The following is a 57,671-nucleotide window of genomic DNA, read 5'->3' on the forward strand; positions in this document are numbered from 1 at the left end:
ATCGTGAGGTCTATTTGGCGTGCGTAATTTTTTTTGGAGGGTGGGGGTACCCCCACCCTCCAAAAAAAATCTTTTCAACACATAATTATTTTCTTAAAAGCTATTGACTGAAGGTAAGAAAAGGGGGTGTCCAGAAAGTAAAAACTTTCAGTACATCCCCAGCAATCCTTAATAATTATTCATTTAGAAATTTTGGTAAAGAAATGATCGCCTTAAACAAATCGCCATCTACTTGCACAATAAATTTTCCGTGTTGTATATCAATGAGACTTTCAGCAATCGATAACCCTAATCCGCTTCCTTGGCTCGATCTCGATTCATCGCCGCGCTTAAAACGTTCCATTAACTCCTCTGCGGAAATATTCAATTCATAGGCGGAAATGTTTTTAAATATCACGCGTATTTCATTCCCTACATCTTCAACATCAATATATACCCTCGATGCAGGCTGTGCGTATTTAAAAATATTCGAGAATAAGTTTTCGATCGAGCGCCATAATAATTTCCCATCGGCCTGCACATACACCTTTTCAGTTGGGTGTGATAACTTAAAATCCAATGCCGACGCTTCAATTTTTTCATCCATTTCGCCGATACCTTGTGTGAGTAATGATACGATATCAATTCGCTCTAACTGCACAGGCATATTGCCACTTGACGCTTTCGCCGCTTCAAATAAATCGTCCGTTAACAACTTCAGTCTTTTCGATTTTTGATCTAATACATCGATATATTCAGCCATTTTTTCAGGGTCGTTTTCTATTTTTAACAAATCAACATACGTAATAATGGACGTTAAAGGCGTTCGAATATCATGTGAAACATTCGTAATAAGCTCTGTTTTTAAACGCTCACTCTTAATTTCACTATCTACCGACTTCTTCAACCCATCCGTAATACGATTAATATTGTCTGCCAGTTGGCTAAACTCCCCTTGTCCCTCTACGTCAATTCGGTGATGAAGATCGCCGTTTTTAATTTGCTCTACGCCCTCTTTAATACGATTAAACGACTTTACCTTTCTCATCGCAAACCAAACAGCTAGCCCAATCGTAATCGGAAACATGAAAATTGTTGCCGCGACTACTACTGGATAGCCAATCACGAGTAGCGCAATTTTCACCCCTGTACGCCCACTATCAAATATACTTTTCCCCCAGATAAAGACCTTATAGAGAAGTTGATAAATGAGTGTATGCTGCAGCAATGTTCTATTTTTCATATGCTTAATGAGCGATAAAATTAGCAGTAACGCAATGATATAAACTGGTACGGTGATAAGCATGTACAGCTCATGCACACCTTCAACAATCATTGTATCCATCACCGCTATCCACATCGGCGTTAGACAAGCAATGAACAAAAGGTTAAGGTCATTATATAGCTTGTCGATAACATTAAAATGAATTTCTGTATCTTTCCATGATGTTCGACCAATGACAACGACTAAATAAACAAAAGATAAAATAAATCCAACTAAAAATCCAATGAATTCATAAAAATTACGTGTAGCAATCGCTTTATCCTTTTCCCACTCCGTTATTTTTTGTTGTAAGAATGATTCTGTAAACGCCATATATATAATATCTGTTTGCGGATTTAATTGTTCAACTTCATGTGTAAAATAATCAAAGTACCTGCTTTCTTTCACTTCATCTGGATAAAACTTTTGTTGATAATCCTCAAATAACATATACGCATTAAATGACTCAAATTGCTCTTTCTTCGTTCGTTCACTATTGGAGAAGACACGCTCACCATCAGTCGCATAATATACGATACCTTCATGTGATTCAAGTGTGTCGAGTAACCGATAAAACTCTCTTACCTGTTCTCTTATTTTTGCTTCTTTTTTACGATTGATGTTCTCCTCATATTGTTCTTGAGCGATGCGATTATTTTCCACTTCACTTAATTTCGGGTTATATCTGTACGAATCATTGTAATCATAAAATAACTCTTCTTCGATCTCTCTCATCTCTTGTTCAGCCAGTGCTTTACCGCTTAAAATATATTCTTCACTTTTATATTTACTAATTAATTGTGTGAGGACGGTAGTAAGACTTTGACTTTCATGAGCGAATGCCCAGCTTTCAAAATAATCGTTTTGATATATACTGCTAAAATCGGCCTCATCTACTAATTCCGTGTCGATGATAGCCTTTATTGTCCCTGTGATACAAACGATCGCAAGCACAAATACCAACACTTTCGTAATAAGTGCATGACTAATATTTCTCAACTTTATACCCCACTCCCCAAACGACTTTTAAATATTTCGGCTCTTTCGGATTGATTTCGATTTTTTCTCGAATTTTCCGAATATGAACTGCCACTGTATTTTCTGGATTGATGGCTCTTTCATTCCATACCTTTTCATAAATTTCTTCAATCGTGAAGACTCTCCCCGCATTTGCGGTCAGAAGCTTTAAAATTTTATACTGTACTGGTGTCAAATGAACTTCTTCTTTATCCACGGTAATGATTTTTCGTTCATCATCAATCGTGAGCCCACCTGTTTGATGTACAGCACTGTTCACCTCAAGGCTACCAAATGTCGTATATCTTCTGAGCTGCGATTTCACCCTCGCTACGAGTTCTAGTGGATTAAACGGCTTAGCCATATAATCATCTGCCCCGATATTTAATCCGAGTATTTTGTCATGATCCTCCGATTTCGCAGACAGCATAATTAACGGAATCATATTCTCTTGTCGAATTTTCATCGTCGCCGTAATGCCATCCATTTTCGGCATCATAATATCCATAATAATGAGGTGAATCGTGTGATCGCGAATAACATCAATCGCCTCTACCCCGTTGTACGCTTTGAATATTTGATATCCTTCATTTTCTAAATAAATGCTAATCGCCCTGACAATTTCTTTATCATCATCACAAATCAAAATGTTCAATTCCATTCACTCCTCCATCGCTTCCCGATCATCTAATCACCCCTATAGGATTCGTATAAGGACATGATACTAAGTAAATCTTAACAAACTCACACACCAATTCTTAAGATTTTCTTAGTGTTTTTTCCACGTAATTGTCATTATAGTGAATTAAATGGTTGGTAGCTTCTAAAAAATAAAGAAGCACCTCCGTAGAAGTGCTTCTTTTCGCTAACTATTGATACAATGTGCCACCAGATTGTTTAAACTCTTTGGCTTTTTCCTTTAAACCTTCTTCCACTGCTTTCGTTTCTTTTTCTTTGACGCTATTGCGAATATCATGTGAGATTCTCATGCTGCAAAACTTCGGTCCGCACATCGAACAAAAATGAGCTACTTTTGCGCCTTCCGCTGGCAATGTTTCATCATGATATTCCATTGCTCGTTCAGGATCTAATGATAAATTGAATTGGTCTCGCCAACGGAATTCAAAGCGTGCTTTCGATAAGGCATCATCTCTTTTTTGCGCTCCCGGATGCCCCTTTGCTAAATCGGCAGCATGAGCAGCAATTTTATACGTAATGACGCCTTCACGTACATCGTCTCTATTTGGTAAACCTAAATGTTCCTTCGGTGTCACATAGCAAAGCATCGCCGTACCAAACCAACCAATCATCGCAGCACCAATCGCAGATGTAATATGATCATAACCTGGTGCAATATCTGTCGTCAGCGGTCCTAATGTGTAAAACGGTGCTTCCTCACAAATTTCTAATTGTTTATCCATATTTTCTTTAATAAGATGCATTGGTACATGGCCAGGCCCTTCTACCATCACTTGCACATCATGCTTCCATGCAATTTTTGTTAACTCACCAAGCGTTTCAAGCTCTGCAAATTGCGCTGCATCATTGGCATCATGAATAGAGCCTGGGCGTAAACCATCTCCAAGGGAAAAGGCTACATCGTATGCTTTCATAATGTTACAAATTTCTTCAAAATGCGTATACAGGAAGTTTTCTTGGTGGTGCGCTAAACACCACTGCGCCATAATTGATCCACCACGCGACACAATGCCTGTTAAACGGTTCGCTGTTAATGGAATATAACGAAGCAGCACACCTGCATGAATCGTGAAATAATCCACTCCCTGTTCGGCTTGTTCAATTAACGTATCACGGTAAATTTCCCATGTCAGATTTTCTACGATTCCATTTACTTTTTCAAGAGCTTGATAAATCGGCACAGTCCCCACTGGAACAGCCGCATTACGGATAATCCATTCACGTGTTGTATGAATATTTTTGCCTGTAGACAGATCCATAATCGTATCGGCGCCCCAGCGTGTAGCCCAAATCATTTTTTCTACTTCTTCTTCAATCGAAGAGGAAACCGCAGAATTCCCAATATTGGCGTTCACTTTAACATGAAAATTGCGTCCAATAATCATCGGTTCTAGCTCTGGATGATTAATATTACAAGGAATAATCGCTCGCCCTCTCGCTACCTCACTCCGCACAAATTCAGGGTCCATATTTTCCCTAATCGCAATAAACTCCATCTCTGGCGTAATAATGCCTTTTTTCGCATAATGAAGTTGGGTCACATTTCTCCCTTCCTTTGCCCACAATGGCTGGCGCTTTAAGTTCGGGAAAATGTTTTGCTGAGCACGCGGATCATGTTCATGTTTATAGCCATTGTCTTCTGGCTTTACTTGCCGTCCCTCATACATTTCTACATCTGCTCGTTCCTCAATCCATTTACTTCGAAGAGCCGTTAACCCTTTTGTGATATCGATGGAAATGCGCGGATCCGTATAAGGCCCACTTGTATCATAAACTTGCACGGGTGAATTTTCCTCTTCCCCTACTGTACTAGTCGTTGGGCTTAGTAAAATTTCTCTCATCGGCACTTTTATATCTGGTCTTGAACCAATCACATATACTTTTTTACTCCCCGGAAAATTGGACATAATCGAAATGTTTTCTTTGTTTAATGACGTTGATGACATAAAAAACTCCTCCTTTATATTTATAAAGGACGAGATCTAGATTAACCGAGTAGTAGTGAGGCAAATTAGAAAGGCACAGCGTAACTCAAATAGGTCAAGCTGATGCTACGTTTTGCAGATACTTTCCTATCCGCAAAAAAAGCTGAATCCATTTATGATAAAGATAAACGGACCCAGCTTACGATATGTATATAGACATTTGCACATATACTAAAGATTTCTAACTTCCCTACGCTGGCATGATCCAGATCAGGTCCAAAGGGTCAAGAAACTTCAATGCGTTTCCCTCTCAGCCCAACTCATTGGACTCCCCTAGTTAACACTATTCAATTACTGCCATTGTACATTATTTCCATCTAAAATAAAAGGATACTTTTCAACTATTTCCTGATAAACGCGTTTGGATAGAACTTTCTGTTAATATAGTTTAATCTTTGGGCATAACGATTGACTTTAAACACTAACCTACATGTTTTTGACCGAATACCGCTGCGTTTTGACCGTTTACCATGAGTTTTAAAATGACTTATATAGGTGCACGTTTTGTCAAATAACTGAAAAAAACCTTCAATCTAAAATAGATTGAAGGTTTTTTGTTTTCTATACAAAAGAATTAGCTATGCACTAGCTCTTTTTCGCTTAGTTCAAGTGCCTCTGCTGTTGAAGCATGAATTTCACGTAGAAGCTCTGGGTGATCCATTAATGATAAACCGTAAGAAGGGATCATTTCTTTAATTTTTGGCTCCCACTCTTTCATATTTTGTGGGAAACAACGTTTGATTACTTCCAGCATAACGTGTACGGCAGTAGAAGCACCTGGAGAAGCGCCTAGTAACGCTGCAACTGAACCATCCGCTGCTGTAATAACCTCTGTACCGAATTGAAGCGTTCCTTTACCGCCCGCTTCAGTATCTTTAATAACTTGTACACGTTGACCTGCTACGATAATATCCCAGTCATCTGCTTTCGCATTCGGGATAAAATCACGTAACTCTTCAATACGTTGTTCTTTTGATAACATGAGCTGCTGAATTAAGTACTTTGTTAAAGCCATTTCTTTAACACCCGCCGCTAATAATGTTGTAATATTATGCGGTTTTACAGAAGCGAATAAATCCATATTTGAACCTGTTTTTAGGAACTTCGGTGAGAAGCCTGCAAATGGTCCGAATAATAATGATTTTTTGTTATCGATATAGCGTGTATCAAGGTGAGGAACAGACATTGGTGGTGCACCCACTTTAGCTTTTCCGTATACTTTTGCATTGTGTTGCTCAACGATTTCTGGATTGTTACACGCTAAGAATAATCCACTAATTGGGAATCCACCGATATGTTTCCCTTCAGGAATACCTGTTTTTTGTAATAGCTCTAAGCTGCCTCCACCTGCGCCAAGGAAGATGAATTTTGCATAGTGGTAATGCATTATACAAGCATCGTTATCGTACACTTTTACTTCCCATAAACCGTCTTTCGTACGTTTAAGGCTCTCAACACTATGATTGTAGTGAACATCTACGTTTTGCGTTTGTAAATGACTAACTAGCATACGTGTTAACGCACCAAAGTTAACGTCTGTACCTGTGTCGATTTTTGTCGCCGCGATACGGTCGTTCGCTGGACGGTCTTGCATCATTAGCGGAATCCATTCTTTTAATGTTTCCGGATCATCAGAAAACTCCATTCCTTGGAATAATGGATTTTGTGACATTGTTTCGAAACGTTTCTTTAAAAACTTGATATTTTCTTCACCTTGTACCATACTCATATGAGGTAACGGCATAATGAAGTCTTGTGGATTACGAATTAAATTATTTTTTACTAAATATGACCAAAACTGCATTGAAACTTGGAATTGTTCGTTAACATTAATTGCTTTTTTAATGTCAACCGAGCCATCCGGTTTTTCAGAAGTGTAGTTAAGCTCGCACAGTGCTGCATGCCCTGTACCAGCATTATTTAATTCGTGAGAGCTTTCCTCTCCTGCTTTTTCAAGCTTCTCAAATACTTTAATATTCCAGTCCGGTGCTAATTCTTTAATGAGTGTCCCTAAAGTCGCACTCATAATTCCGGCACCAATTAAGATAACGTCTGTTGTATTCTCTCTGTTACTCATTTTTACCTTCCTTTTATATCTTAAGATTTGCAGAAAGGATGCAAGCGCTCCCATTGTAGGCGTCATAGCAAGCCAAGGCGCGACCTAGGAACACACCTTTCTTTTCTGTATCATTTATAACCATATCATAGTCTATCACAATTATTAATAGATTAAAACATCTACTACCTATAGGATATTTATAAGCCATTCAAAATCAGGGAAAAGCGAGAATTTTTAGACATTAAAAAGATATCTAGCTCTTTTGTAGATGGTTCAAAATATCGTCACATTCTCGAAACCTAAAAATATTACTTGTTTTAATTACTCATTCAAGTTATAATAAATCCTTATATCTTTCTAGTTTCTCACCATCACTTAAGTTTGTCCCCGGTTCTGACTTCACTCCAATCGATAAGCATCTCGTCTATGACTAGTTGATCACCGACTTTCGGCGGATAACTTATTATATAATAATTTCTCACATAACTACATATTCTATTGGCATGATTCATACAAAAACCCCTAGAACTTTTTAGTCCTAAAGGTGCATCATTGGCTCTATTTCATATCGTTTCTCTATATTCCCTAAATTATCTTGCCCTTACTTAAAATAATACGTTTTACAGCTTAGTCACTTATCTTGTGCCTGATACATAAATTAAATTGATACTTCTAGCATTTATGAAAATGCAATTAGCATTGAGACAATGGCGATTTTCAAAAAGGAAAGGAATGGCTATGGTAAATTTTCAATCTTTTCGTGGCGTTATTACGCAGATCAATGATTTTTTCGTTGGGCAAAATGGAGAAAGCGAAGGCTGTTATACACTCATGACTGTAGAAAACGGAAATGGCGGCATCGTCAATTTTGTCGTCTCCCCTACTACTTACTTTGTAAACCAGGAAATTGTGGCGATTGGTGATCAAATTACAGGCTATTATGATGGCGATGCTCCTGTCCCTTTAATATACCCACCCCAATACCGCGCACTGATCATTGTAAAGGAAAATAACTTCCAAAATGTAAAAGTAGACTTTTTTAATCGCCAATTAGTGAGTAGTGATGGTCAACTACAGTTAAACCTCGCTCCCTTCACACCGATTTCACTAATAAATGAACAGCCTTTTTCCAAAAATCCTGCCAATCGAAATTTAATTGTCATCTATGGGCCTACTACAAGAAGTATTCCAGCCCAAACCACACCTTATAAAATCATCGTTTGGTGTTAAAATATACTATAGAAAACACATGCAATACTAAATAAATAAATGCACGAAATGTAAAATCCATTTCGTGCATTTGTGGTTGTCTTAACCTTAATATTCCCTATCTTCTATAATTTCCTGTGCTTCTTGTAATTGTTGCTTCATCAGCTCTAAGTGCTCTGTGTTTTGCTCCACTAAATCCATATGCTCGTTTCGTTGTTCTGCATTTGAACGTGCATTTTCTGCATGAGATATGGAATTGAACGCATGCTCAACCGCAATTTCCTCTGGGTGTGACATCGCTTGCTTCACCGCCCGATCTGCCTTTTGGACAGAATTACTGAATAACGTACTTGGATGATCCTTTTTCCAACTTGTATCTGAGTGCTTAGCCAATTATGTCGCTCCCCTTCCTGCGAATTAAATAAGTTGCTCTAGACCATAGTATTATAAATTGGTCAGAAAACTATGCAAGGAAGGTAATCGCTAATAAATCCCTTTATAGACAAGACGTCTTTCATCACTTGAATAACTAGCATAATTTTTTTCAACTACGGGCTACTTACTAACGCCGCCAAATCTTCTAAAGATAACTTTTTGAGGACTTCATAACCTTTTCCTATTCCTAAAGGTCTAACAATAACTGTTCCCATATTTGATATTTGACCTAAACCTATATTATCTGGAAAACCATGGGCAATAATGACTTGATTTGTTCCTTTAGGTGGTTTCATTTCTAGTATGGACCGAAGCGTATTGAATGTTTGTTCTTTCCTTAATGAGTTTTTATCTAATTGATAAACTTCAAACCAAAAAGGGTGTATTTGAACAGGTACACAACCGAAAGCCAATTGTGCCGTTTCGATTGTTCTACAAAATGGACTGGCCTGAATAGGGAGACGAATCGGAATGCGCAAATAACGAATCATGTCCCCGTAGTAAATAGCTTGTCTTCTCCCTAGTTCAGAAAGGTTTCTCTGGGTATAGCAGTTTTGGAAATGGATATATGGCTGATCTTCACCCACTGTTGCTTCCCCATGCCGAACATATAAGATCCATCCCCCTTCTCTCAGTAAATTTAAGAGCGATTTTTCCACTTTGCTTGCCTCCCTCCAACTAATATTTAAACTTACCGCTATTGTATGAATATGGATGTGAACCTGTTAAACAACGGGAAATCAGTTACAGTTCCATTAACTTACGCTTTTTTGTGCAATCATTGGTGTTTTTCAGATGTCTGTTGGAAATAATACTTTTACACTTTCATTTGCAAGGAGACGAAATTTATGGATTTACAGTCTGGAACATATTATTGGCCAACCACATTTCCCGATGCACCAACCTATAAAAGGTTAGAAGAAGATATTATTTGTGATGTGCTCATCGTTGGAGGTGGAAGTTCTGCTGCGCAATGTGCTTATTATTTAGCGAATACGCATTTAAATGTCGTTGTAATTGAAAAGTCAACGATTGGGGGCGGTAGTACAAGTGCTAATACGGCGCTCATTCAATATTCAGGGGATAAAATGTTTACGGATTTGATCAATACCTTTGGAGAAGCTTATATTGAACGACATTTAGCATTATTAAAGGCAGCCATTGATGACATTGAAAAAGCGTCCAACACAGTCTCCATCGATTGTGAATTTACGCGTCGCGATACGTTATATGCTGCTAGTTGTCCTGAAGACGTCGCACGCTTAAAAAAGGAATATGATTTTTTAGTAAAAAATAACTGTGACGTTGCCTTTTGGTCAAAAGATGAGATTGAGACAAACTATCCCTTTAGTAGAGATGCCGCTATATACTCATATAACGATGCGGAAATCAATCCTTTTAAATTTACGCATGCACTGTTTGATGATGCTTTTAAAAAGGGGGTTCGCATTTATGAACAGACAGAAATGAATGGACATCATTATGACGAGCAATTAGAGCGGATGATTATTTCTACTAAAAATAAACAGACCATTCAAGCACGCTACGTCATATTTGCAGCGGGATATGAAGGGGTAGACATCAAAAAGGAGAAACAGGTGTCCTTTGTTAGTACGTATACGATCACAACCAATCCTGTCAATGATTTTTCGAGCTGGTATAATCGGACACTCCTTTGGGAAACCGCGCGTCCTTACTTATATTTGCGCACAACGAAAGACAATCGCATTATTATCGGTGGGCTTGATGACAATACAACGTACCAGGAAGATCGAGATTCGAAGTTAATCCATAAAAAGAATCAACTGATTGAAGAATTGAATCATCTATTTCCTAACATCAAAGCAGAACCAGCATATTACCTAGCTGCTTTTTACGGGGGAACCGCAGATGGGCTTCCTATCATCGGTGTTTATGAGCAATATCCAAAAAGCTATTTCCTTTTTGCCTTTGGTGACAACGGGACAGTATACAGCCAGTTGTTAGCGAAAATAATCGCAGAGGAAATTTCAGAAGGGCATAGCCATGACTTACAATACTATTTACAGCATCGTCCACTGCTTAACCAGAAGAAAGACACATAAGGTTAACCGTTAAAAAGTCCCTCCTCTAGCTTTTGTGGGAACCAGTCTATTTTTCATATCATATGATACCAATAATTATGAATGAAGAAGGTGATTGTCATGCGCAATTCTAAATACCTGAATTTTTTGTCCAAATTTGGTATTGGCGGTGCACACCCTGGTGGGCTGGCGTTAACACAGGAGCTTTTCACTATAGAAAATATTAATAAGGATACGCGTGTCCTAGATGTCGGATGTGGTACAGGTCAAACGGCCGCCTATTTAGCGAAAACATATGGTGCACAAGTGACTGGCATAGATATTGACCCACTCATGGTGAAAAAAGCGCAGGAAAGAATGAGAAAAGAACGCTTACCTGTGGACATCATGCAAGGCTCTATCGAACAAATTTCGTTACAAGACCAGACATTTGATGTAATCATTTCGGAATCAGTTCTTTCTTTTGTCCATACACCTCAGGCTCTGAAAGAAGTGTTTCGATTACTAAGAAATGGCGGTCAATTTATTGCCAATGAACTAATCATTACACAACCTTTCGAGGCAGTCACAGAAAAGGAAATCAAAGAATTTTACGGATTTGAATCGATTTTTACGGAACAGCATTGGCTAACTTGTTTGCAACAAGCTGGCTTTACTAATATTCGTAGTGTAAAAAAACGCCCCATCGACCAAAGTCATTCCACCCTTGAATTTCATTACTCACATGATATTGAGCCAGGGCTATACGAAATTATGGATCAGCATGTTGAAATGACCGTAAAATATAAAGACATTTGGGACTATCGCATTTTTTTATGTACGAAATAGCGATTGGATATACGAAACATCTTATTCTCTTTTAAATGGAGTCAAAATGAGCAACATAAAAAAGCACATCAACTTCCGGTCCATTGATGTGCACCATCTCTTCTTCGATGAAAGACAAGCTACCTAAACATGCTTAACAATGCGCCCATTTGCCTGAGCATATTCACCCCATTTGTGATTGTTCCCGCATGCCCCATAAGAGTATTTAAATGCTCTGGTAATCTTCCGAACTGTGAAAATTGAGGTTGTTGATAAGGGGGATAGAAAAATTGCTGCTGCCCCCTCATTTGAGTAGGAGCAAAAAAAGGATTACCCGGTCTTCTCATTTGAGTAGGAGGCCCAAATCTTTGTCTATACATGGGCGAAATCGGTCTTCTTCTATTATCTGGCGGATAAAATCGCATATTACTTCACCACCTATCACGCTTAAACTTTAATATAGTATATGTTGGTATTTTCTAGTAGCTTAGACATTTAGGAAATGAAGTTTAGTTCACATATTAAGGTGTCTGTACAAATTGAACGTTCTTATATAATTTTCGCAGACACATCACACAGTAGTTCCTCGTACTTTTTCAGTTATCGGCACGCATAACTCTAGTAAGGGCAACAAAAAAGAGAGCCTCCTAATCTGCTCTCACTACACAATATAAAACCCTCTCAAAAACTAACCATACACGTGTTACTATATTGTAAATACTGCATATCCCGCTCTTATCTATCTAACTGTTGCAAAATGTGCAGTATTTTCTTTTTATGTGAATGGCCGATTAAGTGACCATATTGGAGATCTTTTGTAGCCCGCGCCTCAAACTCAGCAATCCAATCTCTTTGCCCCATGGCATTTGCTTTTGTTTCATACATATCAAAACTTGAGGAAACTGAACCTTTTGCTGCTACCTTTATAGATTCCGTCGCTCGTCCATAGTCAAATGTTAAAATCGAAACTTCCAAAAATGAAAGCTCACCCGCTTCGTATAACGCATGAGAAATATCAACGATTTGTTCAAATGTCGCATTTCGTACGTCATATTTACTTGAAAGTTCCTCGTAAATATAGCCACTTGATTCATTCTCCTTTAAGTTTGTTGTTGCTGCAACCTCCTTAAAATCTATGTTCGTTTTTGAAGTTGCTTTAGATTGATAAGATGTTGTCATACTTCCTAAAGATTCAATTCTCATTTAATCACTCCTTCAAATGAATGGATGTTTCAAAAATATTCATTAATTGTATCGCGTTAATTTCGTTCTTTTTAATAGTTATTAGGAATTTATTTACATAAAGGAATTTAAAAAGCCCGCTACCACTGTAATCGTGATAACAGACTTGTACTTATTTATGAAATAGCAATTGTATGTGCGGAATCAAAATGATTTGTAATTGTTCTTACTATTTGTCATTTGATTATCTCGATAAAATGTTTTAAAATCCTAGCCGTTAACCCCCAAATCGTATACTGCTCATAATCAAAAAACCATTCCTCCATTGTACGAGTTCTCCATTGATATTGCGCACCGTTCATAATTTTATCAAAGGGAAAGTCCGACGAAGGCATTGGTTCAATGGCCACTGAATGCATATACGGCTCATGATTTAATAACCAGCTAACGGGTACTGTAAATACTTCTTCTACTTCTTCTTTGTTGTAACAATGAATCGTTTGATCGTAATCAATCGTTGCCACAAATGGGTACACAACAAAGGAAGGAGATGCAATATAAGGACTTAATTGCCCGACAACATTCACCATGTCTGGACCAATACCTAATTCTTCTGATGTTTCTCGTACAGCAGCGGCTAGTGGGGATGCATCCGTTGCATCGATTCGACCACCTGGAAAACTAATATCCCCCGGCTGTTTGCGCATTGTCAATGAACGGACTTCAAAAAGAATATGCCACTCCCCATCCACTTGCACTAACGGAATCAAAATGGCTGAACGAAAAGCGGTCTCCTCCCCCATAAAAAGGAATTGATGTTGATGTAATTGATTTTTTAATTTATCCAGGAACATAAAACTCCCCTCACCTTAAAGTTTTCTATTCTTCTTATCGTATCATTAATAGGTTAATGGATAAAGAATATCCGCGTGCTATAGCTTAGCATTTTAAATTCCTTTTGGATGAGACTTATTATATGTGAGGAACGCTCGTTGTATTAGCTTGCATACTGGCTCACTTACAACGGAGAATACTTTGTAGAACTATCAAAAAACCTTGCATATCAGCCAAATTTTAAGCGAAACCATTCAAGCAATCTCATTACGTTAAAATTTCCTTCGTTAATCTTTGCAATTTGCACATATTAATACTTCCAGATGGAAAAATTAATAATGGTTGTAAACTTTAATTTGAGGAGATGGAAATGATGTCAGAAATTTTATTTACTGCAAATGCAACAGCTTTTGGTGGACTAGAAGGAAAAGTACAGTCACCGGATAACATGATTAATATGAAAACTGCCCTCCCAGGAAGTCCAAGTGCAGAGAAATTAGATAACGCTACAAATCCTGAGCAATTATTCGCAGCAGCCTACGCTACTTGCTTTGATAGTGCTTTACAAATTGTAGCGAATAAGGAACAGATGAAGTTCGATTCGGAGGTCACAGCTACTGTCAGCTTATCCGAAGATGACGTCGGTGAAGGCTATCAACTAGCCATTCACTTACAAGTAAAAGGCAACAATATCGAAAAAAGCCAATTAGAAGATTTAGTTCAAAAAGCAAGCCAAGTGTGGCCATACTCAGAAGCTAAAAGAAAAAATATGGATTTTTCATTAGAGGTACAATAGGCAACGGAGAAAGACACATCTCGACCGAAATTGGTCGAGATGCTGTTTTATATTTGCACATATATTATGAAAATCTCACTTACTTTATGATACGATTGTCCATGACTAGTTTAATTGATGTTTTATATTAAATTAAAGTAGCACACCATTTCAAATAACTATTTTTCAAGAGGTGATTATGTGAACCGTCAACAAACGGAAAAATTGTGGCGTGAAGAGAAATACCGTGTGATGTTCCATAGTCAAAAGCATTACAATCAAATTAGGCAAGCGATGCGTGATCAGCAGGACCATACACAAATCGAACAATTAATCCACGCTGCGCTACAACAAACGCCAACAGAAGGTAGCAAGCGCAATGCGTGCCAACATATGTGGGGCTATTTCCGTAAAATAACTACACCCGAAGAAAAGCAAACATACGAACAACTGCTACACAAGAAGGATTTCTCAACACTTCTTTCCTTGTTACAACAATTAGCCAATCAATATAACGTCACTTATTTACGAGAAAGTACGATTTTACAGGGGGACGGACAATAAGAAGGATACTTTTTATACTAGTCTCTGTTATTATAATCCTCTCGCAGACTATAAGTTAGATCGTATAACTTTAGGAGAACGAACATGAACCAAAACAAGAACAATACAGAAGTCATCTACCTTTCTGACCCATCTGAATGCTTAAGACATCCTTTTCATCATAAACAAATCGTCTTTACAGGAGCCCTTTCCACGATGACACGTTCAGAAGCGGCGAAAAAAGTACGAGCTTGTGGCGGGATTGTACAAGGGGCTGTTACAAAGGAAACCGATTTCGTAATTCTTGGCAAGCAACGCCGTAGCATTAGTACAAAACAATTAAAAGCAGAACAATTCATTCACCTTGGTTTAGACATTCAAATGATTACTGAGGATGATTTTATATGGCTTATTTCTATTTAAACAATACATATACGACTATCCTCCTAAAATCCATCTTATCAAAAAAGGTATGTGAACAACGTTGTTCACATACCTTTTCACCTATATTTATATCCCATTATCCAGAAAGTAAAGTGAATTTAATAGAATATCTCACCACAAAATTGGAAAAATAGAACCATTTTTATTATGATAGAATTAGTGAGATTGCCCATCAACTAGATCTCATTACATTCCCCTGACAACTAGAGGCATTTCTTATAAAAATAATGTGTTACTTTCGGAATTAAAATAAATAAAAAAGAAGGTGGATACATGAAAAACCTCATTCGTGGAGAAAAGGTGAAATTATCAGATTATACTTCTAACAATCGATTAGAGGTAGAGATCCAAATTGAATCAAATTTTGAGATTGATATTACCTGTTTCGGATTGGACGCAAACAAACAGTTAACCGATGACCGTTATATGATTTTTTACAATCAATTACTGTCTCCATTAAACGAAATACGCCTGCATTCATCTGGCAATGGTATTGGTACATTTTCAATCGATTTATCCAAGCTCCCATCTACTATTCAGTCTCTCGTTTTCACAGCGACCATTGATGGCAATGGAACGATGGGCATAATTCACTCAGGCTCCATTATCATTAAAACGAATGGCCAGCCTATTTTAAACTATGCATTAAAGCCTACTGACTTTAAAAACGAAAAAGCAATTATTATAACTGAAATGTATTATAAATCCCTTTGGAGAGTCGCTGCTGTTGGTCAGGGCTTTGATGGAGGGCTTGCCGCATTACTAACTAGCTTTGGTGGTGTAGCCGAGGAAGAACAAGGCACTATCACTCAGCCACAAAGTGTAGCACCTGCTGCTACTATTACCGATAAGAAAGTAATGCTTGAAAAGAGGTTAGAAAAAGAGGCTCCCAAGCTGCTGGACCTTTCTAAAAAAGCGCAAATCTCTTTGGAAAAAGTAGGGCTTCAACATCACAATGCAAAGGTTGCACTATGCTTAGATATTTCAGGCTCTATGGCTCATTTATATCGTTCTGGGAAAATCCAAAATTTTGCCGAACGTATTTTAGCATTAGGCACACGATTTGATGACGATGGCTCAATTGATATTTTCTTATTCGGCAAAAATGCGCACGATACCGGAGAACTTACAATTAGCAACTTTAATGGTTTTGTAAATCACCTCATCCGTGAATATCCGCTTGAAACAAGTACGTACTATGCCAAAGCAATGAAAGCAATCCGCCAGCATTATTTCGGTTCAGCACAAAATCGTAAACAGCCCTTATCTCAAAATGTCCCCATTTACGTGATGTTCGTTACAGATGGGGATACATTTGATAAAGAGGAAACGACAAAACACATTCAAGAGTCTTCTTACGAACCGATATTTTGGCAGTTTATGGCGATAGGAGAATCAAATAAAGACGTGAAAAAAGGATTTTTCAAAAGCCTTTTCCAATCAGACTTTACCTTCCTAGAACAACTCGATAATTTACCTGGGCGCTACATCGACAATGCAGACTTCTTTAGTGTAAAAGATCCGTCCGCTATTTCTGACAATGAACTGTATGACTTACTCATGCAAGAATATCCCGATTGGGTGAAAGCTGCGAAGGGAAAAGCGTTAATATAGCATCAGTTACTTAAAAATGCTACTGATGCAAACAGGCAAACTTAAACCTCATGCATGCCATTTAAATACATGAGGTTTATATTGTCTAATGCTGCGAATGTTAAAAAACAGGAGACCGATTTACACCGACAGGCAAGTAATACGAAAGATTATTTGTAATCCTCTCCCCAACTCTATACCCAATAGATGCTGCTTTTCCGTTTAACAGAAAGCTTCCTAACAGCACATTACCTGCCTGCGTTCCTTTCTCACTGTTAAACGAAATGGTAGGATGCTCGATGTATTGCTGATACACAGGGGTATACGCCGAATAAGACCTTTGATGATCCGCATGCATTAACCGACCATCTTTACTGAATATTTCTACTGTGTCTCCCTCTCTCCCAAAGGCAGGCTTTTTCACATAAGGCATTCCCTTTTGTAAAAAAACATCCGCTTCAAGATATGTCGGAAGGAAATAGTCATCAATCCACCGATGTTCTTGCTCCGTAAAAAACGGATGCTGCTTTTCATGTAATCCCCAAATAACGGCCTGCACCACTTTATTTTGTAATAAAAAGGCGGAAGGTGGGTTGATAATAGCGAGTTTTTTCTGTTCAACCAGCTCCAATAACCATAAACCAATTGGATTTCCAGCATGATCTTCATCCAGTATCAAATTTTCGATTGGGAATGTTTGACGATACAAAATATCTATTTTCTTCCCCTCTTCATCAAAAAGCCCCACGTCTTTTTGAATATGTAGCTGATGAAGGGGTGTAAACTTCGAGGACTGTATACTTTGTTGAAGATACAACACCGTTTCGTAATCCTCGATATGATCCTCGTGCGCAGTAAAGACAATATGAGGAGAGTGCTTATTCGTGCTACCGTATACACTGTCATGAACAGCTTTTCGTAAAAGCGGCTCCATCCCCTCGTTTGGATTTTCCACGTCAAATTCGTTACATATCATTCCATTGATCGAAAATAGCTCTTTAATAAATGTCGGTGTATCTGCATTTATTTCAATACACTTATAGCTACCCCCATATGGAATGAGGTCAAGTCGTGAAATCACACTCTCGAACGGAAGCGTTTTTAGCCTGATAAAGGAAAGGGTTTCTTTTGGAAAGCCCATGTCAAGCAGGGTTTCATCGGTTACTTTTCGAAGTAAAGATCCCATTTTAAAAAATATGGCACCAATTCGTTCACTGACCAGACGGATATGAGCAACTTCAGCTTCAGTCAAAAGCGCCATATCATAAAGTGCATATTCCTCTCCGTAAAGATCCGCCCAAAAGCCTTCTATTTTCTCATAAAATTGCTGTCGCTTTGTATGATACATTTGTTCCGTCAAACCGCTTCTAAATCCTTCACATATATGACATATACGCCGCGGTCTTCATCAATTTCTGTAGAGGTAACAAGCTTTTGCCCGATGCCTGGCACATCCACAACATCCTTTAACAGAAAGCGAAGCACTTCGAAATGAGAGTTGCAAGGAATACGTGAAAACAAACGATAATTTTCTCGCTCATTCGGGCTTCGAAACTCAATATGTATCCCTTCGCCGCGAAAGCTTCTTTCATCTTCCCCCGACAAATTCCTTCCTAGCTCTTTCACTACTAAAATGTCTTCATCTCCGTCCATCTCATTCGCCGTTAGCTCATATTGGGTTCCTTTCATAATAAAATATGTACATAGCTGTCTTGCGTAACATTCATCCACGCCTACATTTGGAATCATATATTCATAGAAAGGCTCATAGTGCCCATTGCCTTTATCAATATAGTAAATTAATTGCTTCAATGACATTCCCACCTCAAGTTAGTACGATAAACATTTCGCTAAAACCCAACCAACCGCTAATGATAACGATAATAGCATCGTCCCTACTGCTCGATTATCTTCTTCAATCGCTTTTTGAATACTAAAACGGATCGTAATGATTTCTGCTAAGATAAATACTACGATTTGAGACACAATCCCGATGACACCCCAGATGGCCATATCCACTAGTGATACCGAATATTCAGCAGCGGCGCCTAAAACAAGCGCTAATCCCATCACTTTTCCACCAAGAAGCATAGCCGCTGATACATTTTTCTCAGCAATCAGCTTAAATTCCTTAATCTTTGGCGTGCTAATAGTAAATAATGCGACTCCCACAACAAGCAGAAGCAAGGCAACTCCTAAATATGCTAAAAAATTAATATATAAATTCACATAAATCCTCCCTTTTCACTTTCAACTTTTATCCGCCATAGCTTTTTGATCCACTACCAAACCCTGAGCTTGACTGGGTCCCCCCTTTAAATGAGGCACTATTTTTATATTTTTCATAGTCACTACTTATTAATAATGAATTTTTATCCTTATAATAACGGCCGCCATAGTAGTAATGACCTCGGTAAGTTGAATCATCATCACATACCCACACACCTTGCTCGTCGTCCCAATCCCAATCGTCACAATTTCCATCAGTCGGTTGCGGCGGGAGATCGACGCTTGATGAATCGCACCCCGCAAGACCCATTGTGAGCGCAGTCGTTGTTACGCCTAGCATTATTTTTCGTGTATTTCCCACTATTTCACCCCCTTCCTCTATTTACATCATACTATTACGAACGAATATAAAAAAAGATTCAGAAATATCATTTTAAGGTAATAAGTTGCAATTTTAGATATAATCCCTGTGATATATAAGTTCATTTTAGTATTCTAGCATAACGATTGACTTTAAAAATCGAGCTGCAGCTTGCGGGGTTTTGACTGGATACCGCGAACTTTTGCTCGGATACGGTGTCTTTTTGACCGGATACCGCAACTTTTTGCTCGGATATCGTAGCTTAACATAGCATAGTAGATTCCATCCTTTATGCACAATAACGCAACATTGCACAAGTGACTTGTTTATGACAAACCACTTGTGCAATGCTTATTTTATGCATTTATTCATTCCAGAAGCCTGCTTGCTCCAACTTCTTTTTCCCTTTGAATGCAACGAATACACATCCGATATTAATGATTAGCATAAGGACAATGGCATATAAAACTAAGCTATAACTTCCGGTAATATCAAAGACATAGCCATATGCCGGCAATGCAACGACTGACGAGATGGCTAGTCCTATGGAAGCATTGGCATAAATTTGACTGTATTCTTTATTGCCAAACAAACTTGTCGTCAGGGCTGGTCCCAATGTTCCAATAGAAGAAGAGATAAACCCGAAAAGTCCAACAGCCACCATGATAATGGTTGAGCTAGAAGCAAGGAACAATAACAAACCAATCGCTACTAATCCGACAATCATCGTGAAAATTGTTGTATTTTTCGACCCAATTTTATCACTTAAAAAGCCAATAATCAGTGCCCCAATGAGCACGCCAATCATATAGCCACTCATTACCTTCCCTGCAAATGTTACATCAAACCCTTTGTTCATTAAAAACGTGGGGATATGCACCGAAAAGCTTGCGATTGAGGTAACTAAAAAGAAAAAGAGTACTAATGCATAAAAAGCGGAAGATTTCTTCGCTATAGCCATCGTGACACCTTTATTACTTGCCTCACTAGCACTCGTATCGCCCGTATTTTTTGCTTCCTCTACCCCATATGGCAGTAGCCCTTTATCTTTTGGTGACTTCCTTATAAGAAGAAATGTGACAGGAACAACGATTAAAATAATGGCAATACCCACAATCACATAAGATGCTCTCCAGCCTTGATTGGCAATCAAATTCCCCACGATTGGCTGTGCCACCGCTCCAAGCGCCCCGCCTGCAGCACTTAAAATGCCGAGCGCTAGTCCATTGCTCTTTTTAAACCACTGATTAATTAACACAGGACCTGCGATAACGGTAATGACCACTCCACCAACTGCCAGTGGAATGGCTAACACATACCAGCCCCAAACCGAATTCATTAAACCGAATAAGGCGAATGCGCCAGCTTGCAAAATAATCGTAATTACTAGTAGTAAACGCGTATTATATTTCATCATTAACTTTCCAGCTATCGGTAAAATGATAATGGTCACAATGGCTGATATACTAAAATATAACGATAAACTTCCGATACCTACGCCAAGGTCTTTTGTGACAGGTGTTAAAAAAAGCCCCGCGGAATTATTTAAACCACCTTTTCCTAACCCGACAATAATACATAGTCCTACCAAAATCCACCAGGCATAGTGAATTTTCATTTTATTTTGACTCATGAGGGCTCTCCTATTTGCTTTATATTTTGCATGAAACTTAGTTATGTGCCTTCCTCATCCATTCGTTAAAATCTGAAATACTCGGATTGGCAATATAATGGCCGCCCTCTACTTGGATTGTCTGTCCCGTTATGAACTTAGACTCATCCGAAGCTAAAAATAAAACGGTATAGCCTATATCATCTGGTTCCCCGTGATACGGTAACGCATTGTATTTCGCGAAAATATCCAACACCTCAGGCGCCATATTCCGTTTGGCAGCAGGCGTTAAAATTAACCCGGGCGCTACTGCATTACATCGAATATGATCTTTTCCGTATTGCGTAGCGATATACTTTGTCAGATTGATAACCGCTGCTTTCGATGCTCCGTATGCAGCACGAACAGCATCACCGGTAAATCCAGCCATCGATGCTGTATTAATAATCGAGCCGCCACCAGCCTTTATCATGTGCGGTATAGCAAACCGACTGCCAAGCAACACACTCTTTAAATTCACATTCATGAGTCGATCCCATTCATCTAAATCTAGATTCACAACATCTAAATCTTTCTGAAGATTCGTTAGTCCTACGTTGTTAAATAACACCGTTATGTGACCAAAATATTCAACGGTATATTCAATCGCTTCCTTAATGGACTTTTCATCTCCCGCATCAAGAAATATCCCAACCGCCTCTCCACCTTGGGCTTTGATACTTTCTGCCGCTTCCTTCGCCCCATCCATATTAAAATCCGCGATGACTACTTTTGCGCCTTCTTTTGCTAATAATAGCGCGGTCGATAATCCTATACCTGATGCTCCACCCGTTATAAGTGCAACCTTATCTTGTACTCTTCCCATTACGCTAAAACTCCTTTCAAAAATAAACCTCTATATAATTTACCCAATTTTTTTAAACATCCACGGAATTTGTGATTCCAATATTTTCTTATTAGTTGATGAATATAATCTCTATTAATAAACAATATAATTTCGTTAAGAAGTATAACGTCTTATTTCGAGACCTTGTCATGAAGAAATACGATTACTCAACTGCTCAAGCCCATGATATGGGAATTGTTGCGAACATAATGCAATAAGATAACCTTTTCAAAGGACTTTCCTAAATTGAACTGATGACCATTTTATTAAAGATGAAAATTTTCCAAATAAGCCTTTGCATGATGATGGCTACTGGATTATTGCTGGCGGATTTTTTATAAGTAACAAATGATTCAGATTTTAGATAGTATTACTGTGGATATATGTAAGTTCCAGCATTACGTTTTGCTCGAATACTACGAAGCACGGTAGTTACTATATGAACGCTACAAAAGTCGGAAGTTTTAGGATGATTTATATAGTAACCTACTACACAAATGCGAAAGGTTGAGAATATGGATGAAAGAACAGGAGGCACTCGATGCAAGACAAAATTGTAATTATTACAGGCGCAAATTCTGGGATTGGTAAAGCAGCTACTCTAAAATTTGCAACAGAAGGATATCGTGTCATTATGGCTTGCCGCAATCTGAAAATTAGTACCGCTGTCCAACACGATATTATGGAAACGACTAAAAATAGGAATGTAGATTTGATGGAACTGGATATTTCTTCTTTTGATTCGATTCGTACATTTTGCACTGCTTTTAAAGCCAAATACCCGCGGTTGGACATCCTCATCCATAACGCCGCATACTTAAATCATGGTGAAAAAGAGTATAAACTTAGTCCAGAGCATATTGAATTGTCTTTCGCGACGAATACATTCGGCCCTTTTTTCATGACTCGCTTATTGGCCGATCATCTGGCAAAATCACCAGACCCAAGAGTTCTTCATGCTTGTACGACAAATATTAAAAACTTCTTTGACCCGAAAAGGAAGATTGAATTCGATAATTTGCGCGGAGAGTATAAAGGCAAGCGACCTTATAGCACGTATAAAATGTACGGAGACTCGAAAATGGCGTTATTAATGCTAACCTTTAAACTGGCAGAAGAATATAAACACATGGGGATTAAAGTGAATGCCATTCAAATTAACCGTGTCAAACTATCAAAAGAGACAATAGAAAAAATGCATTCCATTTGGAAAGTATTTGCCCATTTACAAAACCTCACGAACCCTTTACCAGCGGGCATGGCGGATAACTATTTTCACATTTGTACCTCGGATGCATTTAAAGATACGACCGGCCAACTGATTAATCATAAAAGAGAGATTTTAAAACCAGCCACATCCGAAAAAGGCTTTACACAATTGAAAAACATATTTGGTTCAACTACCTATCCTAAATACGCCATCAATCCTCAAAATGTTGAACAAATATGGAAGTTAAGCATAGCTGTCACGGAAAACTAAGATGTTAATTTTTATATAAAAAAGCCCGAGTGATTTGTTTATTCACTCGGACTCTATTTATAGAAAGATTATTTTTGTGCTTGACGCATTAATTCCTGGAAATCAGGAGCACTTGGATTAGCAATATAATGGCCGCCTTCAACTTGAATTGTTTGGCCAGTGATGAACTTAGACTCATCGGAGGCTAAAAATACAGCTGTATAGCCGATATCATCTGCTTCACCATGGTATGGTAACGCATTGTACTTCGCGAAAATATCTAATACTTGTTGACTCATATTACGCTTTGCAGCTGGTGTTAAAATTAAACCAGGTGCAATTGCATTACAGCGGATTTTGTCTTTCCCGTATTGAGCCGCGATGTATTTCGTTAAGTTCACTACCGCCGCCTTTGAAGCGCCATAAGCAGAACGCACAACGTCGCCTGTGAATCCAGCCATCGATGCTGTATTAATAATTGAACCGCCACCAGCTTTCGCCATATGTGGGATGGCATAGCGACTACCAACTAATACACTCTTTAAGTTGACATTCATTAGTCGGTCCCACTCTTCTAAATCAAGATTTACTACATCTAAATCTTTCTGAAGATTCGTTAAGCCAACATTGTTAAATAGAACAGTGATCGTACCAAAATGTGCTACTGTTTGTTCGATGGCTTCTTTAATTGAATTTTCGTCACCTGCATCAAGGAACATACCGATAGCTTCTCCGCCTTGCGCGTTAATATTTTCAGCTACCTCCTTCGCTCCTTCTACATTAAAATCGGCAACGACTACTTTTGCGCCCTCTTTTGCCAATAATGTTGCTGCAGATAATCCAATACCTGAAGCCCCTCCTGTTACTAATGCTACTTTACCTTGTACTCTTCCCATTGATAAGCACTCCTTTCTTGTGATGTATAAACATCCATTCAATTTTTTCGTTTGATTACCCCGATCAACCGATGTCATTTCTATGGGAATTGGATCTGTGCTCTGAAATGGGCATCAGTTGTGGGCATCCTCTCTTCGGAATTTTGCATAAATCAACTTTTAGCAAGACCTGCGCCATCCACCTTAAACAATGGATGGTATATTAACCAGTTCAAAAATGATAGGACCGAATAGACTCACCTTTAAAAACAACAGGACATTCTGAATAATTTCCCTAACATAGGATAAACGGATACAGAAATACTTATGGTGTCTGATACGAAGGAATATCTGATTTGTCTAGTTCGTCCCCTTTTACAACTGGCAATAACTCACTGATGATTTATGGTGATCATCCTACTATTTACAGAGGAACTGCAAAGGCATAAAGTTTCATTTCCATCATATTATTAATAACTTCGAACAGCTCAATCTAAAATTATTAATACGTAATGAGAAACTCAAACTTACAAAAAGCAATTATACTACATTTGTAGTTTAATTGTATTGTTAGAAACTCAAAATATCAGGATAACGAAATTGTTTAATATTTTTATCTTGCGCAAAATTTCATACAATTTATTGTTCAGTGGACGATCGTGCTAGCACTGGGTTTTTTTGTTGTGTTGGCACGGGAATATAACTGTATCTAGATAAGTGCATTTGGGCTCGTACGAGGGGGTTTTTGACGGGACGCAGCAACGTTTTTTAATTAGTATGGTAAAATATTTAATCTTTCTTTATAGTAGGTAGTTGCGAAGCACAGAGGTTACGATATGAACGCTACGAATATCGACAGTTTTAAGTTGATTTATATACAACCGTAAAACATTAGACGACAACGAAAAATAAAACGCGAATGCTACAATTTACTAGCATTCGCGTTTGTTTATCTTTATGGCTTCTTTATATCAACCTTGTTGCCTAATTAGAGTTAATGTGATTACATAGCGTTATTGATTTTCTTACATGTAATACTGTTTTGCTTAATAGCCTTAGTTAAGCTTAAATTGCATATTCAAAAAGTGGGTCAAGTTTTTTTAATTCCTCAGGAGAAATTGTATTTACTTCACTTTCGAAATCTACTTTTAGCCACCAATCAGGTGTTGCTTTTTCATTAATATAATCAACTTTTAGTTTTATTTCCATTCCTCGGTTCATTAATGCTGAAATCGCAGTAGTATAAAATCGGGGAACGAATCCTAATTTTGTACCCATTCCTGCATAAACAGCAATCGCATTATAATCTACAGGATTCTCCGGCTCTAACTTTAAATATATTTTATTCGTAGTTTTCACAATATCCATCCAGTTAGAAGGCAAATTGTTTTGATGTCGCATGCCATTAATAAAAAATTTAGTAGCCAACTTTCCTTCTTGTATTATTAATGGCTTCTCAAACGAATAAAAATCTGTAGCTAATTTCCCGCGAGTTTGTTCTAATAAATCCATCTTAGTAGATTCTTTCTTTAAGTGGAATTCATCTAGAATTTGTTCAAAATCTGAACGAATATCTGACGGTAGACGTCGATCGAAAGCAGCAAATAATTTATTAGATACATAATTTTTCTTTAAATCTGGAAATGAAGGATGTAATATATATCCATTATCTAATGCCCCTCTTACTTTTTGAACACCTTCACTTTGCCACGTATAAGAAAATTCATATTGATTATCCGTAAAAGATAATGTTCCAATATGGTAATTTAAACGCGTCTCTGAATTTTGCCAAACAAGCCATAAGGACTGATGTTTTCCCATTATTACTCCCCCTCTCCTAACCATTGTAAAATACTTTTTCGTCTAAAGGAAATAATTAATTTTAACCATTGCTTCTGAATATCACTTAAAATTTCATATTCATCAATCATTTTATTGAATATCTCAAAATCAAACTGCTTAATTCGCTCAACAATCGATTTAGATTCATTTTTATAATATTTACTAAGATATTGTATCATGTCTATAGACTTTACCTTTTTCTTTTCAAATAACCCTCCCTTTACAGTTGATTTCCTCATATATTTCTCCAGTTTATTTCTGTCAGTAATATGAGCTAATAACTGTTGATCGTCAAAACGAAATCCTAATGATGCGCCATTATCATAGATTGTTGAAAAAGATTGTTTTTCTATTGATTCAAACAAAATAATCCAATTATAAGGGTGACGATCTTGATTACCGATTAGAATGTCAAAATAATTCATTTCAATGAAATCTTGCTTGATTTGTTCCCAAAAATGTAGCTGTTTCATATATTGAAATCCTTGTTCAATTAGTTCTTCGACCGTTAAAGAAGACTCTATAAAACCTTCATACCCATCAAACATACTCAGTAATGAACCACCTTCTTCATTCATTACCCCCTTAGGGATGAAATTTTTTAAAAGACTCCCTCTGCGTTCATTTCGAAAAACAATTTCAACATCCATCACTTTTAAACCTAATAGCCTTCCAATATCTGCGGCTATTAATTCTGTAATATCTTCCCACGAAACACCTACTTTAAATTGCCTTGGATACTTAATTAAATATAGCTCTTTTGTAATAGGGTGGATTAATTCTTCTTTTTCCAGCGTACTTTTACCACCAAAACCGATTCTTTCCCATGAACTAATATCTTTCAATAACGCTTCCCCCTTCCGTTATTAATGTTTGAATTGGCGATCAGACTAGAATACAAAATAAATCCTCTTGAATTATTTGTTAATAATTGTATCATAAATAAGAACATATATTCTCATTTTACAAGGAGGTGATCAAAATGGCAATTGGAAATCGTTATAAAACTGGTCAACGTTCAAACGCAAACGCATATTATGCATGGGATGGTTATACTGATGGTACTTTTAGTCCAAAGCCTACAATCGAAGAATCAAAAATTAAATTAGAAACAGGCGAAGTATTCCCACCTATTAACTCCTGCGACAAAGGAGCTTATTGGAAAATGACCTCTTACGCATAAAGTAAATAAAACCTGCTTGAATCTGATTCAAGCAGGTTTTATTTGAATTTTAGCAAGCTTATCATAAATCACTACCTTCGCATAAATTTTCAGTTTTATTATTTTCGCTTTTAAACATATAAATAAAAATACCGAAATAGCGGTAGCAAACATGCATTTTTTCATCATAAACATCAAGCAGGTACAACCGGTGGTTCAAAACTTCTATAGGACACTACTTCTTTTGGTTTCCGATAACTAATTATGTGCTACTTCAACCATTTGAAAAATAAATCCATTGCCCAACCTGAATTTTATTGAATGTATATAGTTATTCGAACTCTTGATTGTCCGGAAACTGTACATGCGGGCATCGTTTGCTTAACTCAGCGATAAACTCCATTTTATCTTTTGGTAAAACGTTTATACTACGATGCGCTTCTGCCTTATAAAATAATTCAATTCCCTTATCAGATGCTGAAATTCGGTAGCCAGTCCACTGATCTGTCGTTGGCGCAACCTTTGTTATACTGTGATACGGAATTTTAATTTTAAATGGTCCACCTTTAACTAATAAGTAATCTTCATGTAAAACATACTTCACAGAAATGACGTACCACCATACAAAAATGGCTGAAATGATAAGCATCGCAAACATAATGATGACAATTGATAATGATGTTATGAGGGGAAGCAGTGTGATAGCCCCCATTCCCCAAATCATTAAGAATATAACTATTATAGAAAACATATCTACTTTTACATGATAAACCATCACTTCAAGCACACCTTTCTTGCGATATTTGTACAAATAGTTCACAAAAAAGCGCTAGAATAAAATCCGTTAGCCTTTTATATTATATGTCTCTACGTTAAGTCGCCGCTGCAGAAGCTGCTGCTTGGTCAGCTTTCACACAATCAATGGCGATCACGAATGATCGTTTCCATTTGTTCATCCACGATTTGAACTTGATAGCTATCGCCCCAAGTGAACCACTCCTTGCTCACTTTTCCAATCACTTCCCCATGCTGTAACACCTGGAAATTCATATCCCACCAGTTCCCTTGTACCTCAATCCCTGCCGCATCAATCGTATAGCGTGCTTTTAAAAACGAAAACTCCTTCTTAATCGTCAGCACCTCTTGACCATTTACCTCAACAAAAAACTTCGGTAAAAAGCTAAACACCTTTTTTGTAATAAGGGCGACTTCCTCCCTTGCAGCATTCATAATAGAAAACGTCTTTGGGATTTGCAGAAAACTACCCTCCACATAATAAACGTCATTCTCCTGTTGATTCTTTACCGTAAATTTACCGCTTAGACTAAACACCTTCTGTTTGATGTACAGTTGCTTCACATTTACCCCTCCTCCACCTGGTAGCTTTCTTCTTAATCGGTCAAGTGAACTTCGATACTTTACCAAAATACACTTCTTTTATTACTAAGTAACAATTGATTTCATCAACTCCACCACATAGCCAAAACAAATAATGACCAGTGAGAAGTAAGTATGCCTATACAACCAATGACTAGGAAATATATACCGAGTTTATTTTTATCCAATATGTTCTTTTTACTGGCGATATAGGTTAATACAATTGTAACTACATACAAGAAAACGCTTGTAGCGGTTAGTATAGTTAAATAATATACAGGTGCTATTGAAGCAATATTTTCATTCATAAAATAAGCAATGCCCTGACCGAATATTCCGACTATAGTCGCTAAAATCAGACAGCTACATATAAGAATATTAGATTTTACCACTACCCCTACCTCCGCATTAAACACAGTTTGTTCAACAAAACTATATGCTGAATTTTACTTTCTGACACTATCATACATTATTTTCTAAACGATTACGCTAATTGAGAGATAATTCCAATGAAACTCTTAATATCACAAATTTCCAAATCAACTCAACGAAACCATATTTTAATAATTGATATAGTCAACCAAAGTAATAGATAATGATGTCGTTAAAAATCTATTACAAAGGAAAATGATAATGAAGCATAAATTTAAAAAATATTTATTCGTCCCCGCTATGGTAACTGCATTATTAGCTTCTCCATTTAGTGCTGTTGCCTCAGTAAATGACATCCACATGTCATATTTATATGGCGAAACTACTGATAACTACATAAAAAATATAGAGTTAACTCAAGGTGCGTTAAATACGGCTACCCCCTTATTTTACGAGTTAAACGCTGACGGCAGTCTGAAATCTTTAATAAATCAGCGTTTAATAGAAGAATTACATAATCGTGGATTAAAAGTAGTGCCATTTATTTCTAACCATTTTGATCGTAAATTAGGGCAAATCGCAATGCAAAACCGAGAACAGTTATCCACTCAACTCGCGGATTCGATTGTGAAAAATAATTTAGATGGGATCGATATTGATATTGAAAATTTAAACTATACAGATAAAGAAGCATTTACAGATTTTATTCGATTATTACGTGAGAAAATGCCTCCAGATAAAACCGTATCGATAGCCGTTGCTGCAAATCCAAATGGATGGACAATTGGCTGGCATGGTTCATATGATTATTTAAAACTAAGTGAGTATAGCGATTACTTAATGGTAATGGCCTATGATGAAAGTTGGAATGGTGGTCCGGTTGGTCCTGTCGCGAGTTTATCCTTTGTTGAAAATTCGATTAAATATTTATTAAAACAAGGAGTAAATCCGAATAAAATCATTTTAGGTCTTCCTTTTTATGGTCGAATTTGGAAAGATGATGAAGCAATAGGTGGCTATGGTATCGCGAATAACGCTGTAAAAACCATCGTGAATAAACATAACGGAAAATACTATTTTGATGATGCTTCCAAATCGCCTTATGCTAAATTCACAGTTAAAAGCAGTGATTCTCCCACGTATGTTGATGGGAAAAAACTAACACTAGGAAATTATACACTATGGCATGAAAATGATTTGTCTTTAAAATATAAATTAAGATTAGTAGAGAAATACAATTTAAGAGGCACTGGTAGTTGGGAATTAACTCAAGCAGATAAAGGAATATGGAATTTTTATTCAGCTTGGGCAAATGGACAGCATCATTTTATCGATTCAGAAAATCATTGGGCTGAGCATGAGATTATGTCCCTTTATCGAAAAGGCTGGATTAAAGGCAAAAACGAATACACATTTGACCCAAACGGTGATTTAACGAGAGCACAAGCTATTTCCATTATCGTAAACGCAATCGGTTTAAACAAAACAAACGAAACAGTACCGAACTACTTTAAGGATGTGCCAACGAACTATTGGGCAAAACGGGCTATCGAAATTGCCCATCAATACAATATTGTTAATGGAACGAGTGCCAACAGATTTGAACCAAATGCCAAAATTACACGAGCTCAATTTGCAGCTATATTATCGAGAGTGTTAGACTACCCAATAAATAATACGACGGAATCACCTTTTTATGATGTACGAAAAGATCATTGGGCGTATGTAGATATTTTAAAACTAAGCAGCAAAGGCATTATTAGAGGAAAAGTAGACGGTGGATTTGACCCGAACGATCATATTAAAAGAGGGCAAATGGCCGCGATGGTGAATCGAGCAAGTGAAGATTTAGAAAAATATCCAATGAAAAAATAAGTTCCCTCCCCATTAGGTAGACCGATGAAAAATTAAAATCTGTTTATCGAATTAACGGGTTCGGTTCAGAAGTACAAAACTTAAATAAACATCATAAATAGCAATGAAATTAGCATCAAAATCGAACCGTATTTAACATTATAAAAAGCACAATAAAAGGCATCGGTCAATAACCGCTGCCTTTTTGAACATTATAATAGGAGACCCGTCAGATTTATGAGGATTAACAACGTTAAGCAAAAAATTGTTCCCAAACGAGCTTTGTGTGCTTTTTTTCTTCAACTAACGGCGCAGTTTAGTTGAAGAAGTATGATAAGATTTATTTAGAAAAGGGGGGAGAGATTATATGAAATATACTTGTCCTTGTTGTGGCTATAAAACATTACCTGAAGAGCCACCAGATACTTATTATATATGTAGAATTTGTTATTGGGAGGATGATGGAGTTCAATTCTATAATCCAGATTCTGAAGGCGGAGCAAATGAAGTTTCGTTAAAGCAAGCACAAAAGAATTTTATTAAATTTGGGGCATCAGAAGAATGCTTTGTTGAAAATGTAAGAAAACCAAATGAAGAGGATATTAAAGACCCTTATTGGAAATCGTTTATTTAGAATAACGGTATTAAACTAAATGGCGCGATTGTTTAATACGTTTCATTTTTGCAGCAACTGGCGCATTTGTTGCGCTTGAAGCGAGATTTTCTTTTATTGGCGTATATGCACTCGGCTTTATCACCGCTTTCAGTGGAAGGGTCATTCGAAATTTGATTCTTGGGGGCCCGATTACTGAACTTTAGGACCATTCCACCATCTTAACCGTAATCATGACGCTGACATTGATTGTATTAATACCACTGAAATGGATTAACCATTGGAGACGATGGTATTATTTTTTGATTCCATTGGACTTGCTTCCTTTGGCTAGGCTGGAACTCTCCTCTTGAATTGACGCTGATCGTCCTGATGGTAATCACTTTACGACTGTCTGCTATTCAATTTCAGTGGCGGCTCCCCCTCCCCTGTAATCTAAAAAATGAGTAGTAAAAGGCTGCTATGTTCAAGTATGCTACTTATAAATAATCAAAGCCTAATTTTCTTCGGATTGTAAACGAGAAATTAGGCTTTTTCTTTAAAATACCGGTCAGTGGTCGGTGCATTATAGTCTAATCTTAACTTCCGTACCGTCCTTAGCTTTAACATCTACTAGTACCATACCCTTATAGTTTTTCAGTTCCTTAACGATAGGTTTTAGCGTTTTTTTGTCTATTAGCGGAAAGGTAAAGTCCAGTTTTTTTCTTTCGAAATGCTTTTTTGTCCATTTGTTTGTACTTTCCTGAAAAAATGTTGAAGACAAAATTACAATGGCAATGTTTAAAATTGCATATGGAATTGGGATAGTAAACCGAACGTTCTTTGCTTTCACTTTTACATGCATCATAAATAAATCACTACTCAATGATGATCGAAACGGTATCCCCGTTTGCCGATTTAATATCAACAATTTGACCATCTAATTCGTTTTCGATTGCTTCAATAATAAGGCTCATATCTATCTCTTTCACGTATTCTGCCGATTGAGGTATACTCGCCGCGATGCTATGTCCAGCCACTAATACTGCCTTGACAAGTTTTATCGGTAAATTGACCGTGACGTTGTCATTTTCAGCTGATACAACACGAATCTTTAATGTCTTATCTAAATATTTAGTCGTTTTTTCAACAAACTGATTACCAGTTTCTTCTTTCTGCTTTAATACTTGAATCAGTTCTGATGCCTTATCTGCATCAAGCTTCCCTTCTTGAACCATCGTTAACACTCTTGCAATTTCCTCTTTCATGATCAATGCCTCCCTATTCCTCTTTTAAAAGCTTAATGGCTTCTTCTGGTGTGATTTCACCATTTTCCAACATCGTAACAACTTTTTTCTCGTCTACTTTATTGTCATTCTTCTGCACATATCCAAGGGCTGAAATGATATCTGTTAGCTTGCCTCGAACCGTTGGATAAGAAATCCCCAGTTCCTTTTCAACTTCTTTAATATTCCCTCTGCAAGTTAAAAATACTTCTACAAAATGAAGCTGATCCTTTGATAAGGAGGCCAACTTAGATAATTCAAACTCATTTTCAATCGTCGTGTGGCAATGAGAGCAATGCAGCTTTGTAATTTTCAATGTGTTACTGCAGACAGGACAATTTGTGATTACTTTATAAGCCATAATGAAATCCCTTCCTTTTAGTTAATTTGATTATACAACAAGGAATAGAAAATAAAAATAATTGAAATTAATTTTTTTAAACTAAAAAATAAACAATGTTAATTACAATTTAAATATTATTAATTACTCGTTTTCATTATTCATTTAACTGACGGCAGAACAGTCAAACGATAAGCAAAAAATGGAACTTATATCCTTTTCAATCGTATGAAGTAAGTGATATTAAGAGTGGAGGCACTGAAAGGAGGAGTTGAACTTGCTCAATAAGTTAATAGAACAAGCGAAGAACCCTAATGGAGTTTTAGGTTCATTTATGTTAAAGATCATGAACTCTGCTCATATTGAAATGAACAAATGGGCTTTGGAGAAGATAAACATGAGAAAAGAATCTGTTATGTTGGATGTAGGTTGTGGTGGAGGAAAAACACTGCAATTACTGTCAAAAATGAATGCAGATGGGCAGATATACGGAATCGATTATTCCGAACAGGCAGTGAAAGATTCTATAAGAGCGAATAAATTAGATGTAGCAACAGGTAAAGTACACATTCAACAAGCAAGTGTAACGGACATTCCGTTTCCAGAAAATGCTTTTGACATTATCACTGCTTTTCAAACACATTACTTTTGGTCAGATTTAGAAAGCAGTGTAAAAGAAGTTTTTAGAGTCCTACAACAAGAAGGATGTTTCTTCATTATTGCTGAAATATACAAAATTAATTATCATATGAAAGCCTATAAAACAAAGGAAGAGATGGCGAAATTATTAAAAACAACTGGGTTTAACACAGTAGAGTGTTATGTAAATCCAAATAAAAAATGGATATGTATTAAAGCGATGAAATGAGGTTGATACCGATCCCTACGTAGCGGACATTATTGAAAAAAAAGCTTTATTCCACACCTGAAGTAGCTGGCTGGTTTGACATAACAGATGGACAGCTACGTTACTATATTAAGCCGTTTGAGCACTATATCTTCGACGATATGACGGATAACCCCACGACTGCGACGGTTATTCGACTAAATCTCCGGTCGATTTTAAAGCTCCGGATGATTTTATTGCTGAAAGACGAGTACCGAGTAAAGGGCCTCAAACGTCTTCTTGGCATTGATGAAAACGGCGAGATGCAAATTACGCTCAATCAGGACTATCTCGCACAAAATATCCAATTACTTTCATTAGAATCCACCCAGCAGCTCAGCGAAATACAGGAAGAACAGAAAAGCTTACAGAAGAAAGCAAAAGCCTACAACAGCAAATCACAGAATTGAAAGAAGAGAAGGTTATCGTCGTGAAAATCCGAAATCTTAGAGCCTCAACAGTATCAAATGATTAAATCACGGATCACAGGTAGGAATAGTTATTAATTGGCAACATATATATACTATGCTACCGGGGTTGGTCGTTGTTATAACGAAAAATGATGGTTAAATAAATTGGAGACATCACTTGCGATTTGTAAAAGAGACAATTTTAAATAATTAAAAGGATGAAGTTTTTAATTTTTATATTTATTAAAGATTAGACCTATTTATTTGGATATTGTTTACAAATGCGTTGTGAAGTGATATCCTCCATACATACCGATAGTATGTATGGAGGCGGAAAACATAGCTCGAAATAAACATCCTGAAAAAACAGTTGAACAAATTCTTAGTATTTCATATCGTCTATTTTTAAAAAAGGGGTATGAACAAACTACAATTCAAGACATTATTAATGAACTAGGAATGAGCAAAGGGGCAATTTATCATCATTTTAAATCGAAAGAAGAAATTCTAGAGGCAATTGGTGATAAGGAATTTGAAGATAGAAACGTATTTAGTAAGATTAAGGAGGCGGAGAATTTAAATGGTTTACAAAAATTAAAAAGAATCTTCTGTAACGAATTGGAAAGTATTGAAAAGCAACAATTTGATACAATAGCAAGCTCTTTATCGGATAATCCTAAATTCGTTAGTATGATTTTAAATGGTACTATGAAACGAGGCGTACCATTGTTTCAAGAATTAATAGAGGAAGGGAAAAAAGATGGTTCAATTCATGTAGAAGATAGCAGAAGTGCTAGTGAAGTCATATTGTTATTAATCAATGTTTGGATCAATCCAATGATAATTGGGAACAGTGGGGATGATTTAAAACGAAAAGTCTTATACTTTAAGCATCTTACTGATCAAATTGGTGTACCATTTATCGATGAAGAAGTATTAGCTATCTTACATCGTTATTTAAACAGCATATCCAAATAATATACTGCCTTTGTAAAGGCGGTTTTCTATTGAACATTTACATACCGTCAGTCGGTTTGATAGGTTGTCATTTGTAAAAGAATAGGAGGAATGAATTTATATGAAGCAGCGTGACTTGTTTAAGAAAGATTTTACTTTATTAATTATTGGGCAGATTATATCTTTGTTTGGAAATTCAATTTTGCGTTTTTCTTTATCGCTGCATGTGTTGGACATAACAGGATCAGCTACTGCTTTCGGGAGTATTTTGGCAATTTCAATGGTTCCGACAATTTTGTTATCCCCTATTGGTGGTGTATTAGCAGATCGTGTGAATCGAAGAAATATCATGGTTTGTTTAGATGTTATAACTTCCTTAGTGTGTATCTTATTTGTCACACAAATCGGGAGTGACCATATTATTTTGTTAGTAGCGAGCATGATGATTATTCTTTCTATTATTCAATCAATATATCAACCTGCTGTACAATCAAGTGTTCCTATCATGGTAGATAGCAATCATTTGTTGCAAGCAAATGGCATTGTAGTGCAAGTGAACGCTTTAGCAAACTTTTTAGGACCTATTTTAGGTGGCATGCTGTATGGTTTTTTTGACTTAAAAGTGATTATTATAATCAGTGCAGTTGCATTTGGTATGTCAGCAATATTAGAAGCGTTTATTCATATTCCTTTTGTGAAGCAAGCATCAAATGGGAAGATATTTAATACAGTTTTTATTGATTTAAAGCAAGCACTTCAATTTATTAGAAAGGATAATCCAATTGTATTTAAAATTTTATTAGTAATTGCAGGAATAAATTTGTTTTTTTCATCAATGATCATGATTGGTTTACCTTATATTATAAAAGTACAACTTGGCTTGAGTTCACAACTATATGGTATTGCAGAAAGCTTCTTAGCAATCGGATCTATTGCAGCAGGGCTTTTAATTGGCTTGGTAGCAAAAAAATACACTATTTATAACGCCTATATATTTATTTTATTAGGTGGAATTGTTCTATTACCCATAGCCATTGTATCAGGTCTAAACGTGCATCCCATGTTTACTTACGTTGTAATTTGTATAAGTGCTTTTTTATGCTTAGCCTCTGTGGGGATTTTTTCGATTTTTGCACAAACATTTATTCAAAGTGAAACGCCAAATGAAATGCTTGGGAAAGTAAGTGCCATGATAGGGGCAATTGTGATGTGTTCTTATCCACTTGGGCAGTCTTTGTACGGTATTCTGTTTGATCGTTTTTCAAATCAAGTTTATCTCATTGTCTTTTTTGCGATTATTGTAGAATTATTTTTAGGGCTTTTGACAAAACAGTACCTGTCTAAACTCAAATCGAAACAGTTACGTGTAGTGAATGAATAACGAAAAAGCAAAGTAGTATACATGATTTGATTTTACTGCCTACAGAAAGCAATCGTTTGGAATAAAGATTAATCAAAATAATAACGGGTTTGGTTGTTAAGTATAAAATGTAAAAAAGTAAAGGAAATTCAATTCGCAAATGGTATTAAGTATTAGCCCCTTCCCCTTAAAGTTCGCGTTTTATCATGTAGCTAATCTTAATTCACCTCTGTTTAGAATACGATAACCCAACACTTGCATTCGAAATCATCGATGATCTATTTGCTACACAAGATGAATGGACTCCTTACAATAGTGCCGAACTCAAACAACTGCTTGTCACAAAATATGACTTACACGAGGAAGCAATTGAAGCAAACACAGAACGCAGCTTACAAGTCATATTAGAAGCCATTGAACGTGATATGAAGCTCGTGCCAACAATATTCATTAACGGCGAAAAGCATTCATTTAAAGAGCGCCGTGTGTACTTGGAATATCCTACTGCCCTTGAAAAACTAAATGCCTAACACGTAGCCCCCCACTTCGAACACTCAGATTAACAAACTAAACGAGTGTTGATAAACTCTACAAAAAAGTCGAGCATTTTCGCAAAACTTTTCCGTTCTACGTAAATCGAAGAAGAGGCGTTACTGCTGTATCGTGGAGTGCCTTGATCTACTAAATACCAAAAATAAAGCGAGCCATCATGAAATTTTTGAGGGCTCACTTTTATCTATAAGCTTCTACTCGCAAAATAAGTTTTAATTAGGAACATATGTTATCATTTTTAATGATGAATGAGATGATTCATCATTAAATACTAAGTTATGCATACCATTAATCATAATTTCACTACTATATGGATAACCGCCCGTCATCACATTTTCCCATGCCTTAATTTCAATTTTTTGATTGAAAAACTCAGATAGTTCATTCACTGTTACTTTATTAGCAGGTTGAATATAATAAACGCCTATTAAATTCCCATTATAAGGATCCGAGTTACAAATGAAGAATGTCGAATACCAAGAACATAGTCCCCCTTCATAATACAATTCTTCAATTAAAGCGACAGGTTTGCGGAAAATAGAAACTTTCCCCATTTTAAAACGTATGTAAGGTGAGCTGCATTGGTAAATATTTCTACCATTAAAATAACATTATTAATGTATTAATTTAAAATGAAATGGATGAGTAAGTATGTTGAAAATCTCAATATTTTTAGCTGCAATTTTTATTATTTCGTTTCTCCTATTATTTTGGTTTGTTCGCCATGAAAACAAAAAAGAAGAAAAAAAAGACAGTTTAATAACCTTAGCAATTGTTTCAGCTATATTTTCAGTAATTATCACATCCGTATTTGCATTTTTTCTGTTTATAATAATTGGTTCTACAAGTGTGATTGATAAAATATTTTCATTAAATCTAACTACCAATCAACTGTTATTAATCGGGATTTCCTTCCTAATTTATTGGCTTACAATTGATAATATTTTTGAAAAGTTATTCGAGTATATGTTAGGTGAAAATGTATTTTCCATTCTACTTTTAGCTTTTTCAAGGGTAATGCCGTTCTACATAATTGGAATACTACTAAAATTAAACGAATTCATAAACATGACCGTTTCGGTAGGCGTGCCTCTCATTTTATTAGTGATTGATACGTTGTATTACTTCAAAAATAATAAATTATACATAAATCGCTAATATATTTTTTACATGAGTGGCTAGGTGTTGTAAATAATCTATATAGAAATTTTAACGAATGCTTTAGTACAACAATCATTTCAAAAATATGTAAACTACGCTTTGGTAAGTATATTGTTTAACTTGTGTTCAACAATCGGGAAGCGCAACCTTTTATTGTAAAATAAGTCAGATTAAATAAAGAAGTATTATAAAAGGGAGTGTTCATTATTGGCATTTCATTAATAATTTTAATGATTGTTGGCATTATTGCATTTTTAATGTTTATCATTCCTGCATTTATAGCTGTTAGAAAAGACAATAAAGGAAACCCACCTCGAAAAATCTCTTATGTAATAGTAGGACTGTTGGTTTTGCACTGGGTATTTTACTTAGTTAGTGGTTATGCCCTGTTACCAATAAATATTGCGGATGCTGTGTTTATACCTATATGGTTAGCGTTATGCGTCGCAGGTGCAATCACAGCAGTCTATGAATTTAAAAACAATAAAGTTTTTGCTATTCCAGTTGCTGGCTTAACCATTATCAGTTTATTACTTTGTATTTTTAGCTATGGAATATCAAAGATGTAAATGGGATCCCGTCAGGTTTATGCGGACTTACAACGATAAGTAAAGAAATACCTCCTAACTAGGCTTTTGGAACTTATTAAAATCATCTAGAGATTATGCCATCTTTTAGAATTCCTAATTACTTGTATTCGTACAGATTTAACATTTACAGATATAGTACTGACGATTCCAAAAATCATTAGTCATTATTTTAAGGGATAAATAGAAATCTATAAAGTATACAAAACAAACCTAAATAACGTTCTCAAATGAAAGTTAGGAAACCAACCACGCTTTTGAAAGCTTTCTTCTTCAACAAACGAAGCAGTTTAGTCGATCTTGAAAATAGAGTATAATACAGAACCTTTATTATTAAATTTAAGTGAGGTGGAAACCATGAAAACTAAAACTTTACTGATTGTAATAATCCTTATTGGCTTAGTCATTGGTGCTCTAGGCTATTTCCTATTTATGAAAGTATTTATTCCAAATATGATGTAATGATTATCCTAAGATGTACTCTGTATTTTTTTTGTCCGTAGTAGATACTTACTGCGGAATATTACGTATTAAAGTAACGAGGTGCTTTAGTACAACAATGATTTATAAGGCATACAAAAATGAACCTAATAAACATTCCCAAATCAAAGTTTGGAACTACATGAAAAAGCCACAAATGCTTGAACTGCATCCCAATTATTAGACACGAATCTAGCATTTGGTGGTGCTTTTTTTTATGCCAAGGGTTACTCTTGGTTTGATGACATTTTTCGTTATGAACATGGTAGAAAAATCCTGAATCCCAGAGATGATATTGAACTAGAAATTCTTCCCGATAGCATATGTAACCGCTTGTTATTTTTAAGAAATTTCGGAATATAATGTAACAATCTTTAATGTTTAAATTCATCAATAATTCAAAGAGGTGTTTTTATGGTCATAACACCAGATATTCCTACGCTTAAATATACTATCAAAAATGGTATTAAATATTTCGAATTAGTGGCCGAACCTGTAAATCAAGAAATACTTCCAGGTGTTTTTATTAAAGGCTGGGGATACAATGGGAGTATACCAGGACCTACTATTCAAGTTTATCCAGGGGACTATATTAGCATAAGAGTAATTAATCATCTCCCCGAAGCTACAAGTATTCATTGGCATGGTCTTAATGTCCCTAACGTCATGGATGGTGTCCCAGATGTGGAACCTTCCCCCAGAATTGAACCAGGGCATTATTTTGATTATCATTTTAGAATAACGAATCCACCAGGAACCCATATGTATCATTCTCACGTTAATGTAGCTAAGCAAGATATGCTAGGGTTACTAGGGGGCTTTGTCATTCTAGAACCTTATGAAAAAAATATTAATAAGGATTATCTATTGCTAATGCAGGAATGGAGTCTCAAAGGTTTAAAAAAAGGAGAAAAAGTAAAACCTGGTCATTATCATCTAGACCCTTTTACGATGGAATTTAATATGTTCACTATAAATGGTAAGAGCTTTCCATCTACCACACCTATGCCTGTTGAATATGATGATATTGTACGTTTAAGATTAGGAGCCATTCAAATTAATCATCATCCGATGCATATTCACGGACATCAATTTTTAGTTGAAAAAGCTGATGGTAACCCGATTGCGGACCAAAATCGAATTTTTAAAAATACCATCCTAGTTGCTACTGGTGAAACTTGGGATGTCATATTTACAGCAAATAATCCAGGTATATGGCCTTTTCATTGCCACATTTCACATCATATTTCTAATAACTTTACTGATGGAACTGGTGGTATGTTCACTACCTTAGTTTACAAATTGTAAAGAACTGAAATAGTATAAACTGAACTCAAAATACATCGGCAGTAACCCTCTATTTGAAAAAACAAGAATAACAGAACGCCCATCTCTAACTTCTTTTAAAAAGGAGATTTAATACTATTTGGAAGCGGTATACGGGGCAATTAGTACGTAGGATTACGGATACAAGATGTACGTTTTAGAGACCATTATATCAGGTGTATTGATTATACAAATAATGGTATATTATAGGCGTGCTTTTTAGTGAAATGATTAATAAAAAGGCGCTTGCTCGTTGATTGGAGCGGAGGCGACTCGACTCCTGCAGGAACAGCACGAGCTGAAAATCCATTTATTTCGGCATGAGCCGAAATAAATTAGTTGAAGCCGTGCCTGCGGAAAACGAGTCAGCCGTAGCAGAAATCAACGTATTCCAATGTTCTCTTTAGCAATAAGAGGTAAATCAACACGCGTGCTATTATATTAAAGTAATCCGTAAAGGAGATAGATAGTGTTATGTTAACAGAGAATGCTTTAGCGTATGTATGAGCGTATTTAGAGATACGTTCAGAACAATGTAAGCCCGCAACCAAATAACGCATATAAAAAGCCTGGCACCTCCCTCTATAATTGATATGCTCCTTCGTTAGGTAGACGGATTAAAAAATAAAAACCTGTTTATCTAATGGGGAGCATATCATACCGACAAGGTTCCCTTATTTTTATAATTCGAGCTTACAAAAAAACTCCCATATTCTCAATTTCTTCAGAAAATTTTACTTTATTCAATTGCTGATAATTCGCTCTCTGTTACCCATTTATGATTTGTTATTTGCTCACCTGTTATAGAAGTAAAATCCACCATATAAACGGTCGTTTCTTCTGCTGAATCAATCGTGGCAGTTGCCCCGTGCATTCCTTCCATATGATCTGCATTCATCTTTACCTCTGTTCCTGGTTCTAAAGGAGCCTCGGCTACACCCTCTAATTCTTCGTGAATAACCCACTTATGATTTGTAATTGGGGCTCCGCCCATCGTTGGTGTATAAGAGACGGTATATACCGTCGTATTATAGGCACCTACAATTGTTGCTTCAGCCCCCTTCATACCTCCCATATGGTCTGATTGGATTATTCCTTTACTTCCAACAAGGAATGTCGGATTCTCAGCTGCTTTTAATCCATCTGGAACTTCACCTGAACTAGAATGATTCATGCTAGAATGGTCCATTTCATTCATGGCTTCATGATTTTCTATTTCTTCTATGCTATCCATGTTATGATCTGTCATTGCACTTCTCTCTTCTTGAGTCATTTCATTCGGCAACGTTTCTTCCGTATTTTCTGCACATGCAGCAAGTGTTAATGCTGCAGATAACAGCACCATACTCATTATTTTTTTAGCTACCATTCTAATCCTCCTAATAAGCTCATTTCGATTAACTGTCACCCATTATAAACTTTGAATATGCAAAAATTATGCAGATAAGTTTTTTATATCCCCCAATAGATCATGGCATCCAAAACACCCATGATAATCAGAATAACTCCTGCCAACCTTTGAATCGCCCCCCCTACTTTCACACTTTTTTTCATAATGAACCCTTTTACATCAAAGAACCAAATTAATGCTAATATGATGATAAGGGGAACAGATGTTGCAACACCAAAGATTACTGGTAGTACCAGTCCATAAGAAGTGGCTAGAACTATAGGCATTAACCAAACAAAGAAGAGAACAAACATCGTTGGACAGAAAGCAATGGCGAAGCTCGATCCAAGTAAAAAGGATCCTAACTTTCCTCCTTTTAAGCGCATAGGAAGATACATCGTTAAACGGTTTAGAAACTTTAATTTTACAATGCCAAAAAGCACAAGTCCTGTAATGATTAATAATGGACCAATGATTTTACGAAATATCGGAAAGTATTCGTTTATCTGTGTTTCAAATGGTTGTCCAAAAATCCACCCTAACAATCCTATTGAAGTATAAACAACAACTTTCCCCATAATAAAGGCAAGTATTTCTCCCCAATTGTTTTTCATTTGAATAGTACGATTACCATATAAAGTGATGGCACTAATATTTCCAGTTATTTGGCATGGGGCAACTGCACCAATTAACCCTAAAAGGAGTGCAACAATCATAGGAGAGTGTGCATATGAATTTAAAAATATAGAAATTGGTCCTGTTATTGTTTGGCTAATCTCAGACAATACACTATACATGTATGAAACACCTGCATTTTCTTATTAAATTAACTGCATCGTTGTAATACAAGTGCCGTCATTTTCGAATGTAGAAAACTCAGACTTAACCATTTTCCCCTCATGTTCAATTTTTATTTGGTATGTTTGATTACGTGGTAGCCACAAGTCGATAAATCCGTTTGCTTGTGTTTGTAATATTTCATCCACTATTACGTTCCCTTCTGTATCTTCAATATATACGTTGACTTGTTCATTCCCCAATTCACCTTGACAGCCTGTTAAGCTGTGATTTTCACAAGGATGTGTTTCATTTATGTAAGGGGCAATGGAAACAAAAAACTCGTCTTCTGGTAGTTCATAAATTGTCTCGGTTCCATCTTTGTCACTCACAAGTAATTCCTGAGATGTGATAGAAGCAGATTTGGCTTCGGTATTACGTACACTGTAATTGTGAACCATCTCTTTAATATCCTCTGTTTCAATTTTTACAGAAATATTTTCTTCATTTGTACTTTCCCCATTACAAGCCACTAATATCATTGCAGCAAATAAAGTTACAATAAGCTTTTTCATTTGTGTTCACCTCAAATTTTATAAAAAAAATTTAACTCCATTTATAACCGATTCCCCAAACCGTTATTAGAAATTCCTCTGTTGGAAATCCTGCTTTTTTAAGTTTCTCTCTCAAATTCCGAATATGAGAATCCACAGTTCTGTTATCCGTCTCTGTCTCATACTCCCAGGCAATCTGTAGTAATTCCTCGCGCGTATACGTTTTAGTAGGTCTAGAAATTAATGCTTTCATAATATAAAATTCCTTCAATGTAAGTTGAACCGTTCTTTCCAAATACTTCAAAGAATACATTTCCGTGTCTAAAATATAATCATTGTAGGCTATGGAGGTCTGATCCGTTTCATCAGAAGTACGTCGTAATAATGCATTTACTCTTGCGACCAATTCTCTTTCATCAAATGGTTTTGTAATATAATCATCTGCTCCTGTATTCAAACCTTTAACTAAATCTATTTTATTGGTTCTTGCAGTAAGCATAATAATAGGCACATTCGAAAATTTCCGAATGGATTTACATACGTCCCATCCGTCTATTTCAGGCATCATAACATCTAATAAAACAAGGTGTACTTTTTCTTTTTTTAGTATTTCGATTGCATGTTTAGCGCTCGTTTCCTTAATACACGTATATCCTTGAGGAATTAGAAATAATTCAACTAAATCCAACATCCTTTGTTCATCATCAACTAAAAGAATTGTTTGCATCATCAAACCTCCGACTATAATGTTATTGTAAATATGCTCCCTTCTCCTACTTTACTTTTAACATTAATGGTACCATCATGAGCCTCCACTAATTCTTTCACAACAGCAAGTCCAATTCCCGAACCACCATATATACGTGATCTTGATTTTTCCACGCGGTATAGTTTTTCAAAAATAAACTCCAGTTCATCTGATGGAATCCCAATTCCTGTATCCGTTACAGAAATAATCGTTTCTCTTTCTTTATTATAGGCTTCTATAGTAACCTCCGAATTTTCATCTGAATACTTCAAAGCATTGTCCAATAGATTTAGCATAATTTGTTCCAATCGTATAGGATCAGCGTATATTTGGAAGTCTTTTTCACAAACAAGGTTTAACTTCATTTTTTTTGTTTCATATGAAGGTGCAACAAGTTTATAAATATTTTCGAAAAATGGACGAGCCCAAAAGTATTGTTTAGATATCGTAAATGAAGTTTCATCAATCCTCGCTAAATCCAATAAATTTTTCACTAAGTTCTTCATTCGCTCTGACTCTTCACCAATGATTTCAAGATAGTGATTTCGTTCTCCCTCACTTAACTCTTTTCTCATAGCTACTTTCGAATACCCAATTAAATAGGTTAATGGTGTACTTAATTCATGTGCAATGGATGCAAGAAATTCATTGCGCTCACTTTTGAAATGTTGTAAATCATTAGCTAACTTCTGAATGGAACTTGATAATTCACCAATTTCATCTTTCCCCAATCTAGGTAAGCTAACATTAAAATCACCTTTACTTAATTTCTCAGTAGCCTCTTTCATACGTATTAATGGTCTTGTCAAAACTTTAGATAGTATTGCGTATACAACAAATAGCACAATAAAAATGGTCACTCCTGAGATAACAAAATGCAGATTCATACTATTAACCATTTGATTCATAGAGTTTGTACTTTGAAACATGAGGACATAGCCAGATTGCTTTTCACTCACTTTATAAGGGTGCGCGCTCACAATATAAGGAGATCTTCTCCAATCTGAAACTATAACTTCATCTTTTTTATTATGAAGGTCGTTGATTAAAAGATTGTACTCTTCTAGCAACATGTAAGATTGATCAGAACTATTAATGATGTCACCTGTACTATTTGTAATCGCCACTTCTCTATTTTCATTCTTTTCCATCAAGATGATATGTTTTATTGTCATGTCTGTAAAATTTTCAACAAGCACATCACGATGATTTGCGCCATTTGCTAGTAATAATGAAAATTCTTCCTCAACTCTTGTATTAATCATATTTTGATGAAGGTAATACATAAGAAATAGCTCTAATATTAGGACAACAATAAAAAAGTATGTTGCTAATTTTGTAGAGATTTTGTTCAACTAAAAATTCGCCCCTCTCATAAAAAAGTATAAACAATAAATATGAAAAAATTATGCAGATAATTAAATTACCTTTTATTTATTTCGCTTCATAATTAAAGTCTTATTAGTTTGTTCATATAAAAGATGTTATTTAAAGCTTAAAAACCTTAGAATTAAGCTAAATTCTAAGGTTTTGTCGCCCATTGCATACGAAAAGCAATATTTCAAAACTTCACAGAAAACGAAGGCCATATAATTAACCCCTTTTAACCTCACAAACGATAACGCACTTAGATTGAAAGCAAAATCTCAATTTTCCCTGTCTATTTTCTTGACATAGTATCAGGTCATGTTAGTTTGTAATAAAATTCAAGTAAAAAATTTTATCCACTCCTTATTTAACACCAAATGCAAAACCTCCATTTTGTAAAAGATTGATCAAAATGGAGGTTTTCATTTTAGTTCAGCATGAGACTTTTATAAAAAAGGTTCATCATTTTCTAAAGTGTTGCTCTACAATCGGGTCCGTTTATTGAGGATCGCATTCGCTTAACAACATTCATTTTTATTTCACAATGAATGCATCATCCATTCATGACATTGCTCTTTATCTCTATGTCATTCAGCCGATAGCTAGTTGAATTATTTTATTGGTAAGTTCACTATCGGATTCAGTTAGGGGGAACAACTCATCAAAGTGATTACACTCCGGTTGAATCCAATACTCACCCGGAAGCCCCGCTGATTTCCATGCAGCGTAGAAGTCATCCGACTGGCGCAGGAACTCGGAAGTTTGCTTACCACCTCTTGTTACTAGTAGCGGTGGAGCAAATTTGGGTAAATTAAGAATCGGGCTATTGCGCAAAATTTGATCCCCAGTCAGCTGCAGGTAAGGCTGCACAAATGTGTATGGTAACGGCTGAAGGTCAAATAGTCCACTAATCGCACATCCACCACGTATGATATCGGGTGGTAATCCATAATCATTTTCCCAATCCGTTGCGAGCACCATTGCGACTCCGTGGGCACCTGCAGAGTGACCTGTGACAACTAATCGTTTGGGGTCTGCTCCCAAATCTGCAGCATGATTGTACGCCCAAGTAATCGCTGCACGATGCTGGCGAACAATCTCATCGATTGTAACAGCAGGGCATAAAGCGTATGTAGAAATTATAACTGTAGCGCCTTGAGCCACAAGTCCTCGCGCCACGAAACTAAATTCTTTGCTTGTAAGCGTTCGCCAATAACCTCCGTGAAGAAACACTACGACAGGTCCTCCTGGCTCACCGTGAAAAACATCTAGTCTTTCAGCTATTGTAGGGCCATATGGAATGTCTAACGTGCAGTCCAGTTCTTCCCGAGCCTTAACACTCTCGCTTGCAAACCATTTTCCTATGGAGTTGAAATCAGATACACTTGCATCGATGTCATACTCTTGATTCAGCTCCTCTATTGAATTGAATACTCTACCTCCTGGTGTTTGATAAAAAGAACGCGTGTTAATTCCCGTATAAATACTCTCTTTGTTTAAGCTCAAAGTTTATCATTCCCCTTTCAAATGAAGAAATCTCGTGAAGCTTTACTGTAGCCGTTATTTTTAACCCCCTCCTAAATCATGAATGGGGTTATGCTTGTTATAATTTTCGGAATTAAATCACTTTATTCCCTTATTAAACAAGAATAGCTGTAGTATCGCACCACAAATATGTAATTCTTTTTCATTACTCATTTATAATAACACAGCCAATACTTTAGCACTCTATACCACTAAGTTACGATTTTACAAATGCAAAAGAGCTGCCTTTGTTCGGCAGCTCTTCATGATCACACTGTAATTTCCTTCTTTTTATATAGACTTAAACGTTTTTCCGTAACATGGAACAGCACTTCGAGTAGTATACAAATTATCCAATAAACAACCGCTGCTACTAAGTACATTTCTAAGAAATTATAGCCTTGGTTCGCTAGCATTTTTGAAATAGCTAAAATTTCTACTACTTTTACTGCGAAGGCTAATGATGTTGATTTGATGAGGTTAATAAAAATATTCCCCATATTCGGTAACGCCATGATAATCATTTGCGGGAAAATTACGCGACGCAAGCCTTGCCATGTTGTCATACCGACACTGTGGCAAGCTTCCATTTGCCCCCCTGGAATCGAATTGATTGAGGCACGGAAAATTTCCGTCGTGTATGCTGCTGCATTCAGCGAATACACGACAAATGCATAAAATAGCGGTGAGACACTATGTGCATCCCAGCCAAGTGCCCATGACTCATTTAACCAATCGACTACGACCGGTACGCCATAAAAAAAGACATACAATTGCACTAGTAATGGCGTGCCTCGGATAAATGAGACGAAGACTGCTACTACTTCATGTAAAACACGCACTTTATATATACGAGCTAACGCCATCGCAAGCCCAAGAGCTGAGCCGATTAAAATCGCAACGACGGCAATCAGTAATGTAATCGGAACCCCTTTTAACACCTCGGGGACATGTTCAAGCGCAAATTGCCAATTAAAAACGGTCAATTTTATTCCCCCCTATGATTTTGCCACATTCACACGACCCTTTTTATATCGTGTTTCTAAACGATGAATTGTCACTTCAATTAACGCACAAACGGTCCAATAAATAATCGAAATGATGACATACACTTTAAACATCCCTAGGCCGTAGCTGTTGCCAATAATGATACGTGCCTGCCCCATAATGTCGAGTACCCCGATTGTAAAGGCGATTGTCGTATCCTTTAACAGTTCAATCGTCGTATTGCCTAAGTTCGGCAACGCTAACACAAATGCTTGTGGTAAAATAATGCGACGTAACGCCTGCGTATATGTCATGCCAACGCTATAGCATGCCTCTAACTGATCAGGTCCAACGGCCATATAGGCAGAGCGAATCACCTCTGATAAATAAGCCGAAATATGTATGCTAAATGTAGCAATCGCAAAAACAAGTGGTGTTAAATCATTAATATAAATCCCCACTGCCGCCAATAACTGCGGGACACCAAAATAAACTAAAAATAATTGGACAAGTAGCGGTGTACATCTAGAGAAAGAGATAAATACCGTCAATAATTGACACAAAACCGGGATTTGCTTAATCCGAATAATGGCAATGATTACTCCCAGAAAAAGCCCTAAAAACAACGATAGAATCAGCATAAATAGAGTTAAAGGAAGGCGAGCGATGAGCTGCGTAAATAACGCTCCCCATTCTGTTAAAGATGCATCCATTTGAAGCTCCTTTCTTATAAAAATAGAGAGCAGCACATGCTCTCTATTTTGGATTAAAAGTTATATTGTTCTTTGTTGATGTATTCAACATCTTGGAAGAAGTCCACATCAAACCATTTTTGCGCAAGCTCTGAAAGTGTACCGTCTTCTCTTAACTCATTTGTTGCTTCATTGATCGCTTGTTGAATGTCTGTATTATCTTTATTGTAAACAATATATACAGGCTCTTTTGATACAACGCCGCCTACCTTAATGTCTAAATTCATTTCTTCTTGAATCGCATTAAACGTGGATACATTTAAAAAGACAGCATCATATCTACCTTCTGCTAAACCTTTTAAGTTGTCGGCATTCGATGGATGTTCAATCGTATCGATTTCGACCGCTTTATCTGGATTTTTCTCATTATAATTGTTGAGAATGGTACGTAATCCACCACTTGGTGCCATTGGTGCTAGCTTTTTGCCTTGTAAATCTTCAAATGATTGAATATCTGTTGTATCCTCATGGACGATTAATGCCGTCATAGAATAACCATACTCCAGATCTCCATATAAAAATTTCTCTTCACGCTCTGGGTTTTTGAAAAACCAGTTAATCGCAAAATCTGATTTTTTTGTACTAACCCCAATTAAGTTACTTTCTTCTGCACCGAACTGATATTCAAATGTATATGTACCATCTAATTTTTCCTCGACTGCATTTAAATAATCAATATCATACCCCACTGGTTTATTATCGCTATCTGTATATAAAAATGGTGGGTTTACTTCATCACTTAATGCCACTTTGATGACTTTTGCACCTGAGCTATTTGCTGTTGATACCTCTTCGTCTGAGCTACATCCTACTAACATAGCCGCTGCGATAGATAAACTTGCCACGAACGTACCGAATTTTTTTAATTTCATTGATTTTCTCTCCCCTTTAAATAACATATTCTGGCTCTTTGCTTAATCGGCGTAAAAACTGTTTTGTACGGTCCTTTTGAGGATTTAAAATCACCTCTTCTGGCGTACCTTCTTCAATAATGTGTCCGCCGTCCATAAAGACAACATGGTTAGACACTTCGCGCGCAAAATCGATTTCATGTGTCACAACAATCATCGTAATGCCTTCTTTTGCAATGTCTTTCATTAGATTTAATACTTCTCCAACCATTTCAGGATCTAACGATGACGTTGGCTCATCAAATAGGATCACATCTGGATTTAACGCAAGTGCTCTTGCTATACCGATTCGTTGCTGTTGACCACCTGATAAGCTCGATGGATACGCGTCTCGTTTGTGCAATAGCCCAATTTTGTCTAATAAGCGTTCTGCAATACTAATCGCTTCTGACTTGGAACGTTTTTGCGCCACAATTAAGCCTTCTACAATATTTTCAATAGCCGTTTTATTTTGAAATAAATTGTAATTTTGAAACACCATCGCTGTATGCTGGCGGAGTTTTAAAATATCTTTTTTGGCTGGCTTTTTTACATTGATTTTCAGCGCATCGCCAATTTCGATTATTCCTTCATCTGGTTTTTCCAAATAATTAATACAACGTAAAAATGTTGTTTTACCTGAACCTGAAGGACCAAGTATCGTTAATACTTCTCCTTTCTTTACTTGGAGGTCAATGCCTTTTAACACTTGGTGATTTTTGAAACTCTTTTTAATACCTGCGAGCTTAATCAAATTGCTCCCCCCTTCAATCGAAAATATTGATATTTCAGAAATATAAAATTAATCTAACACAACAATTCCTACTTGTAAAGTAGGTTTTTATACATTTACCCCCTAGATTTTTCTGAAGATTATTTGTATTATGAACTATAATGATTTATTTTCCTATAAATTAACTAAGGATTAAGAGGTGGAAGAATGGATAACTTACATGTCTTCATTAAAAATGAAGCACAGCAAGCGGTATTAACGCATTTACATGCGCTCAGTGAGACAATTACAACATTAGGGGAACAGGCAGATCGTGAAAATGGCTTTCCATATGACACGTTTGAAAAGTTATTAGATATTGGCTACAACAAACTCACACTCCCAAAACAATATGGTGGTGACGGCTTTGGCATTTACGACATGATTTTGTTCCAAGAAACATTAGCCAAATATGATGGACCTACTGCATTAGCGATTGGTTGGCAATTAGGCGTTGTCGGTGAAGTATACGCTAAAAAAATGTGGTCACCCGCACACTTAGCTCAATTTGCTGAAGCCATTGTACACGAACGTGCCGTAACGAACCGCATTGTGAGTGAAGTCATTACTGGTAGTCCAACACGCGGTGGCCGTCCAGGTACAAATGCAACGCTCATCAATGGGAACTGGCACATTACAGGTCGTAAAACATTCACTACGATGTCTTATGCTTTAACACACTTTTTAACTTCCGCTTGGATCGAAGAAAAACAAGCAATCGGCTTCTTTTTAATTCCAAAAGATGTGGAAGGGCTGACGATTGAAGAAACATGGGATATGGTGGCGATGCGTGGGACAGCGAGCCATGATTTAATTTTAAAGGATGCCATTGTACCAGAAGATGCCTTAGTCGAAGTCAATGATGGACCAAGAAGCACTAACATCAACGGCTGGGCATTGCATATTCCTGCTGTCTATTTAGGTATCGCGCAAGCTGCACGTGATTACGCCGTGCAATTTGCTAGCACATATAAGCCAAACAGCTTAAATACGGTAATTGGCGAACTACCGCATATTCAAGATAAATTAGGACAAATCGAATTAAAATTAAAGGCAGCGCGTTACTTTATTTATAGTGTCGCAGAAAAGTTTGAGGACCCTAAAACGCATGCATCGATTTCAGTAGAGCTTGGTGCCGCAAAACATATCGTGACCAATAGTGCGATTGAAATTGTAGATTTAGCGATGCGCATTGTCGGGGCGAAAAGCTTACAATCCAATAACCCGCTCAACCGTTATTACCGTGATGTACGCGCTGGTCTACATAACCCACCAATGGATGATATGACGATTACAAAACTCGCACAAGCAGCACTTGCTGAAGCAAAAACAGAGGAGGCATAACCAATGACAATTCAACTAAAAAATAATCAATTAAAACTCGGGCGTGATGATGCCCCAATTAAAGTAGAAGTATTTTCAAATTTATCGTGCCCAGGAAGTAAAATCTTTTATGATATGACAAAAGACATTTTACCAGCACATATCGAGTCTGGTAAAATCCAATACATTTTAAAGCTATATGATAAGCCACGTGAAGAGTTACTAAACGGTTTCTTAGTTCATCTCTGCTTACAATACGATAACCCAACACGTACATTCGAAATCATCGATGATCTATTTGCTACACAAGATGAGTGGATTCATTACAATAGTGCTGAACTTAAACAACTGCTTGTCACAAAATACGGCTTACACGAGGAAGAAATTGAAGCAAACACAGAACGCAGCTTACAAGTCACATTAGAAGCTATCGAGCGTGATGTGAAGCTCGTGCCAACATTATTCATTAACGGCGAAAAACATTCATTTAAAGAGCGCCGTGTGTACTCAGAATATCCAGATTACATCGCTGCTGCCCTTGAAAAACTAAATGCTTAACTTCTAGCACTCGGACAATCAAACGAAACAAGTGTCGCTACACTACACAAAACGCTGATTTCCACTGCAGGCAAGACTTCAATCCAATTTTTCCGGACCGAGCGTCGGAAAAATTGGACCTTTAACTCATGCTAGTCTTTCGTATACGCCCTCATCAACACATCTGTTAGGTTAATTAATATTTTTCCCCATCATTACCATGCTGTTATAAGACTGAAACCCTCTTTTATGATAATAACCTTCTGTTCTATCTTCTCGTGAGGTAAATAATATAATTTCTCTAATTCCCCTTCTTATCAATCGGCTTTCAAATTCATGAAGTATTTTAGTCCCTAATCCTTTATGTTGCAGATCATTTTTTACGCAAAACTCTATAATATGAAACAGTTTGCCGTTATAATATTGTTCTTCATTACCCATAATCATTCCACATAAAGTTTCTTCTTCATAGGCTTTAAGTCCATAAAACTCTTGACCATTAATCATTTGCGATAACCTCTTTGACGCTGTGTCCATAGACCACTCATCGTTCCAAGGTGGTGCGTTAAATGTTTCTACATATAGCTTAGCGAGTTCATTTACATCCGATATATTTATGACTTCAAATCTCATAACAGTTCCCCCAATTATCGATAATTTACATAAAAAATCTATTACTTCTCGTGAAATGAAGTTTTGAAGAAGGGAAAATCGTGTTATTTTTAGCCACGAGAATATGTTCGTGCCATCGGTGGAGCATAGTTTGTAATATATTGTTCCATTTCAGTAAAAGAGTTCGTAAACAAGATTGCTTTTTTATCTGCTTCAGTTAAAAAACCATTCGTTACCATATCCTCATAAAAATCTTTCAACTTATCATAGTAGCCGTCTACATTGAATAAAATGCACGGGTTTTGGTGTTGTCCAATTCTTGCCCATGAAATGACCTCAGAGATTTCTTCTAAAGTTCCAGGCCCCCCAGGTAATGCAATATAGCAGTTTCCTAATTCAACCATCCTATTTTTACGTTCGGACATGGAATGCACAACTTCTAAACGAGTTAAATTTGGATGACTGCGCTCTCTGTCAGCTAAAAATGTTGGAATAATACCAATGACTTGACCGTTATGCAATAAAACTTCATCTGCTATGACACCCATTAGACCGGCTTTGCCTCCGCCATATACTAAAGTATGACCATTTTCGGCAATCCATTTACCAAGTGATTTTGCTGCTTCTACATATACTTCTTTATTCCCTAAACTGGCCCCACAGTAAACTGAAATATTCAAATTTTTCTCCCCCTTTATACTATAATTATAGAAGCATGGAGAGTGATTTTCATTGAATATTTTTGAATATCAAAAACGGATAACAAAATTTTACAAAGAATGAGGTTGGGAAGTTTCCAAAGCGATTCGAAAGATTGAAATTGGTCGTGACCGTCCAGATGAGGTAACTCTATCAAAAGAAATTCAAATTGAGAATTTAAAAGGAGAACTAGGTAATGTTCTTGATAATTTATTTATTTTAGCTGAAATTATGTCAAGCCATAAAGATAAACGCACAAAACGGTACCAGCAAAGATACATAGTAATTAACTCTTACAGTTGTTGTCAGGTTTGAAGAGAGAGGAACTGAAACTACACTTTATTACCGAGTAGGAACAATAGCGCATTCATGCCCGGTTTAGCTCCAAACAATCAAAAAGTACCAAGTCTAAAATAAATAGACTTCGTACTTATATTTCTTACTTATAATACGCCTCATCGTAACTTTTGGATGTCCGGCTTTTACAATGGCCAAAATTAAAGGTTATTTGCAACTCAAAGTGTAGAACAAACCTATAAGTCAGGACTTCTACAATATGTTATGTTTAATTTTTCTTTGTAGATCTCTTTAATTGCTCCTCCATCTGGGCGATAGATTGTCTACGATGGGAATTTTTTTTCTCTATATTTTCTAGTTCTTCAGGAGTCGCAAATTCCATACTAATTTCAGCTTCTTTAATATTTTCTTTCGTATTTTCAATCATTTTCCCTAGGCTTAGCGCATTCTCGGACTTTTTATTAAATACTTCATGTCTATCATTTTCCATCACTATTCCTCCTAATTCGTTATTAAATTGCTTCATTAGTTTGTATTCCTTTGTTTTATTTATACAGAAAACAAGGAATTCCAATGAAAGGAATATGTATTCAATTAATTATTTATCACTCAAATCAATCAAGCTTAAACGACCACCTTCTAAAGCACACTGAATTTTGACTAAACTCATTCTTCAATATTAAAAATGTCATTTTTGGTGTAGTGCTCGATACACCTGGCTCCATGGATACTAAGCTCCTCGCAAAGGCACTTGGTACGATCACAAGCTACAGTATTGCACGTGATGTTGAAACTGTACGCGTCATTTTCTGTGATGCTACGGCCTATGATGCTGGCTATATGCGAGCAGAAGATATTGCTGGCTCCGTTAAAATTAAAGGGCGCGGCGGTACGATATTACAGCCAGCTATAAATCTACTACAAAAAACGGATGACTTCCCTAAAAACAGTCCAATTTTAATCATCACAGATGGCTTTACTGACCGCTTACAAATCGCCCATCCACATTCCTTTGTTCTACCAAAAGGAAACCGTTTGCCGTTTATTGCAAAAGGTAAAGTGTTTTATATTGATTGATTCCCCTTTTTTCTAAGAAAATGAGGTTCATTCCTACAAAAAAGTATCTATATGGTTCACTGTTTAAACTCAATAATAGCCCAGAATATTTTATCCTCTTAAAGTTGCAATGATTCTACTCGGTTTTAATATCAAATCAAAGGCCTCTTCAATATTCTTACATACAATATCAGCTTTCATTAAAGACTTTGCTGAACATCCTTCTTCCCCGATTACTATAATCGATATGCTGCAAACTTCAAACATTTGTCCATCATTAAACCCATTTCCAATGCATATGCAATGTTCTGCCCCCAGTTTCCCTACAATTTCTCGTTTATTTTCTGCAGCATTTGAGTTATCAAATATTTGTATTTCAATCGGCATATTAGCACATTGATTTCTTGCAGTACCATGAGTATCAGCAGTGACTAAATGTACCTTTATTCCTTTTTTATGAATAGCCTCTATTTTCTCTTTTACGGAAGGGATAACCTTACCATCACAAGCTATAGTTCCATTGTAGTCTAATAAAAGATTTTTAATTTTTATGATTCCTCTTCCTGGTATATTAATTTCCACTTTAAACAGCTCCTTTATAGGCTTTTCTTCGGTGTGTATTTGTTATTTTTTAACTAGTATAGTTCTAAATCTTCCATGTAAAGTTATGTACCTAACCTATTTATGATACAGTTTGCCGATCAATACAAATGAAAGGCATTTGAAACGAAGGAATTTCAAATGCCTTTGGTTGTTTTATGATTGAATTTTTTAGGAGAAAACTGCACTTACTTATGATACAGTTCACCGTATTGTAACTAAATGAGGTTTTAACATACTTATTTTTCAATACCTACTTGCAACATCCTCTTACCAACATCTACTCAGCTTTATTTCATAGACCTTGTGGGAATTTACGAGCCAGTTGATTTGCGATAAAGTAGACTATGTGCTGCCTATAAGTAATCACTCATAGGACCCATAATACTTATACTACATCTAAAGCTATTTCCATCATCTTTGTAAATGAAGTTTGTCTCTCCTCTTGTGTTGTTTGTTCATGTGTAATCATATGGTCACTCACTGTTAAAATGGTTAATGCTTTCGCTCCAGCACTAGCAGCGTTTAAATATAAGCTTGTCGTTTCCATTTCTTCCGCTAATATTCCCATCTTAGCCCACTTTTCTGTTGCCGTTTCATCCGCATTATAGAAAACATCACTAGAAAGTACATTCCCTACATGCACCTTATAATTCTTTTCATCAGAGATTTTCTTAGCTTTCTCTAATAATTCATAAGATGCTGTAATTGGAAATTGACCTGGAAGATTGAATTGATGTGCATAATTTGAATTTGTTGCTGCTCCCATCGCAAGAATAATATCGTATAACTTAATATCACGTTGCATCGCCCCACATGAACCGATACGAATTAAATTTTTAACGCCAAAAACATTAATTAGTTCCCATGAATATATCGCCATGCTTGGTGACCCCATACCCGTCCCCATAACAGAAACTTTCTTGCCTTTATATTCGCCTGTGTACCCGAGCATGCCTCGAACTTCATTAAAAAGAACAGGTTTTTCTAAAAAGTTTTCAGCTATAAACTTTGCGCGAAGTGGATCTCCTGGCAAAAGTATCGTTTCCGCTATTTCTGCTCCATTTGGCTTTATATGTGGTGTTTCTTTTAATTCATTGTTTTTCATTTCATTCTCTCCTTAATATCTTTATGTTATTGTTAAGCTATAGCTTTGTAATCCATTTTTCACCATTATAAAGAAGCTTATCTTTAAATTGATGGACTACTGCTTTATTATAAACAAAAAATATTAAGCATAAACTATTCAAAATTTATGGGCTCCGTGCTCTAATTCACAATTACTCAAAAGTTCTTGTGAACAATTACTACCTAAAAGCACGTATTACACTAAACCTGATAGCGGATTTTATCTTTCCATTTATTTACCTGAAAATGTGTCAGCAAAAAAGCTTGCTCTTTTATTATCCGAAAAACGCGTTTTAATCGCTGATGCAGATAAAATGTTCTTACCTGAATATAAGAAAGACAATGTTATTCGTTTATGTATTTCTCAAGTACATGACCGTCAAATAAAATGTGGAATAGAACAAATAGCCGAAACCATTGCCTTATTAGAAAATAGAAAGAACTATTATTTTCATACCCCTGGCATTTAGTACAATTTTAAAACCGCACCAATCCAGCAATTATATGGTATCTTATCCCTGTGTTTGTCCCTTATGTTGGATTTGGATTGGTTACTACCGCCAAACCATTATAAAGGATTTTTTTATGGTGAAATATAATTACAGAAAATTCAGACTTCAAATGAAACCTAAGCTATTTTAATGCGACGCTAGTGTCTTGATATAAATGAACAATAGATAACATTAATTCTTGGGGATGTTTATAAAAGGCTATACAAAAATGCCCCCAATTAGATAAGATGAATTTTTTTATTTCATCTGTCTACCTAATTGGGAGCATATCAATAATAGCTGTTTGTTTTT

61 protein-coding genes, 1 pseudogene and 1 riboswitch are annotated in these 57,671 nt (G+C 36.4%); of the genes and pseudogenes, 23 read left to right on the top strand and 39 right to left on the bottom strand.

What is annotated here, in order from left to right; genetic code table 11:
- Positions 1 to 175: 175 nt before the first annotated feature.
- The 4 genes from AAGS61_RS14860 to mqo form a co-directional block, all read right to left on the bottom strand.
- Complete coding sequence (locus AAGS61_RS14860; RefSeq protein WP_391373512.1) at positions 176 to 2,242, bottom strand: HAMP domain-containing sensor histidine kinase; 2,067 nt, start codon at positions 2,240 to 2,242, stop codon at positions 176 to 178.
- Positions 2,229 to 2,921 carry a response regulator transcription factor gene (locus tag AAGS61_RS14865; RefSeq protein WP_391373515.1) on the bottom strand — a complete coding sequence of 231 codons (693 nt, stop codon included), beginning with the start codon at positions 2,919 to 2,921 and terminating at the stop codon, positions 2,229 to 2,231. Before AAGS61_RS14865 ends, AAGS61_RS14860 begins: the two co-directional genes overlap by 14 nt.
- Positions 2,922 to 3,129: 208 nt before the next feature.
- A complete protein-coding gene (thiC, locus tag AAGS61_RS14870) occupies positions 3,130 to 4,905 on the bottom strand; it encodes a phosphomethylpyrimidine synthase ThiC (RefSeq protein ID WP_391373517.1) in 1,776 nt (591 codons plus the stop codon).
- Between the two features lie 209 nt (positions 4,906 to 5,114).
- Positions 5,115 to 5,229: riboswitch (TPP riboswitch) on the bottom strand.
- 289 nt (positions 5,230 to 5,518) lie between these two features.
- The gene (gene mqo, locus AAGS61_RS14875) at positions 5,519 to 7,075 is read right to left on the bottom strand and encodes a malate dehydrogenase (quinone) (protein WP_391373896.1); all 1,557 of its coding nucleotides are present in this window, start codon (positions 7,073 to 7,075) and stop codon (positions 5,519 to 5,521) included.
- Between the two features lie 666 nt (positions 7,076 to 7,741).
- Between mqo and AAGS61_RS14880 the strand changes: the two genes are divergently transcribed.
- Positions 7,742 to 8,233, top strand: a complete 492-nt coding sequence (locus AAGS61_RS14880) for a hypothetical protein (RefSeq protein WP_391373520.1) — start codon at positions 7,742 to 7,744, stop codon at positions 8,231 to 8,233.
- An 87-nt stretch (positions 8,234 to 8,320) separates the two neighbouring features.
- Here the strand turns inward: AAGS61_RS14880 and AAGS61_RS14885 are convergent, their stop codons facing one another.
- Both AAGS61_RS14885 and AAGS61_RS14890 read right to left on the bottom strand, forming a co-directional pair.
- Positions 8,321 to 8,605, bottom strand: coding sequence for a hypothetical protein (locus tag AAGS61_RS14885; protein ID WP_391373523.1), 285 nt, complete (start codon positions 8,603 to 8,605; stop codon positions 8,321 to 8,323).
- 155 nt (positions 8,606 to 8,760) lie between these two features.
- Positions 8,761 to 9,306, bottom strand: coding sequence for a histidine phosphatase family protein (locus AAGS61_RS14890; protein ID WP_391373526.1), 546 nt, complete (start codon positions 9,304 to 9,306; stop codon positions 8,761 to 8,763).
- Between the two features lie 189 nt (positions 9,307 to 9,495).
- On the opposite strand from AAGS61_RS14890, the gene AAGS61_RS14895 reads away from it, so the two are divergent.
- Both AAGS61_RS14895 and AAGS61_RS14900 read left to right on the top strand, forming a co-directional pair.
- On the top strand, positions 9,496 to 10,731 hold the full coding sequence (locus AAGS61_RS14895; RefSeq protein ID WP_391373529.1) for an NAD(P)/FAD-dependent oxidoreductase: 1,236 nt from the start codon (positions 9,496 to 9,498) through the stop codon (positions 10,729 to 10,731).
- A gap of 99 nt (positions 10,732 to 10,830) precedes the next feature.
- Positions 10,831 to 11,538, top strand: coding sequence for a class I SAM-dependent methyltransferase (locus AAGS61_RS14900; RefSeq protein ID WP_391373532.1), 708 nt, complete (start codon positions 10,831 to 10,833; stop codon positions 11,536 to 11,538).
- A gap of 714 nt (positions 11,539 to 12,252) precedes the next feature.
- Here AAGS61_RS14900 and AAGS61_RS14905 read toward each other — a convergent pair.
- Both AAGS61_RS14905 and AAGS61_RS14910 read right to left on the bottom strand, forming a co-directional pair.
- A complete protein-coding gene (locus AAGS61_RS14905) occupies positions 12,253 to 12,720 on the bottom strand; it encodes a hypothetical protein (RefSeq protein ID WP_391373534.1) in 468 nt (155 codons plus the stop codon).
- A gap of 215 nt (positions 12,721 to 12,935) precedes the next feature.
- Positions 12,936 to 13,553 (bottom strand): NUDIX hydrolase, encoded by a 618-nt coding sequence (locus tag AAGS61_RS14910; protein WP_391373537.1) that lies wholly within the window; start codon positions 13,551 to 13,553, stop codon positions 12,936 to 12,938.
- Positions 13,554 to 13,906: 353 nt separating this feature from the next.
- Between AAGS61_RS14910 and AAGS61_RS14915 the strand changes: the two genes are divergently transcribed.
- The 4 genes from AAGS61_RS14915 (at position 13,907) to AAGS61_RS14930 (ending at position 16,909) form a co-directional block, all read left to right on the top strand.
- Positions 13,907 to 14,329, top strand: a complete 423-nt coding sequence (locus AAGS61_RS14915; protein ID WP_391373540.1) for an Ohr family peroxiredoxin — start codon at positions 13,907 to 13,909, stop codon at positions 14,327 to 14,329.
- A 180-nt stretch (positions 14,330 to 14,509) separates the two neighbouring features.
- Positions 14,510 to 14,872 carry a DUF1722 domain-containing protein gene (locus AAGS61_RS14920; protein ID WP_391373543.1) on the top strand — a complete coding sequence of 121 codons (363 nt, stop codon included), beginning with the start codon at positions 14,510 to 14,512 and terminating at the stop codon, positions 14,870 to 14,872.
- An 84-nt stretch (positions 14,873 to 14,956) separates the two neighbouring features.
- Positions 14,957 to 15,274, top strand: coding sequence for a BRCT domain-containing protein (locus tag AAGS61_RS14925; RefSeq protein ID WP_391373545.1), 318 nt, complete (start codon positions 14,957 to 14,959; stop codon positions 15,272 to 15,274).
- Between the two features lie 294 nt (positions 15,275 to 15,568).
- Positions 15,569 to 16,909, top strand: coding sequence for a VWA domain-containing protein (locus tag AAGS61_RS14930; protein WP_391373548.1), 1,341 nt, complete (start codon positions 15,569 to 15,571; stop codon positions 16,907 to 16,909).
- Positions 16,910 to 17,009: 100 nt separating this feature from the next.
- Here AAGS61_RS14930 and AAGS61_RS14935 read toward each other — a convergent pair whose 3' ends face one another.
- The 6 genes from AAGS61_RS14935 to AAGS61_RS14960 form a co-directional block, all read right to left on the bottom strand.
- Complete coding sequence (locus tag AAGS61_RS14935) at positions 17,010 to 18,248, bottom strand: glutathionylspermidine synthase family protein (protein WP_391373551.1); 1,239 nt, start codon at positions 18,246 to 18,248, stop codon at positions 17,010 to 17,012.
- Positions 18,245 to 18,700: an RNA helicase gene (locus tag AAGS61_RS20915; RefSeq protein ID WP_425325066.1), complete on the bottom strand. Its 456-nt coding sequence runs from the start codon at positions 18,698 to 18,700 to the stop codon at positions 18,245 to 18,247. Before AAGS61_RS20915 ends, AAGS61_RS14935 begins: the two co-directional genes overlap by 4 nt.
- 18 nt (positions 18,701 to 18,718) lie before the next feature.
- Positions 18,719 to 19,117: a DUF350 domain-containing protein gene (locus AAGS61_RS14945; RefSeq protein ID WP_391373557.1), complete on the bottom strand. Its 399-nt coding sequence runs from the start codon at positions 19,115 to 19,117 to the stop codon at positions 18,719 to 18,721.
- A gap of 28 nt (positions 19,118 to 19,145) precedes the next feature.
- Positions 19,146 to 19,478 carry an aminotransferase yhxA gene (locus AAGS61_RS14950; RefSeq protein ID WP_391373560.1) on the bottom strand — a complete coding sequence of 111 codons (333 nt, stop codon included), beginning with the start codon at positions 19,476 to 19,478 and terminating at the stop codon, positions 19,146 to 19,148.
- 364 nt (positions 19,479 to 19,842) lie between these two features.
- Entirely contained in the window at positions 19,843 to 21,111 is a 1,269-nt protein-coding gene (locus AAGS61_RS14955; RefSeq protein ID WP_391373563.1) for an MFS transporter, read from the bottom strand.
- Positions 21,112 to 21,148: 37 nt separating this feature from the next.
- The gene (locus AAGS61_RS14960) at positions 21,149 to 21,955 is read right to left on the bottom strand and encodes an SDR family NAD(P)-dependent oxidoreductase (protein ID WP_391373565.1); all 807 of its coding nucleotides are present in this window, start codon (positions 21,953 to 21,955) and stop codon (positions 21,149 to 21,151) included.
- Between the two features lie 562 nt (positions 21,956 to 22,517).
- Here AAGS61_RS14960 and AAGS61_RS14965 point away from each other — a divergent pair.
- Positions 22,518 to 23,456: an SDR family NAD(P)-dependent oxidoreductase gene (locus AAGS61_RS14965; protein ID WP_391373567.1), complete on the top strand. Its 939-nt coding sequence runs from the start codon at positions 22,518 to 22,520 to the stop codon at positions 23,454 to 23,456.
- Positions 23,457 to 23,524: 68 nt separating this feature from the next.
- On the opposite strand, the gene AAGS61_RS14970 is transcribed toward AAGS61_RS14965, so the two are convergent.
- The 3 genes from AAGS61_RS14970 to AAGS61_RS14980 form a co-directional block, all read right to left on the bottom strand.
- Positions 23,525 to 24,331: an SDR family NAD(P)-dependent oxidoreductase gene (locus AAGS61_RS14970; protein ID WP_391373570.1), complete on the bottom strand. Its 807-nt coding sequence runs from the start codon at positions 24,329 to 24,331 to the stop codon at positions 23,525 to 23,527.
- 1,044 nt (positions 24,332 to 25,375) lie between these two features.
- Positions 25,376 to 26,131, bottom strand: coding sequence for an HIRAN domain-containing protein (locus tag AAGS61_RS14975; protein WP_391373573.1), 756 nt, complete (start codon positions 26,129 to 26,131; stop codon positions 25,376 to 25,378).
- A gap of 2 nt (positions 26,132 to 26,133) precedes the next feature.
- Entirely contained in the window at positions 26,134 to 26,997 is an 864-nt protein-coding gene (locus tag AAGS61_RS14980; protein ID WP_391373576.1) for a hypothetical protein, read from the bottom strand.
- A 137-nt stretch (positions 26,998 to 27,134) separates the two neighbouring features.
- Here AAGS61_RS14980 and AAGS61_RS14985 point away from each other — a divergent pair, with 137 nt between their 5' ends.
- Entirely contained in the window at positions 27,135 to 27,335 is a 201-nt protein-coding gene (locus AAGS61_RS14985; protein WP_391373579.1) for a YjzC family protein, read from the top strand.
- 310 nt (positions 27,336 to 27,645) lie between these two features.
- Here AAGS61_RS14985 and AAGS61_RS14990 read toward each other — a convergent pair whose 3' ends face one another.
- The 3 genes and pseudogenes from AAGS61_RS14990 to AAGS61_RS15000 form a co-directional block, all read right to left on the bottom strand.
- The gene (locus tag AAGS61_RS14990; protein WP_391373899.1) at positions 27,646 to 28,089 is read right to left on the bottom strand and encodes a PH domain-containing protein; all 444 of its coding nucleotides are present in this window, start codon (positions 28,087 to 28,089) and stop codon (positions 27,646 to 27,648) included.
- A gap of 97 nt (positions 28,090 to 28,186) precedes the next feature.
- Positions 28,187 to 28,673 (bottom strand): annotated as a pseudogene (locus AAGS61_RS14995) (LURP-one-related/scramblase family protein).
- A gap of 104 nt (positions 28,674 to 28,777) precedes the next feature.
- Positions 28,778 to 29,083 (bottom strand): hypothetical protein, encoded by a 306-nt coding sequence (locus AAGS61_RS15000; RefSeq protein WP_391373582.1) that lies wholly within the window; start codon positions 29,081 to 29,083, stop codon positions 28,778 to 28,780.
- 241 nt (positions 29,084 to 29,324) lie between these two features.
- Between AAGS61_RS15000 and AAGS61_RS15005 the strand changes: the two genes are divergently transcribed.
- From AAGS61_RS15005 to AAGS61_RS15015, 3 genes are all read left to right on the top strand, one after another.
- On the top strand, positions 29,325 to 30,938 hold the full coding sequence (locus AAGS61_RS15005) for a glycosyl hydrolase family 18 protein (RefSeq protein WP_391373584.1): 1,614 nt from the start codon (positions 29,325 to 29,327) through the stop codon (positions 30,936 to 30,938).
- 346 nt (positions 30,939 to 31,284) lie between these two features.
- Positions 31,285 to 31,551 (top strand): CPCC family cysteine-rich protein, encoded by a 267-nt coding sequence (locus tag AAGS61_RS15010; RefSeq protein ID WP_391373587.1) that lies wholly within the window; start codon positions 31,285 to 31,287, stop codon positions 31,549 to 31,551.
- 35 nt (positions 31,552 to 31,586) lie between these two features.
- Positions 31,587 to 31,736 carry a TRIC cation channel family protein gene (locus AAGS61_RS15015; RefSeq protein ID WP_391373902.1) on the top strand — a complete coding sequence of 50 codons (150 nt, stop codon included), beginning with the start codon at positions 31,587 to 31,589 and terminating at the stop codon, positions 31,734 to 31,736.
- A 359-nt stretch (positions 31,737 to 32,095) separates the two neighbouring features.
- Here the strand turns inward: AAGS61_RS15015 and AAGS61_RS15020 are convergent, their stop codons facing one another.
- The 3 genes from AAGS61_RS15020 to AAGS61_RS15030 are packed head-to-tail and all read right to left on the bottom strand — an operon-like array spanning position 32,096 to position 33,156.
- Positions 32,096 to 32,377 carry a hypothetical protein gene (locus AAGS61_RS15020; RefSeq protein WP_391373590.1) on the bottom strand — a complete coding sequence of 94 codons (282 nt, stop codon included), beginning with the start codon at positions 32,375 to 32,377 and terminating at the stop codon, positions 32,096 to 32,098.
- A gap of 10 nt (positions 32,378 to 32,387) precedes the next feature.
- Positions 32,388 to 32,777, bottom strand: coding sequence for an SHOCT-like domain-containing protein (locus AAGS61_RS15025; protein WP_391373592.1), 390 nt, complete (start codon positions 32,775 to 32,777; stop codon positions 32,388 to 32,390).
- A gap of 13 nt (positions 32,778 to 32,790) precedes the next feature.
- On the bottom strand, positions 32,791 to 33,156 hold the full coding sequence (locus AAGS61_RS15030; protein WP_391373595.1) for a DUF2089 domain-containing protein: 366 nt from the start codon (positions 33,154 to 33,156) through the stop codon (positions 32,791 to 32,793).
- Positions 33,157 to 33,406: 250 nt separating this feature from the next.
- Here AAGS61_RS15030 and AAGS61_RS15035 point away from each other — a divergent pair, with 250 nt between their 5' ends.
- The 5 genes from AAGS61_RS15035 (at position 33,407) to AAGS61_RS15055 (ending at position 37,278) form a co-directional block, all read left to right on the top strand.
- On the top strand, positions 33,407 to 34,003 hold the full coding sequence (locus AAGS61_RS15035; protein WP_391373598.1) for a class I SAM-dependent methyltransferase: 597 nt from the start codon (positions 33,407 to 33,409) through the stop codon (positions 34,001 to 34,003).
- Between the two features lie 32 nt (positions 34,004 to 34,035).
- The gene (locus tag AAGS61_RS15040) at positions 34,036 to 34,431 is read left to right on the top strand and encodes a hypothetical protein (RefSeq protein ID WP_391373601.1); all 396 of its coding nucleotides are present in this window, start codon (positions 34,036 to 34,038) and stop codon (positions 34,429 to 34,431) included.
- Positions 34,432 to 34,755: 324 nt separating this feature from the next.
- Positions 34,756 to 35,409 (top strand): TetR/AcrR family transcriptional regulator, encoded by a 654-nt coding sequence (locus AAGS61_RS15045; protein ID WP_391373604.1) that lies wholly within the window; start codon positions 34,756 to 34,758, stop codon positions 35,407 to 35,409.
- A 100-nt stretch (positions 35,410 to 35,509) separates the two neighbouring features.
- Positions 35,510 to 36,769, top strand: coding sequence for an MFS transporter (locus AAGS61_RS15050; protein WP_391373611.1), 1,260 nt, complete (start codon positions 35,510 to 35,512; stop codon positions 36,767 to 36,769).
- 200 nt (positions 36,770 to 36,969) lie between these two features.
- A complete protein-coding gene (locus AAGS61_RS15055) occupies positions 36,970 to 37,278 on the top strand; it encodes a thioredoxin domain-containing protein (protein ID WP_391373905.1) in 309 nt (102 codons plus the stop codon).
- A gap of 234 nt (positions 37,279 to 37,512) precedes the next feature.
- On the opposite strand, the gene AAGS61_RS15060 is transcribed toward AAGS61_RS15055, so the two are convergent.
- Entirely contained in the window at positions 37,513 to 37,854 is a 342-nt protein-coding gene (locus tag AAGS61_RS15060; protein ID WP_391373614.1) for a hypothetical protein, read from the bottom strand.
- A gap of 97 nt (positions 37,855 to 37,951) precedes the next feature.
- Between AAGS61_RS15060 and AAGS61_RS15065 the strand changes: the two genes are divergently transcribed.
- The 3 genes from AAGS61_RS15065 (at position 37,952) to AAGS61_RS15075 (ending at position 40,836) form a co-directional block, all read left to right on the top strand.
- Positions 37,952 to 38,458 (top strand): hypothetical protein, encoded by a 507-nt coding sequence (locus AAGS61_RS15065; RefSeq protein WP_391373617.1) that lies wholly within the window; start codon positions 37,952 to 37,954, stop codon positions 38,456 to 38,458.
- A 200-nt stretch (positions 38,459 to 38,658) separates the two neighbouring features.
- Complete coding sequence (locus AAGS61_RS15070; RefSeq protein WP_391373620.1) at positions 38,659 to 39,030, top strand: hypothetical protein; 372 nt, start codon at positions 38,659 to 38,661, stop codon at positions 39,028 to 39,030.
- Positions 39,031 to 39,942: 912 nt separating this feature from the next.
- Entirely contained in the window at positions 39,943 to 40,836 is an 894-nt protein-coding gene (locus AAGS61_RS15075; RefSeq protein WP_391373622.1) for a multicopper oxidase family protein, read from the top strand.
- 757 nt (positions 40,837 to 41,593) lie between these two features.
- On the opposite strand, the gene AAGS61_RS15080 is transcribed toward AAGS61_RS15075, so the two are convergent.
- The 10 genes from AAGS61_RS15080 to AAGS61_RS15125 form a co-directional block, all read right to left on the bottom strand.
- The gene (locus AAGS61_RS15080; protein ID WP_391373625.1) at positions 41,594 to 42,223 is read right to left on the bottom strand and encodes a YdhK family protein; all 630 of its coding nucleotides are present in this window, start codon (positions 42,221 to 42,223) and stop codon (positions 41,594 to 41,596) included.
- A gap of 83 nt (positions 42,224 to 42,306) precedes the next feature.
- The gene (locus AAGS61_RS15085) at positions 42,307 to 43,041 is read right to left on the bottom strand and encodes a sulfite exporter TauE/SafE family protein (protein ID WP_391373627.1); all 735 of its coding nucleotides are present in this window, start codon (positions 43,039 to 43,041) and stop codon (positions 42,307 to 42,309) included.
- Between the two features lie 24 nt (positions 43,042 to 43,065).
- Positions 43,066 to 43,596, bottom strand: a complete 531-nt coding sequence (locus tag AAGS61_RS15090) for a CueP family metal-binding protein (RefSeq protein ID WP_391373629.1) — start codon at positions 43,594 to 43,596, stop codon at positions 43,066 to 43,068.
- Between the two features lie 31 nt (positions 43,597 to 43,627).
- Positions 43,628 to 44,302, bottom strand: a complete 675-nt coding sequence (locus tag AAGS61_RS15095; RefSeq protein ID WP_391373632.1) for a response regulator transcription factor — start codon at positions 44,300 to 44,302, stop codon at positions 43,628 to 43,630.
- Positions 44,303 to 44,316: 14 nt separating this feature from the next.
- Positions 44,317 to 45,678, bottom strand: a complete 1,362-nt coding sequence (locus AAGS61_RS15100; protein WP_391373635.1) for a sensor histidine kinase — start codon at positions 45,676 to 45,678, stop codon at positions 44,317 to 44,319.
- 604 nt (positions 45,679 to 46,282) lie between these two features.
- Positions 46,283 to 46,924, bottom strand: coding sequence for an alpha/beta hydrolase (locus AAGS61_RS15105; protein WP_391373908.1), 642 nt, complete (start codon positions 46,922 to 46,924; stop codon positions 46,283 to 46,285).
- 560 nt (positions 46,925 to 47,484) lie between these two features.
- Entirely contained in the window at positions 47,485 to 48,201 is a 717-nt protein-coding gene (locus AAGS61_RS15110; protein WP_391373637.1) for an amino acid ABC transporter permease, read from the bottom strand.
- Between the two features lie 12 nt (positions 48,202 to 48,213).
- The gene (locus AAGS61_RS15115; RefSeq protein ID WP_391373640.1) at positions 48,214 to 48,915 is read right to left on the bottom strand and encodes an amino acid ABC transporter permease; all 702 of its coding nucleotides are present in this window, start codon (positions 48,913 to 48,915) and stop codon (positions 48,214 to 48,216) included.
- Positions 48,916 to 48,968: 53 nt separating this feature from the next.
- A complete protein-coding gene (locus AAGS61_RS15120; RefSeq protein ID WP_391373644.1) occupies positions 48,969 to 49,826 on the bottom strand; it encodes a transporter substrate-binding domain-containing protein in 858 nt (285 codons plus the stop codon).
- 16 nt (positions 49,827 to 49,842) lie between these two features.
- The gene (locus AAGS61_RS15125) at positions 49,843 to 50,598 is read right to left on the bottom strand and encodes an amino acid ABC transporter ATP-binding protein (protein WP_391373647.1); all 756 of its coding nucleotides are present in this window, start codon (positions 50,596 to 50,598) and stop codon (positions 49,843 to 49,845) included.
- Between the two features lie 186 nt (positions 50,599 to 50,784).
- Between AAGS61_RS15125 and AAGS61_RS15130 the strand changes: the two genes are divergently transcribed.
- Positions 50,785 to 51,960 carry an acyl-CoA dehydrogenase family protein gene (locus AAGS61_RS15130; protein WP_391373650.1) on the top strand — a complete coding sequence of 392 codons (1,176 nt, stop codon included), beginning with the start codon at positions 50,785 to 50,787 and terminating at the stop codon, positions 51,958 to 51,960.
- A gap of 3 nt (positions 51,961 to 51,963) precedes the next feature.
- On the top strand, positions 51,964 to 52,497 hold the full coding sequence (locus AAGS61_RS15135; RefSeq protein ID WP_391373653.1) for a thioredoxin domain-containing protein: 534 nt from the start codon (positions 51,964 to 51,966) through the stop codon (positions 52,495 to 52,497).
- Between the two features lie 171 nt (positions 52,498 to 52,668).
- Here AAGS61_RS15135 and AAGS61_RS15140 read toward each other — a convergent pair whose 3' ends face one another.
- The 3 genes from AAGS61_RS15140 to AAGS61_RS15150 form a co-directional block, all read right to left on the bottom strand.
- Entirely contained in the window at positions 52,669 to 53,109 is a 441-nt protein-coding gene (locus AAGS61_RS15140) for a GNAT family N-acetyltransferase (RefSeq protein ID WP_391373655.1), read from the bottom strand.
- Between the two features lie 89 nt (positions 53,110 to 53,198).
- Positions 53,199 to 53,768, bottom strand: coding sequence for a TIGR00730 family Rossman fold protein (locus AAGS61_RS15145; protein WP_391373657.1), 570 nt, complete (start codon positions 53,766 to 53,768; stop codon positions 53,199 to 53,201).
- A gap of 584 nt (positions 53,769 to 54,352) precedes the next feature.
- A complete protein-coding gene (locus AAGS61_RS15150) occupies positions 54,353 to 54,574 on the bottom strand; it encodes a spore protein Tlp (RefSeq protein ID WP_391373660.1) in 222 nt (73 codons plus the stop codon).
- 212 nt (positions 54,575 to 54,786) lie between these two features.
- Here AAGS61_RS15150 and AAGS61_RS15155 point away from each other — a divergent pair, with 212 nt between their 5' ends.
- Positions 54,787 to 55,161, top strand: a complete 375-nt coding sequence (locus tag AAGS61_RS15155) for a VWA-like domain-containing protein (RefSeq protein ID WP_391373663.1) — start codon at positions 54,787 to 54,789, stop codon at positions 55,159 to 55,161.
- A gap of 90 nt (positions 55,162 to 55,251) precedes the next feature.
- On the opposite strand, the gene AAGS61_RS15160 is transcribed toward AAGS61_RS15155, so the two are convergent.
- Both AAGS61_RS15160 and deoD read right to left on the bottom strand, forming a co-directional pair.
- The gene (locus tag AAGS61_RS15160; RefSeq protein ID WP_391373665.1) at positions 55,252 to 55,722 is read right to left on the bottom strand and encodes an HAD family hydrolase; all 471 of its coding nucleotides are present in this window, start codon (positions 55,720 to 55,722) and stop codon (positions 55,252 to 55,254) included.
- A 406-nt stretch (positions 55,723 to 56,128) separates the two neighbouring features.
- Entirely contained in the window at positions 56,129 to 56,848 is a 720-nt protein-coding gene (gene deoD, locus AAGS61_RS15165) for a purine-nucleoside phosphorylase (RefSeq protein WP_391373668.1), read from the bottom strand.
- Between the last annotated feature and the right edge of the window lie 823 nt (positions 56,849 to 57,671).

Origin of the sequence: Lysinibacillus sp. KU-BSD001, assembly GCF_042920265.1 — a bacterium.
GTDB lineage: Bacteria > Bacillota > Bacilli > Bacillales_A > Planococcaceae > Lysinibacillus_B.

Excerpts from the sequence above, each read along its gene's own strand:
- AAGS61_RS14915 (WP_391373540.1), top strand. The coding sequence starts at position 13,907 with ATGTCAGAAATTTTATTTACTGCAAATGCAACAGCTTTTGGTGGACTA.
- AAGS61_RS15150 (WP_391373660.1), bottom strand. The coding sequence starts at position 54,574 with ATGGAAAATGATAGACATGAAGTATTTAATAAAAAGTCCGAGAATGCG.
- AAGS61_RS14985 (WP_391373579.1), top strand. The coding sequence starts at position 27,135 with ATGGCAATTGGAAATCGTTATAAAACTGGTCAACGTTCAAACGCAAAC.
- thiC (WP_391373517.1), bottom strand. The coding sequence starts at position 4,905 with ATGTCATCAACGTCATTAAACAAAGAAAACATTTCGATTATGTCCAAT.
- AAGS61_RS14900 (WP_391373532.1), top strand. The coding sequence starts at position 10,831 with ATGCGCAATTCTAAATACCTGAATTTTTTGTCCAAATTTGGTATTGGC.
- AAGS61_RS14905 (WP_391373534.1), bottom strand. The coding sequence starts at position 12,720 with ATGAGAATTGAATCTTTAGGAAGTATGACAACATCTTATCAATCTAAA.
- AAGS61_RS14965 (WP_391373567.1), top strand. The coding sequence starts at position 22,518 with ATGCAAGACAAAATTGTAATTATTACAGGCGCAAATTCTGGGATTGGT.
- AAGS61_RS15005 (WP_391373584.1), top strand. The coding sequence starts at position 29,325 with ATGAAGCATAAATTTAAAAAATATTTATTCGTCCCCGCTATGGTAACT.
- AAGS61_RS15025 (WP_391373592.1), bottom strand. The coding sequence starts at position 32,777 with ATGAAAGAGGAAATTGCAAGAGTGTTAACGATGGTTCAAGAAGGGAAG.
- AAGS61_RS15140 (WP_391373655.1), bottom strand. The coding sequence starts at position 53,109 with ATGAGATTTGAAGTCATAAATATATCGGATGTAAATGAACTCGCTAAG.
- AAGS61_RS14955 (WP_391373563.1), bottom strand. The coding sequence starts at position 21,111 with ATGAGTCAAAATAAAATGAAAATTCACTATGCCTGGTGGATTTTGGTA.
- AAGS61_RS15065 (WP_391373617.1), top strand. The coding sequence starts at position 37,952 with ATGTTGAAAATCTCAATATTTTTAGCTGCAATTTTTATTATTTCGTTT.
- AAGS61_RS14970 (WP_391373570.1), bottom strand. The coding sequence starts at position 24,331 with ATGGGAAGAGTACAAGGTAAAGTAGCATTAGTAACAGGAGGGGCTTCA.
- AAGS61_RS15130 (WP_391373650.1), top strand. The coding sequence starts at position 50,785 with ATGGATAACTTACATGTCTTCATTAAAAATGAAGCACAGCAAGCGGTA.
- AAGS61_RS15075 (WP_391373622.1), top strand. The coding sequence starts at position 39,943 with ATGGTCATAACACCAGATATTCCTACGCTTAAATATACTATCAAAAAT.
- AAGS61_RS14960 (WP_391373565.1), bottom strand. The coding sequence starts at position 21,955 with ATGGGAAGAGTACAAGATAAGGTTGCACTTATAACGGGTGGAGCATCA.
- AAGS61_RS15095 (WP_391373632.1), bottom strand. The coding sequence starts at position 44,302 with ATGCAAACAATTCTTTTAGTTGATGATGAACAAAGGATGTTGGATTTA.
- AAGS61_RS14975 (WP_391373573.1), bottom strand. The coding sequence starts at position 26,131 with ATGGGAAAACATCAGTCCTTATGGCTTGTTTGGCAAAATTCAGAGACG.
- AAGS61_RS15050 (WP_391373611.1), top strand. The coding sequence starts at position 35,510 with ATGAAGCAGCGTGACTTGTTTAAGAAAGATTTTACTTTATTAATTATT.
- AAGS61_RS14910 (WP_391373537.1), bottom strand. The coding sequence starts at position 13,553 with ATGTTCCTGGATAAATTAAAAAATCAATTACATCAACATCAATTCCTT.
- AAGS61_RS15080 (WP_391373625.1), bottom strand. The coding sequence starts at position 42,223 with ATGGTAGCTAAAAAAATAATGAGTATGGTGCTGTTATCTGCAGCATTA.
- AAGS61_RS15020 (WP_391373590.1), bottom strand. The coding sequence starts at position 32,377 with ATGATGCATGTAAAAGTGAAAGCAAAGAACGTTCGGTTTACTATCCCA.
- AAGS61_RS15030 (WP_391373595.1), bottom strand. The coding sequence starts at position 33,156 with ATGGCTTATAAAGTAATCACAAATTGTCCTGTCTGCAGTAACACATTG.
- AAGS61_RS15120 (WP_391373644.1), bottom strand. The coding sequence starts at position 49,826 with ATGAAATTAAAAAAATTCGGTACGTTCGTGGCAAGTTTATCTATCGCA.
- AAGS61_RS14925 (WP_391373545.1), top strand. The coding sequence starts at position 14,957 with ATGAACCAAAACAAGAACAATACAGAAGTCATCTACCTTTCTGACCCA.
- AAGS61_RS15060 (WP_391373614.1), bottom strand. The coding sequence starts at position 37,854 with ATGGGGAAAGTTTCTATTTTCCGCAAACCTGTCGCTTTAATTGAAGAA.
- AAGS61_RS15085 (WP_391373627.1), bottom strand. The coding sequence starts at position 43,041 with ATGTATAGTGTATTGTCTGAGATTAGCCAAACAATAACAGGACCAATT.
- deoD (WP_391373668.1), bottom strand. The coding sequence starts at position 56,848 with ATGAAAAACAATGAATTAAAAGAAACACCACATATAAAGCCAAATGGA.
- AAGS61_RS15090 (WP_391373629.1), bottom strand. The coding sequence starts at position 43,596 with ATGAAAAAGCTTATTGTAACTTTATTTGCTGCAATGATATTAGTGGCT.
- AAGS61_RS14990 (WP_391373899.1), bottom strand. The coding sequence starts at position 28,089 with ATGGTTTATCATGTAAAAGTAGATATGTTTTCTATAATAGTTATATTC.
- AAGS61_RS14865 (WP_391373515.1), bottom strand. The coding sequence starts at position 2,921 with ATGGAATTGAACATTTTGATTTGTGATGATGATAAAGAAATTGTCAGG.
- AAGS61_RS14880 (WP_391373520.1), top strand. The coding sequence starts at position 7,742 with ATGGTAAATTTTCAATCTTTTCGTGGCGTTATTACGCAGATCAATGAT.
- AAGS61_RS15135 (WP_391373653.1), top strand. The coding sequence starts at position 51,964 with ATGACAATTCAACTAAAAAATAATCAATTAAAACTCGGGCGTGATGAT.
- AAGS61_RS14895 (WP_391373529.1), top strand. The coding sequence starts at position 9,496 with ATGGATTTACAGTCTGGAACATATTATTGGCCAACCACATTTCCCGAT.
- AAGS61_RS15045 (WP_391373604.1), top strand. The coding sequence starts at position 34,756 with ATGGAGGCGGAAAACATAGCTCGAAATAAACATCCTGAAAAAACAGTT.
- AAGS61_RS15010 (WP_391373587.1), top strand. The coding sequence starts at position 31,285 with ATGAAATATACTTGTCCTTGTTGTGGCTATAAAACATTACCTGAAGAG.
- AAGS61_RS14930 (WP_391373548.1), top strand. The coding sequence starts at position 15,569 with ATGAAAAACCTCATTCGTGGAGAAAAGGTGAAATTATCAGATTATACT.
- AAGS61_RS15115 (WP_391373640.1), bottom strand. The coding sequence starts at position 48,915 with ATGGATGCATCTTTAACAGAATGGGGAGCGTTATTTACGCAGCTCATC.
- mqo (WP_391373896.1), bottom strand. The coding sequence starts at position 7,075 with ATGGGAGCGCTTGCATCCTTTCTGCAAATCTTAAGATATAAAAGGAAG.